At 63.4% G+C, this 56,787-nt stretch carries 48 protein-coding genes and 1 tRNA gene (2 of these 49 cut by a window edge); 21 read left to right on the top strand and 28 right to left on the bottom strand.

The annotated features are described in order from the left end of the window. Both creC and creD read left to right on the top strand, forming a co-directional pair. Nucleotides 1–1,295: the 3' portion of a two-component system sensor histidine kinase CreC gene (gene creC, locus J4D28_RS16490; RefSeq protein ID WP_103331284.1), read on the top strand. 127 nt of this gene lie to the left of the window's left edge; only the last 1,295 of its 1,422 coding nucleotides appear in the window; its start codon lies off the left edge, out of view; the stop codon is at nt 1,293–1,295. Nucleotides 1,296–1,579: 284 nt separating this feature from the next. After that, on the top strand, nt 1,580–2,956 hold the full coding sequence (gene creD / locus J4D28_RS16485) for a cell envelope integrity protein CreD (protein ID WP_101283779.1): 1,377 nt from the start codon (nt 1,580–1,582) through the stop codon (nt 2,954–2,956). A gap of 206 nt (nt 2,957–3,162) precedes the next feature. Here the strand turns inward: creD and J4D28_RS16480 are convergent, their stop codons facing one another. Continuing rightward, nucleotides 3,163–3,792, bottom strand: a complete 630-nt coding sequence (locus tag J4D28_RS16480; protein WP_103331283.1) for a glutathione S-transferase — start codon at nt 3,790–3,792, stop codon at nt 3,163–3,165. A 111-nt stretch (nt 3,793–3,903) separates the two neighbouring features. Between J4D28_RS16480 and J4D28_RS16475 the strand changes: the two genes are divergently transcribed. After that, nucleotides 3,904–4,326 (top strand): hypothetical protein, encoded by a 423-nt coding sequence (locus tag J4D28_RS16475; protein WP_103331282.1) that lies wholly within the window; start codon nt 3,904–3,906, stop codon nt 4,324–4,326. Here J4D28_RS16475 and J4D28_RS16470 read toward each other — a convergent pair. The 7 genes from J4D28_RS16470 to J4D28_RS16440 form a co-directional block, all read right to left on the bottom strand. Beyond that, nucleotides 4,304–4,492: a hypothetical protein gene (locus J4D28_RS16470; RefSeq protein ID WP_009045929.1), complete on the bottom strand. Its 189-nt coding sequence runs from the start codon at nt 4,490–4,492 to the stop codon at nt 4,304–4,306. The two genes, J4D28_RS16475 and J4D28_RS16470, sit on opposite strands and share 23 nt — an antisense overlap. Further along, the gene (locus tag J4D28_RS16465; protein WP_103331281.1) at nt 4,489–5,622 is read right to left on the bottom strand and encodes a PepSY domain-containing protein; all 1,134 of its coding nucleotides are present in this window, start codon (nt 5,620–5,622) and stop codon (nt 4,489–4,491) included. The genes J4D28_RS16470 and J4D28_RS16465 overlap by 4 nt, the downstream gene beginning before the upstream one ends. A 64-nt stretch (nt 5,623–5,686) precedes the next feature. Beyond that, nucleotides 5,687–8,116, bottom strand: a complete 2,430-nt coding sequence (locus tag J4D28_RS16460) for a TonB-dependent siderophore receptor (RefSeq protein ID WP_053270092.1) — start codon at nt 8,114–8,116, stop codon at nt 5,687–5,689. Between the two features lie 188 nt (nt 8,117–8,304). Further along, nucleotides 8,305–9,291, bottom strand: a complete 987-nt coding sequence (locus tag J4D28_RS16455) for a FecR domain-containing protein (RefSeq protein ID WP_038636292.1) — start codon at nt 9,289–9,291, stop codon at nt 8,305–8,307. Beyond that, nucleotides 9,288–9,806 (bottom strand): RNA polymerase sigma factor, encoded by a 519-nt coding sequence (locus J4D28_RS16450; protein WP_016704087.1) that lies wholly within the window; start codon nt 9,804–9,806, stop codon nt 9,288–9,290. The genes J4D28_RS16455 and J4D28_RS16450 overlap by 4 nt, the downstream gene beginning before the upstream one ends. Before the next feature lie 254 nt (nt 9,807–10,060). Continuing rightward, nucleotides 10,061–10,768 carry a PolC-type DNA polymerase III gene (locus J4D28_RS16445; protein ID WP_103331280.1) on the bottom strand — a complete coding sequence of 236 codons (708 nt, stop codon included), beginning with the start codon at nt 10,766–10,768 and terminating at the stop codon, nt 10,061–10,063. Further along, nucleotides 10,765–12,705 (bottom strand): DUF294 nucleotidyltransferase-like domain-containing protein, encoded by a 1,941-nt coding sequence (locus tag J4D28_RS16440; RefSeq protein WP_103331279.1) that lies wholly within the window; start codon nt 12,703–12,705, stop codon nt 10,765–10,767. Before J4D28_RS16440 ends, J4D28_RS16445 begins: the two co-directional genes overlap by 4 nt. A gap of 253 nt (nt 12,706–12,958) precedes the next feature. Here J4D28_RS16440 and J4D28_RS16435 point away from each other — a divergent pair, with 253 nt between their 5' ends. Beyond that, entirely contained in the window at nt 12,959–13,405 is a 447-nt protein-coding gene (locus J4D28_RS16435) for a response regulator (protein WP_009045922.1), read from the top strand. 117 nt (nt 13,406–13,522) lie between these two features. On the opposite strand, the gene J4D28_RS16430 is transcribed toward J4D28_RS16435, so the two are convergent. Continuing rightward, entirely contained in the window at nt 13,523–15,712 is a 2,190-nt protein-coding gene (locus J4D28_RS16430) for a malate synthase G (protein WP_009051204.1), read from the bottom strand. A gap of 495 nt (nt 15,713–16,207) precedes the next feature. On the opposite strand from J4D28_RS16430, the gene J4D28_RS16425 reads away from it, so the two are divergent. Beyond that, nucleotides 16,208–16,726 carry a glycine cleavage system protein R gene (locus tag J4D28_RS16425; RefSeq protein WP_009051203.1) on the top strand — a complete coding sequence of 173 codons (519 nt, stop codon included), beginning with the start codon at nt 16,208–16,210 and terminating at the stop codon, nt 16,724–16,726. 225 nt (nt 16,727–16,951) lie between these two features. Here J4D28_RS16425 and rarD read toward each other — a convergent pair whose 3' ends face one another. From rarD to J4D28_RS16400, 5 genes are all read right to left on the bottom strand, one after another. Next, entirely contained in the window at nt 16,952–17,839 is an 888-nt protein-coding gene (gene rarD / locus J4D28_RS16420; protein WP_103331278.1) for an EamA family transporter RarD, read from the bottom strand. Nucleotides 17,840–18,059: 220 nt separating this feature from the next. Then, nucleotides 18,060–19,034, bottom strand: coding sequence for a serine/threonine protein kinase (locus tag J4D28_RS16415; protein ID WP_009051201.1), 975 nt, complete (start codon nt 19,032–19,034; stop codon nt 18,060–18,062). A gap of 148 nt (nt 19,035–19,182) precedes the next feature. Next, nucleotides 19,183–21,084, bottom strand: coding sequence for a PhoX family phosphatase (locus J4D28_RS16410; protein ID WP_009051200.1), 1,902 nt, complete (start codon nt 21,082–21,084; stop codon nt 19,183–19,185). A gap of 186 nt (nt 21,085–21,270) precedes the next feature. Further along, nucleotides 21,271–22,035, bottom strand: coding sequence for a TOBE domain-containing protein (locus J4D28_RS16405; protein ID WP_103331277.1), 765 nt, complete (start codon nt 22,033–22,035; stop codon nt 21,271–21,273). A gap of 64 nt (nt 22,036–22,099) precedes the next feature. Next, nucleotides 22,100–22,840: a ComF family protein gene (locus tag J4D28_RS16400; RefSeq protein WP_016704084.1), complete on the bottom strand. Its 741-nt coding sequence runs from the start codon at nt 22,838–22,840 to the stop codon at nt 22,100–22,102. Between the two features lie 91 nt (nt 22,841–22,931). On the opposite strand from J4D28_RS16400, the gene bioB reads away from it, so the two are divergent. From bioB to J4D28_RS16350, 10 genes are all read left to right on the top strand, one after another. Next, nucleotides 22,932–23,987: a biotin synthase BioB gene (gene bioB, locus J4D28_RS16395; RefSeq protein WP_007926062.1), complete on the top strand. Its 1,056-nt coding sequence runs from the start codon at nt 22,932–22,934 to the stop codon at nt 23,985–23,987. Between the two features lie 134 nt (nt 23,988–24,121). Continuing rightward, nucleotides 24,122–25,300: an 8-amino-7-oxononanoate synthase gene (gene bioF, locus J4D28_RS16390; RefSeq protein WP_041984821.1), complete on the top strand. Its 1,179-nt coding sequence runs from the start codon at nt 24,122–24,124 to the stop codon at nt 25,298–25,300. Beyond that, nucleotides 25,293–26,024 carry an alpha/beta fold hydrolase gene (locus J4D28_RS16385; protein WP_009051196.1) on the top strand — a complete coding sequence of 244 codons (732 nt, stop codon included), beginning with the start codon at nt 25,293–25,295 and terminating at the stop codon, nt 26,022–26,024. The genes bioF and J4D28_RS16385 overlap by 8 nt, the downstream gene beginning before the upstream one ends. Further along, on the top strand, nt 26,017–26,829 hold the full coding sequence (gene bioC / locus J4D28_RS16380; protein WP_103331276.1) for a malonyl-ACP O-methyltransferase BioC: 813 nt from the start codon (nt 26,017–26,019) through the stop codon (nt 26,827–26,829). Before J4D28_RS16385 ends, bioC begins: the two co-directional genes overlap by 8 nt. Next, on the top strand, nt 26,826–27,506 hold the full coding sequence (gene bioD / locus J4D28_RS16375) for a dethiobiotin synthase (RefSeq protein WP_016704081.1): 681 nt from the start codon (nt 26,826–26,828) through the stop codon (nt 27,504–27,506). The genes bioC and bioD overlap by 4 nt, the downstream gene beginning before the upstream one ends. Nucleotides 27,507–27,613: 107 nt before the next feature. Then, nucleotides 27,614–27,910, top strand: a complete 297-nt coding sequence (locus J4D28_RS16370; protein ID WP_009051193.1) for a hypothetical protein — start codon at nt 27,614–27,616, stop codon at nt 27,908–27,910. Nucleotides 27,911–28,212: 302 nt separating this feature from the next. Further along, nucleotides 28,213–30,018: a phenylacyl-CoA dehydrogenase gene (locus J4D28_RS16365; RefSeq protein ID WP_009051192.1), complete on the top strand. Its 1,806-nt coding sequence runs from the start codon at nt 28,213–28,215 to the stop codon at nt 30,016–30,018. Between the two features lie 218 nt (nt 30,019–30,236). Then, nucleotides 30,237–31,529 (top strand): GGDEF domain-containing protein, encoded by a 1,293-nt coding sequence (locus J4D28_RS16360; protein ID WP_009051191.1) that lies wholly within the window; start codon nt 30,237–30,239, stop codon nt 31,527–31,529. A gap of 90 nt (nt 31,530–31,619) precedes the next feature. Beyond that, entirely contained in the window at nt 31,620–33,416 is a 1,797-nt protein-coding gene (locus tag J4D28_RS16355) for an acyl-CoA dehydrogenase C-terminal domain-containing protein (RefSeq protein WP_103331275.1), read from the top strand. A 201-nt stretch (nt 33,417–33,617) separates the two neighbouring features. Continuing rightward, entirely contained in the window at nt 33,618–35,396 is a 1,779-nt protein-coding gene (locus J4D28_RS16350) for an acyl-CoA dehydrogenase C-terminal domain-containing protein (RefSeq protein WP_016704078.1), read from the top strand. Nucleotides 35,397–35,633: 237 nt separating this feature from the next. Here J4D28_RS16350 and J4D28_RS16345 read toward each other — a convergent pair whose 3' ends face one another. Then, nucleotides 35,634–36,542, bottom strand: a complete 909-nt coding sequence (locus tag J4D28_RS16345; RefSeq protein ID WP_009051188.1) for a LysR family transcriptional regulator — start codon at nt 36,540–36,542, stop codon at nt 35,634–35,636. A gap of 102 nt (nt 36,543–36,644) precedes the next feature. Here J4D28_RS16345 and J4D28_RS16340 point away from each other — a divergent pair, with 102 nt between their 5' ends. The 5 genes from J4D28_RS16340 (at nt 36,645) to J4D28_RS16320 (ending at nt 39,859) form a co-directional block, all read left to right on the top strand. Beyond that, the gene (locus tag J4D28_RS16340) at nt 36,645–37,343 is read left to right on the top strand and encodes an MOSC domain-containing protein (protein ID WP_009051187.1); all 699 of its coding nucleotides are present in this window, start codon (nt 36,645–36,647) and stop codon (nt 37,341–37,343) included. Further along, nucleotides 37,340–38,623: an aspartate aminotransferase family protein gene (locus tag J4D28_RS16335; RefSeq protein ID WP_009051186.1), complete on the top strand. Its 1,284-nt coding sequence runs from the start codon at nt 37,340–37,342 to the stop codon at nt 38,621–38,623. Before J4D28_RS16340 ends, J4D28_RS16335 begins: the two co-directional genes overlap by 4 nt. 277 nt (nt 38,624–38,900) lie before the next feature. Further along, a complete protein-coding gene (locus tag J4D28_RS16330) occupies nt 38,901–39,272 on the top strand; it encodes a type II toxin-antitoxin system RelE/ParE family toxin (RefSeq protein WP_009051185.1) in 372 nt (123 codons plus the stop codon). After that, on the top strand, nt 39,250–39,570 hold the full coding sequence (locus tag J4D28_RS16325) for a DNA-binding transcriptional regulator (protein WP_009051184.1): 321 nt from the start codon (nt 39,250–39,252) through the stop codon (nt 39,568–39,570). The genes J4D28_RS16330 and J4D28_RS16325 overlap by 23 nt, the downstream gene beginning before the upstream one ends. Nucleotides 39,571–39,700: 130 nt before the next feature. Further along, nucleotides 39,701–39,859, top strand: a complete 159-nt coding sequence (locus J4D28_RS16320; protein ID WP_003228885.1) for a YqaE/Pmp3 family membrane protein — start codon at nt 39,701–39,703, stop codon at nt 39,857–39,859. A gap of 50 nt (nt 39,860–39,909) precedes the next feature. Here the strand turns inward: J4D28_RS16320 and J4D28_RS16315 are convergent, their stop codons facing one another. From J4D28_RS16315 to J4D28_RS16270, 10 genes are all read right to left on the bottom strand, one after another. After that, a complete protein-coding gene (locus J4D28_RS16315) occupies nt 39,910–41,751 on the bottom strand; it encodes a S9 family peptidase (protein WP_009051183.1) in 1,842 nt (613 codons plus the stop codon). Further along, nucleotides 41,717–42,889, bottom strand: a complete 1,173-nt coding sequence (pqqE, locus tag J4D28_RS16310) for a pyrroloquinoline quinone biosynthesis protein PqqE (protein ID WP_103331274.1) — start codon at nt 42,887–42,889, stop codon at nt 41,717–41,719. Before pqqE ends, J4D28_RS16315 begins: the two co-directional genes overlap by 35 nt. Next, nucleotides 42,861–43,136, bottom strand: a complete 276-nt coding sequence (gene pqqD, locus J4D28_RS16305; RefSeq protein WP_009051181.1) for a pyrroloquinoline quinone biosynthesis peptide chaperone PqqD — start codon at nt 43,134–43,136, stop codon at nt 42,861–42,863. The genes pqqE and pqqD overlap by 29 nt, the downstream gene beginning before the upstream one ends. Continuing rightward, nucleotides 43,133–43,885, bottom strand: coding sequence for a pyrroloquinoline-quinone synthase PqqC (pqqC, locus tag J4D28_RS16300; protein WP_009051180.1), 753 nt, complete (start codon nt 43,883–43,885; stop codon nt 43,133–43,135). Before pqqC ends, pqqD begins: the two co-directional genes overlap by 4 nt. 136 nt (nt 43,886–44,021) lie before the next feature. Beyond that, a complete protein-coding gene (gene pqqB, locus J4D28_RS16295; protein ID WP_009051179.1) occupies nt 44,022–44,933 on the bottom strand; it encodes a pyrroloquinoline quinone biosynthesis protein PqqB in 912 nt (303 codons plus the stop codon). Nucleotides 44,934–45,004: 71 nt separating this feature from the next. Then, on the bottom strand, nt 45,005–45,079 hold the full coding sequence (gene pqqA, locus J4D28_RS16290) for a pyrroloquinoline quinone precursor peptide PqqA (protein WP_009045898.1): 75 nt from the start codon (nt 45,077–45,079) through the stop codon (nt 45,005–45,007). 156 nt (nt 45,080–45,235) lie between these two features. Next, nucleotides 45,236–47,701: a pyrroloquinoline quinone biosynthesis protein PqqF gene (gene pqqF / locus J4D28_RS16285; protein WP_009051178.1), complete on the bottom strand. Its 2,466-nt coding sequence runs from the start codon at nt 47,699–47,701 to the stop codon at nt 45,236–45,238. Between the two features lie 48 nt (nt 47,702–47,749). Beyond that, nucleotides 47,750–48,544, bottom strand: coding sequence for a carbon-nitrogen hydrolase family protein (locus J4D28_RS16280; RefSeq protein ID WP_009051177.1), 795 nt, complete (start codon nt 48,542–48,544; stop codon nt 47,750–47,752). Between the two features lie 104 nt (nt 48,545–48,648). Continuing rightward, nucleotides 48,649–50,346, bottom strand: a complete 1,698-nt coding sequence (locus J4D28_RS16275; RefSeq protein WP_009051176.1) for an NAD(P)/FAD-dependent oxidoreductase — start codon at nt 50,344–50,346, stop codon at nt 48,649–48,651. Nucleotides 50,347–50,528: 182 nt separating this feature from the next. Beyond that, nucleotides 50,529–50,990 (bottom strand): Lrp/AsnC family transcriptional regulator, encoded by a 462-nt coding sequence (locus J4D28_RS16270; protein ID WP_009051175.1) that lies wholly within the window; start codon nt 50,988–50,990, stop codon nt 50,529–50,531. 214 nt (nt 50,991–51,204) lie between these two features. Between J4D28_RS16270 and J4D28_RS16265 the strand changes: the two genes are divergently transcribed. Next, complete coding sequence (locus J4D28_RS16265) at nt 51,205–53,559, top strand: glucose/quinate/shikimate family membrane-bound PQQ-dependent dehydrogenase (RefSeq protein WP_103331273.1); 2,355 nt, start codon at nt 51,205–51,207, stop codon at nt 53,557–53,559. 85 nt (nt 53,560–53,644) lie between these two features. On the opposite strand, the gene J4D28_RS16260 is transcribed toward J4D28_RS16265, so the two are convergent. From J4D28_RS16260 to J4D28_RS16250, 3 genes are all read right to left on the bottom strand, one after another. After that, nucleotides 53,645–54,448: a lipopolysaccharide biosynthesis protein gene (locus J4D28_RS16260; RefSeq protein ID WP_080768765.1), complete on the bottom strand. Its 804-nt coding sequence runs from the start codon at nt 54,446–54,448 to the stop codon at nt 53,645–53,647. Between the two features lie 272 nt (nt 54,449–54,720). Next, nucleotides 54,721–54,797 (bottom strand) — tRNA-Ile (locus tag J4D28_RS16255). A gap of 15 nt (nt 54,798–54,812) precedes the next feature. After that, a protein-coding gene (locus J4D28_RS16250; RefSeq protein ID WP_009051172.1) for a bifunctional diguanylate cyclase/phosphodiesterase crosses the window boundary here: on the bottom strand, nt 54,813–56,787 show its 3' portion. It continues 1,769 nt past the right edge of the window; 1,975 of the gene's 3,744 nt are visible here — the last part of the coding sequence; its start codon lies off the right edge, out of view; the stop codon is at nt 54,813–54,815.

Below are 56,787 nucleotides of genomic sequence, written 5' to 3'. Positions count from 1 at the left end.
TGGACACCGCCAACCTGCTGGCGGAAATCCTGCGTGACGATTTCAAGGCCGGCACCCTCAGCGAGAACCGCTGGCCGGAACTGCTCAAGGCCTATGGCGAGCGGCAGCCGGCGGCGACTATCTGGGGCCTGCCGAAAAACCAGGTCAACCACCGCATCTACGTTACCGACGCCGAGGGCAAGGTGGTGCTGGACTCCAGCGGCCTGGCGGTCGGCCAGGATTATTCGCGCTGGAACGACGTGTACCTGACCCTGCGCGGCCAATACGGCGCGCGTTCCTCGCGCAGCGTGGCCGATGACCCGAGCTCCTCGGTGATGCATGTCGGCGCGCCGATTCGCGACAACGGCCGGATCATCGGCGTGGTCACCGTGGCCAAGCCCAACAGTTCCCTGCAGCCCTACGTCGACCGCACCGAGCGTCGCCTGTTGTGGTACGGCGCCGGTCTGATTGGCCTCGGCCTGTTGTTCGGCGCCTTGCTGTCCTGGTGGCTGAGCGTCGCCCTGCGCCGCCTGACCGGTTACGCCCAGGCGGTCAGCGAGGGTCGCCGCGCCGAGCTGCCGCACTACCGCGGCGGCGAGCTGGAACAACTGGCCACGGCGGTGGAGCGCATGCGCACCCAGCTGGAGGGCAAGGCTTATGTCGAGCGTTATGTGCACACCCTGACCCACGAACTGAAAAGCCCGCTGGCGGCGATTCGTGGGGCGGCGGAGCTGTTGCAGAGCGAAATGCCCGGCGAGCAGCGCGCCCGTTTCGTCAGCAACATCGACAGCGAAAGCGCGCGCATGCAGCACCTGATCGAGCGCTTGCTGAACCTGGCGCAGGTCGAACAGCGCCACGGCCTGGAAGAGCGCGAGGCGGTGCCGCTGGCGGACCTGGCGAACCAGGTGCTGGACAGCCAGAAGGCGCGGATCGAGGGCAAGGGCTTGCAGGTCGAACAGCGCATCGAGCCGGGGCTGAAGCTGTCGGGCGAAGCGTTCCTGTTGCGCCAGGCCCTGGGCAACCTGCTGGAAAACGCCCTGGATTTCACCCCCGCCGGTGGCGTGCTGCGCTTGAGCGCCAGCAGAGCGGGCGACCAGGTGCGGTTCAGCCTGTTCAACCAGGCCGAGCCCATCCCGGATTATGCCCTGGCGCGCCTGACCGAACGTTTCTATTCCCTGCCACGGCCTGACAGCGGGCGTAAAAGCACCGGCCTGGGGCTGAACTTCGTCGAAGAAGTGGTGCAACTGCATGGCGGCCAGATGCAGATCGGCAATGTGGAAGGCGGCGTTGAAGTCAGCCTAGTGTTTCCCGCCTGATTCACCGGGTGCGCCGGTTGCGGGTGCTACGCCCCCGATCGCAGCCTTCGGCAGCGGCTACAGGGTACACGCAGTCCATGTAGCCGCTGCCGAGCCCGCGAGGCTGCGATCGGTTTGGGCGGCATTCCGACGTAGCGACCGCAGACCCTGAATCCGCGATTTACCTGGAAAAACGCACCGGCTGCCTCCCACAAAGCCAATCTCCACACACTCTCCACACTCCCCCCATAAAACCCCCACATGGGCTGCCCAGACTCTCCCTCATTCGAACAGGGAGAGACTCCATGAACCGCAATCTGACCATAAAGCTGGGGGCGATCGCCCTTTTGATCCTGGGGCTGCTGGTGCCGTTGTTGATGATCGACGGGCTGATCCAGGAGCGCCAGGAACTGCGCGACGGTGTGCTGACCGATATCGCCCGCAGCTCCAGCTACAGCCAGCAACTGAGCGGTCCGCTGCTGGTGGTGCCTTATCGCAAGGTGGTGCGCACCTGGAAAACCAACGAGAAGACCAACACGCGTTACCAGGAACAGGGTGAGAGGAGCGGGCAGCTGTATTTCCTGCCGGAGCACTTCGAACTCGATGGCCAGGTGCGGACCGAGTTGCGCGCCCGGGGGATCTACCAGGCCCGGCTGTTCCATGCCAACAACCGCATCAGCGGCCAGTTTGCGCTGCCCGAGCAATTGGGGATCAAGGAAGACTTCGCCGACTACAAGTTCGAGCAGCCGTTTCTCGCCGTGGGCATCAGCGACATTCGCGGCATCGAGCAGGCGCTGGCCCTCGAGCTGAACGGGCAGAACCTGCCTTTCGCGCCCGGCACCCGGGTTGACTGGCTGGGGGAGGGGGTACACGTCAACCTGCCGCTGCTGGACGGCAAGCGCAGCACCGACCTGGACTTCGCCTTCGACCTGCAATTGCAAGGCACCGGCCAGTTGCAGGTGCTGCCGGTGGGCAAGACCAGCAAGGTACGCCTGCGTGCCGACTGGCCTCATCCGAGCTTTATCGGCAACTACCTGCCGGCGCAGCGGGAGATTTCCGACCTGGGTTTCGCCGCCAACTGGCAGACCTCGTTCTTCTCCACCAACCTGGAAAGCGCCTTGACCAATTGCCTGGCCAGCGGACAGTGCAAGGAGTTCAAGAACCGCTCCTTCGGCGTGAGCTTCATCGATCCGGTGGACCAGTACCTCAAGAGCGACCGGGCGATCAAATATGCGCTGCTGTTCATTGCCCTGACCTTTGCCGGCTTCTTCCTCTTCGAGGTGCTCAAGAGCCTGGCGGTGCACCCGGTGCAGTACGCCCTGGTGGGCGTGGCCCTGGCGTTCTTCTATCTGTTGCTGCTGTCGCTGTCGGAACACATCGGCTTCGCCCTGGCCTACCTGCTGTCGGCTGGTGCCTGTGTGACGCTGATCGGTTTCTACGTCTGCCATGTGCTGCGCAGCCTGGGCCACGGCCTGAGTTTCGCCGCCAGCCTGGCTGCCTTGTATGGCCTGTTGTACGGCTTGCTCAGCGCCGAGGATTACGCGCTGCTGATGGGTTCGCTGCTGTTGTTCGGCCTGCTGGGTGTGTTCATGGTGCTGACCCGCAAGCTCGACTGGTACGGCGTAGGCCAGGCCAAACCGGCCCAGCCGCTGACGTTCGAAGCGCAGGTGGCCCATGAGTAGGTCGTTGGGCTTGCGCGAGGACCAGCAGCAAGCAGAGGCCTTGTTGGCATGGATAGTCGGGTTGTTGCCTGAAGCACCGTGGGGCGACCATCGCGAGCAAGCTCGCTCCTACATGGGACACCGCGAAACCTGTAGGAGCGAGCTTGCTCGCGATAGGGCCGGCCCGGCCACCAGCGTACTTCAGGTGATGACCGCACCCGGGGCCTTCAAGCCGGCGGCTGGGTCGCCAGCATCGAAGGGCGTTGGCTGACCTCGGCGTACCAGGCCGCCAGCCGGGGCTGGGCATCGCGCCACTGCAGGTCGGGGTGGCGGAAGTCGAGGTAACCCAGGGCACAGGCAACGCTGATGGCGGCGACGTCGAAGTGGCTGGCCAGTTCGGCGATCGCGTCGGCCTCGAGCACGGCCAGGGCGCGGCGGATCTTGTCGCGCTGGCCATCGAGCCACAGCTCCCAGTGCTTCTCGGGGGCGCGCAGGGCCAGTTCGTAACGGATCAGCACCGAGGCGTCCATGATCCCGTCGGCCAGGGCCGCCAGGGTCAGGCGCCGCCAGCGGGCCGAACCTTCGCGGGGGATTAGCGGGTTACCGACGTGTTGCTGGTCGAGGTAGTCGAGGATCACCCGGCTGTCGTACAGCACGTTGCCGTCGGCCAGGCGCAGGGCGGGAATCTTGCCCAGCGGGTTGTCCTGGTTGAGGGCGGTGTCCGGATTCACCGGGGTCAACTGGCTGGCGTGCAGGGCCACGCGGTCCAGCTGGCCGGTCTCGTGCAGCAGCACCATGACTTTGCGCACATAAGGTGATGCCGGGTTGTGGAACAGCGTCATGCTGGGGGTGGACATGAATATTCCTCACGGGTGGAAGTGGAGCGCAGGCTCGCAACCCAGGGGATCTTAACGCAGCCTCTGGCCCCGGCCACAGGGGCGGCATGCAGCACAGACAAGGAGTGATGAATGCGCAGGTCCTATCTTCGACACGGCTTGTACAGCCTGGCCCTGACCCTGTTGGGTGCGCTGGCGGTGTACCTGGCCTTGCAGTACGAGTTTCGCCGCCACGGCGAGGGTGAGCCGGAGCTGATCATGGCGTTTACCTACATGGCCTGGTACTGGGCGCTGCCGGCGCTGGCCCTGCCAGCCTTGGGCTGTGCGCTGCTGAGCCTGCGCGGCCCCGAACCGCTGACCCGGCCCTGGCGCTGGAGCCTGGCGGCGAGCTATGTACCGCTGTTGGGGCTGGCGCTGTTCTGCGTGCTGGTCGCCGCCGAGGCGCAGCAGGAAAACCGCGTGTTCATCCCGGTGCTGGCGATCGGCCTGGGGCTGTCGCTGTACCTGTGGCGCGGCTTCCCCGCCGCCGGGGTCAGGCCGGAGGCGGGCGGTTGAACAAACCCCGCAGGGCGATCAGCGCCGGAGCGCCCAGGCCGAGCCAGCTCAGGGCGTCCCAGATGCCGTCGCCGAGCAGCGCGGAGAACAGCCCCGCGGCACAGAGCACGGCGATGAACAGCGGCGCGCCGAAGACCTTCCAGAAGTTCGATTGCCGCGGCCTCATGGCGTCACTCCAGAGTGTTCACCCAGCGTCGGCCTGGCCGCGCGGCGGCGGACTATCCACAGGTACAGGCCGCTGCCCAGGACAATGATGGTCAGCCCATCCAGGGTCGCCCAGAGGATCTTCATCGGCATGCCGCCGTAGTCGCCGAAGTGCAGCGGTTGCGACATGCCCATGGCGTCCATGTACCAGGGACGTTCGGCCACCGCCGTGACCTCCAGGGTGCTGGCGTCGATCAGCACCGGGGTCAGCAGGTGCGAGGTCAGGTGGGTGCTGCCTTTCATGAATACCGCGTAGTGGTGCTCGCTGGAAAAGCGCGTGCCGGGGAAGGCGATGAAGTCCGGCTGCATGCCCGGCGCCACCTCCTTGGCGATCTCCAGCAGGCGGCTGGCCGGGGCCAGTTGGGTCAGTGGCGGCGCATCGCGGTACGGCTCGATCATCGCGCTGAGGCTGTCGTTGCGCCAGGCGGCGATCAGCAGGTCGGCGCAGGCGCTGATCACCCCGGTGACGCCGACCACCAGGGCCCAGGTCAGGGTCACCACGCCGATCAGGTTATGCAGGTCCAGCCAGCGCAGGCGGGTGGATTTGTCCTGGCGCACCGTGGCGAATGTCAGCCGGCGCATGAACGGCAGGTACAGCACCACGCCGGAAACGATCGCCAGCACGAACAGCAGCCCCATGAACGCCAGCAGCAGTTTGCCCGGCAGGCCGGCGAACAGGTCCACGTGCAGGCGCAGGATGAACATCATCAGCCCGCCGTTGGCCGAGGGCGTTTCCACGGCTTCACCGGTGCGGGCGTCGAGCATGAAGGTGTGGGACGAGTTGGGCTCGGTGCCGGCGGTCCTGGCCATGATGGTGAGCACGCCGTTGGGGTCTTCCTCGTCCCAGCCGAAGTACTGCATGACCTCGCCCGGGCGATGGGCCTCGGCGGCGCGCACCAGCTGCTGCAGGTCCAGCTGCGGGGTGTCGGCGGGCATTTCCCGCAACTGCGGCGCGTCGCCCAGCAGGTGATCGATCTCGTGGTGAAAGATCAGCGGCAGGCCGGTCAGGGCCAGCATCAGCAGGAACACCGTGCAGACCAGGCTGCTCCAGGTGTGGATAAAGGACCAGCGGCGGATGGTTTTGCTTTTCATTTCTTAGCCTTCAGACACAGCAAAGCCGTCCTTGGCAGGACGGCCCGGTGGTTAACTCAGCCGATTACCACTGGTAGGTGGCACTGGCGACCACGCTACGCTGATCGCCGAAATAGCAGTAGGAACCATCGCAGGTGGACAGGTAGTCCTTGTCGAACAGGTTGGTGGCGTTGAGTTTCAGCGACGCGCCTTTGAGGCTGCTGTCCAGGCGGCCCAGATCGTAATGCACGGCGGCATCGAACACCGTGTAGGCATTGGCCTTGCCCAGCCAGGTATTGGCCTGGTCGCCATAGGTATTGCCGGTGTAGCGGGCCCCGGCACCAATGCCGAAACCGTCGAGCACGCCGCTGTGCCAGGTGTAGTCGGTCCACAGCGAGGCTTGCTGGTTGGGCATCAGTTGCAGGCGGTTGCCTTTGTAGATGCCTTTTTGCACCTCGGACTTGGCCAGGGTGTAGGCGGCGATGACCTTGAGGTTGTCGGTCACGTCGGACACCGCTTCCAGCTCCAGGCCTTTGACCTTCACTTCGCCGGTCTGGTTGGTCACCGACTCGCCACCGGCACCGATGCTGGTTACCAGCACGTTTTTCTGCGTCAGGTCGTAGACCGCCGCGCTCAGCAGGGTGTTCGAACCAGGTGGCTGGTACTTGATGCCCAGCTCCCATTGCTTGCCCTCGGTGGGTTTATACGACTCGGTGGGGGAGACGCTGGCGTTGCTGGCTGGCTGGAACGATTCGGCGTAGGAGAGGTACGGCACCAGGCCCGAGTCGAACACATAGCTCAGCGCCGCGTTGCCACTGAAGTTCTTGCTGCGGTCGGTATTGGTCACGTCGTTCTTGTTGAAGTAAGTGGTGCCCTGGTGCACCCAGTCTTCGCGACCGCCCAGGGTCAGGCGCCATTGGTCCAGGGCCATCTGGTCCTGTACGTAGAGGCCGGTCTGCACGGTTTTCTGGTTGTAGTCGTAGTAAGCGCTGGAGCGCGCCGGACGCACGATCGGCTTGCCATAGACCGGGTTGAAGATGTTGGTGGTCCCGCCGTCGCCGTAAATCGACAGATAGGAGGTGTCGGTGCGTTGGTGATCCAGGCCGATCAGCACGGTGTGGGTGATGTCGCCGGTGGCGAAGTCAGCCTGGAAGTTATTGTCGACCGCGAACTGGCTGATGTCCTCGTCCACATTGGTCGAGGTACGGCTGATATTGCCTGCCGCATCGGCCGGGGAGTAGGCGTAGGAACCCACGGTCAGCTGCTGGAAGGACAGCTCCGATTTGGTATAGCGCAGGTTCTGGCGGAACTGCCAGACATCGTTGAAGCGGTGCTCGAAGGCGTAGCCCAGGGCGTAGTAGGTGCGGTCGTAGAACTCGTAGTCCGGGTCGCCGAGGTTCTTGTGATGGGAGACGTCGCCCAGTGGCGACTTGATCTTGGTGCCCTGGATCGGCATGAACTGGCTGGTCGCGCCAGTATCGTCACGGGTGAACTGCGAGAGCAGGGTCAGCCTGGTATCGGTGTCGATGTTCCAGGTCAGGCTGGGGGCGATGTTGTAGCGCTTGTTGTCGATGTGGTCGACCTGGGTACCGGCGTCTCGCACCACGCCGCTGAGGCCGTAGAGGAACTGGCCTTCATCGTCGATCTTGCCGGTGCTGGCGAAGTTGATCTGGCGGTAGTTGTCACTGCCGTACTGCAGCTGGATGGCATGGCTCGATTCAGCGCTGGGGCGCCGGCTGACCATGTCCAGCAGGCCGCCCGGCGGGGTCTGGCCGTAGACCGACGAGGCCGGGCCGCGCAGCAGGGCCAGGCGGTCGAGGTTCCAGGTTTCCGCTTTCGGGTTGGCATACACGCCGCGGGGCAGTGGCAGGCCGTCGAGGAACTGGGTGGGCTCGAAACCGCGCACGCGCATCCAGTCATAGCGGGTGTCGCTGCCGTAGCTGGCGGAAACGATACCGGGCATGTAGCGCACGGCATCATCCAGGTTCTGCACGTTGCGGTCTTCCATCTGCTGGCGGGTGGCGACGGAAATCGAACGCGGCGCTTCAACCAGCGAGGTGTCGGTCTTGGTGCCGGCGGCGGTGCGCGTGGCGAGGTAACCGTCCACCGGCCCCCAGGCACTCTCATAAGCCTGCTGGCCAGTGATGCTGGTTTCCGGCAGGGCCACCACACCGTCGGGAATCGCCACCAGGCTGTAGGTGCCGGCGCTGCTTTGTTCCAGTTGCAGGCCGGTGCCGCGCAGGGCCTCGCGCAAGGCGCCGGCGGCATCGAACTGGCCCTTGACCGGGGCCGAGGTCTTGCCGGCGGCCAGGCTCGGGTTGAGGCTCAGGGCCAGGCCGGCCTGGCTGGCGATCTGGTTCAGGGTACTGGCCAGGGGCGCGGCCGGCAGGTTGTAGGCGCGCACGCCGGACGCCTGTTCGGCGGCGATCAGCGGGGTGCTGGCCAGCGGGGCGCAGAGGGCAATGGCCACGGCCAACAGGCTGGGGCGCAACAGGGTGTCTAGCGAGCGGGACATACGGCGGCTCCTGGATGGAAACATTTCTCAATTGCCTATGTGCCGGACGAGATTCAAAAAGTGATAGGGCGGATTGAAAATAATTTCGATTTACGAAAAAGAGCGCGGTGTTTCGGGCCGGGAGAGCGGGTGTCGGGGAGCGTTTTTACGAGCAATCGAGGGGCGATTGCCGCGATAAAGATCGCGTTTTAAGGCTTGGCCTTGCTCTCGGCCCGCGCCACCAGGGTGACCCACCAGGGCGTGTGCCGCTCGATGGCCACGGGCAGGGTGGGCAGCAGCGCACTCAGGGCCAGGTCGGTGTCGTGCAGCGGGAAGCTGCCGGTGATGCGCAGGTCGGCCACCTCATCGGCCACCCCCAGATGGCCACGGCGATAACGCCCCAGCTCGCTGACCAGGTCCGCCAGGCGCGCGTTGTCCACCACCAGCATGCCGCGGGTCCAGGCGTCGGCGCCGGGGTTCAGGGCCAGCAGCGGGCCGAGGCCGTCGCGGCGCATCAGCACCTGTTGGCCCTCCTTGAGGATCTGTTCGTCCTGGCCGGACTCCGGCCGCGCGGCCACGGCCGATTGCAGCACGCTCAGGCGGGTGCCCTGTTCCTCGCGCTTGACCAGGAAGCGCGTGCCTAGCGCACGCATATGGCCTTCGCGGGTCTCGACGATAAAGGGCCGGGCGTCGTTGTGGCCGGTCTCGACCAGGATCTCGCCTGCCTGCAACACAATGCGCCGCTGTTTTTCGTCGAAACGCACATCCACGGCGCTGTGGGTATTGAGGTTGATCAGCGTGCCGTCGGTCAGGCGCAGGGTGCGCTGCTCGCCGGTGGCGGTGCGCTGGTCGGCGAGCCAGTAATCCAGCTGGCCGTAACGTTCGCCGGCGAACAGGGCCAGGCCCAGTAGCAGGGCGACGCTGGCCAGCCCGCTGCCGAGCTTGCGCACGCGGCGGCGGAGTCTGTCCCGCGATTGCAGCAGGGCGCTGCGGGCCGGGCCGCTGGCGACGCTGAAACGCTGATCGAGCATGCCCAGCTGGCGCCAGGCGCGGGCGTGTTCTTCATCGGCGGCATGCCATTTGGCGAACTCTTCGCGCGCCATCGGGTTGCCCTCGCCGGAGTCCAGCGACAACTGCCAGGCAATCGCCGCGTCCAGTACCCGGGCGGACACCGGTTTGGCGTTGAGCGGGCTCATAGCGGCTCACCGTACAGGGCGACGTAGCACTGGCGAATGCCCTGGGCCAGGTACTGCCTGACCCGCGGCACGGACACGCCGAGGCGTTCGGCGATTTCGGCATGGCCGAGGCCATCGAGGCGGTTATAGAGGAAGGCCGCGCGGGCCTTGCTCGACAGCTTGCCCAGCAGGCGGTCGATGGCCTTGAGGTCTTCGAGGATCGATTGCTGTTCTTCCGGGGAGGGTTGTTCCTCTTCCGGGATCAGCATCAGTTCGGTGAGGTAGGCCTGTTCCAGCGCGGCGCGGCGGAAGTAGTCGAACAGCAGGCCCTTGGCGATGGCCACCAGGAACGCCCGCGGCTCGCGCGGGGCCTTCAGTTCGTCGCGGCCCAGCAGGCGGACGAAGGTGTCCTGGCTCAGGTCCTCGGCCCGTTGTGGGCAGGCCACGTTGCGTCGCAGCCAGGCCAGCAGCCAGCCGCGATGGTCGCGATACAACGCGCCAACGAGGTCACTGTGGGGGCTTTGGGCTGACGACACCTGGGTATCCCAATCGAGAAGTTGAAACTAACGAGAATTATTCGCGATTGTGGCAGGGCGCAAAGAGCCGCGCAATGGGCGCTGGTCGGCGGGGTGTAGCCAATGTTTGCGGGGGGATGCGGGGAACCTGGGCTGTAGCCGCTGTCGCAGATCCGGCAACGCGGTCGGCCAGGCAAATCGCGTTATGCGGATTACGACTGCTGCGCAGTCGATCGCAGGCTGCGCCAGCGGCTACAAGGAGGGCGTTTTCCGGGTCAGAAGGAGTGCGACTGTTGCCGGCGCTTCCATTGGCTGAGCCGCTGTTGCAGGTTCAGCGGGCTGTGGATCTGCTGCTGGCGGGCGCGGCTGAACAGGATCAGCGCCAGTTCGGCGGTGGCCAGGGCGTCGGCGGCGGCATGGTGGCGTTCGCCGGCCTGAAGCTTGAAGTAACCCATCCAGTCATCCAGCCCGGCTTCGCGGATATGCGCCTGGGGGCAGAGCAGCGGGGCCATTTCGGCGACGTCGAGGAACGGATGCTGCAGGCGATAACCCAGGCTGTCCTTCAGGGCCCGACCGAGCATGTGCTGGTCGAACGGCGCATGGAAGGCCAGCAGCGGACTGTCGCCAACGAACTCCATGAGATCCAGCAAGGCCTCCACTGGGTCGCTGCCGGCGGCGATCGCACTTGGGCCGAGGCCATGAATCAGCACGCTGGGGCTGAGCTTGTGGTCGGTACGCTGCAAGGTGCGTTCGAACTGCTGGCCGAAGTCGATGGCGCCGTCTTCGATCACCACCGCGCCAATGGACAGCACCTGGTCGCGGTTGAGGTTGAGCCCGGTGGTTTCCAGGTCCAGTACCACCCAGCGCTGTTCGCGCAGGCTGCATTCGCCCAGCGGCGGGGCTACGGGCAGGCGCTCGCGGCGTTGTTGCTGTTCGGCGCTGAGTGCCGCGCTGGCCGGGCGCAACCAGGCGAACAGGCTCATAGCTGGTACCTCAGCGCCAGGCTGCTTTGCAGGCGCTGGGCCTGGCGCAGCGACTCGCGCAGGATGCGCCGGTCCAGGTGGTTGAGGCTGTCCGGGTCGACGCGGTTGGAGTAGGGCAGGTTCTGCCGGGTCTGCAATTGGTGCTGTTGCATGCGGGTCTGCTGGATGAAGTGATAGGCCTCTTCATACGCGGCGCCGTCGAGGGTTTCGATGACCTCTCTGGCCACCAGCTGGCGCAGGCGTTCCAGGGTGTTGTTGGCGTCGATGCCATTGGCCAGGGCCAGCAGGCGCGCGCCGTCGACAAAGGGGGTGAGGCCCTGGACCTTGAGGTCGAGGGTGGCTTTTTCGCCGTTCTTCCTGGCCAGGACAAATTCGCGGAAACGCCCTACCGGCGGGCGCTGGCGCAGCGCGTTCTCGGCCATCATGCGCTGGAACAGGCGGTTGTCGCCGACCTGGTCGAGGATGCCACGGCGCAGTTGGGCACAGCCTTGCTCGTCGCCCCAGACCACCCGCAGGTCGAAATAGATGCTCGAACCCAGCAGGTTCTCCGGCGTGGCCTCCCGGATGAAGGCGGCGAAGCGCCGTGCCCACTCGGCGCGGGACAGACACAGCTCGGGGTTGCCGGCCATGATGTTGCCCTTGCACAGGGGGAAGCCGCACAGCGCCAGGCTCTGGTTGATCTGCTGCGCCAGGGGCAGCAGCTTGCCGCGGATCTGTGCCGCATGGGCCGCATCGCGGGCTTCGAACAGGATGCCGTTGTCCTGGTCGGTGTGCAGGGTCTGCTCGCGCCGGCCTTCGCTGCCGAAACACAGCCAGCTGAACGGCACGCCGGGGTCGCCCTTGTCGGCCAGGGTCAGTTCGATGACCCGGCACACCGTGTGGTCGTTGAGCAGGGTGATGATGTGGGTGATCTGGGTCGAGGACGCGCCATGGGCCAGCATGCGCTCCACCAGCTGGCCGATCTCGCCGCGGATCGCCACCAGGTTGTCGATGCGTGGCGCGTTGCGGATGGTCCGTGCCAGGTGCACCAGGTCGACCCGTTGCAGGGAAAACAGGTCGCGCTCGGAAACCACGCCGCACAGGCGCTGCTCTTTTACCAGGCAGACATGGGCGATGTGCCGCTCGGTCATGGCGATGGCGGCGTCGAATGCGCTGTGGTCCGGCGACAGGGCGAACGGCGCCTGGGTCATGTGCCGTTCGATGCCCTGGTTGAAGTCGCTGGTGCCGTCGGCCACCACCTGGCGCAGGTCGCGCAGGGTGAAGATGCCGAGCGGCGCCTTGTGTGCATCCACCACCACAATGCTGCCGACCTGCTGCTCGTGCATCAGGCTCACGGCTTCGCGCAGTGGGGTGGATGGGCTGCAGGTCACCGGGTGGCGCATCGCCAGTTCGCCCAGCCGGGTGTTGAGGGAGTACTGGGTGCCGAGGGTTTCCACGGCCTTTTGCTGGACCTGCTGGTTGACCTGGTCCAGCAGGCTGCTGACACCACGCAGGGCGAAATCGCGAAACACCGCGCAGAGGGCGAACAGCTTGATGAAGGCCGGCTTGTTCAATTGCAGGCAGAAGGTGTCCTCGGCCGCCAGGTGTTCGGTGCGGGTGGCGCGCTCGCCCAGCAGTGCGGCGAGGGGGAAACACTCGCCGGCGGTGATCTCGAAGGTGGTTTCGGTGCCGCCTTTGAGGGCGTGCTGGCGCTCGCCGACCACCCGGCCCTGCTTGACGATATAGAAGTGTTCGACCGGTCCGTCGGCGGGCTTGATGATGCTCTCGCCGGGGCCGTAGAAACGCAGTTGGCATTGCTCGACCAGGTACGCCAGGTGAGCGTTTTCCATCTGATTGAAAGGGGGGAACCGCTGGAGAAACTGCATCGTGCCGTGGATGTTCTGCAACACCGCGGTTTTCCCTGCCTGGGTGAAGGCATCCGCTTTACTCATAACCATTACCGCAGTCTTTTTGGATTTGTTGTGGTCGGGTCTTGGGTCATGGTCGGTCCCACGCTGCCGGGTGCCCATTGGACGTAAGTCTAGGTAGCGGGTCTGCACCTGTTAATTCGCTTCAAGCAGGTGTCAAAACCGTGAAAAAAGTACTTATCCGGCCTCTTGGAAAAAAATCCGACGAAGTGCACATTGGAGGCCTGCTTAGCGATGTCTGACCACTGTGCTAGGGGATCGATTTGAATATGTAGAGAACGCCATGTCCGACCACGATATTTTGAGTGATGCCGAGCGCGAGGCGCTGAACGCCGTGATGCTCGAGCCTGATCTGCCGCCCCAGCGCGTGTTGATTGCCGACGATGACAAGGATGCCCGTGAGTTGCTGTCGGAAATTCTGGGGCTGGATGGCATTCGCTGCATGACCGCAGCCAGTGGCAAGGCCGCACTTGAACTGTTGAACTCGAACAAGTCGATCGGACTGCTGATCACCGATCTGCGCATGGCCCCCTGCAACGGCCTGGACCTGATCCGCCAGGTGCGAGAGTCGGAGCGGGCGGCGCTGCCGATCATTATCATTTCCGGGGATGCCGATGTGCGTGACGCCATCGCGGCCATGCACCTGAGCGTGGTGGATTTCCTGCTCAAGCCGATCGACACCGGCAAGCTGCTGGCGCTGGTCAAGCATGAGCTGGGGGTGGTGCGCTAAGTATGTGCCCCACGTCCCCTGTAGGAGCGAGCTTGCTCGCGATAGCTGCCTCGGCCCCAAACAAAAAAGCCCTGATCGTGCGACCAGGGCTTTTTCTTTTACCGCGTTAACGCAGGATCACAGGCCGTTGCGGGCCTTGAACTCGCGACGACGACGATGCAGTACCGGCTCGGTGTAGCCGTTCGGCTGCTTGGTGCCTTCGATCACCAGTTCGACCGCCGCCTGGAAGGCGATGTTGCTGTCGAAGTTCGGGGCCAGCGGACGGTACAGGGTGTCGCCGGCGTTCTGCCGGTCCACCACGGGCGCCATGCGCTTGAGGCTTTCCATGACCTGGGCTTCGGTGACGACGCCATGGCGCAGCCAGTTGGCGATGTGCTGGCTGGAGATGCGCAGGGTAGCGCGGTCTTCCATCAGGCCGACATCGTTGATGTCCGGCACCTTGGAACAGCCGACGCCCTGGTCGATCCAGCGCACCACGTAGCCGAGAATGCCCTGGGCGTTGTTGTCCAGTTCGTTCTTGATCTCTTCGGCCGACCAGTTGGTGTTGCTGGCCAGCGGAATGGTCAGGATGTCGTCCACCGAAGCGCGGGCACGCTTGGCCAGCTCGGCCTGGCGGGCGAACACGTCGACCTTGTGGTAGTGCAGGGCGTGCAGGGCCGCGGCGGTGGGCGAGGGTACCCAGGCGGTGTTGGCGCCGGCCAGCGGATGAGCGATTTTCTGTTCGAGCATGGCGGCCATCAGGTCCGGCATGGCCCACATGCCTTTACCGATCTGCGCGCGACCTTGCAGGCCGGTGCTCAGGCCGATATCGACGTTCCAGTTCTCGTAGGCGCCGATCCACTTGGCGGCCTTCATCTCGGCCTTGCGCACCACGGCGCCGGCTTCCATGGAGGTGTGGATTTCGTCACCGGTGCGGTCGAGGAAGCCGGTGTTGATGAACACCACGCGCTCGCTGGCGGCCTTGATGCAGGCCTTGAGGTTGACCGTGGTGCGGCGTTCCTCGTCCATGATCCCGACTTTCAGGGTGTTGCGCGGCAGTTCCAGCACGTCTTCGATGCGCCCGAACAGCTCGTTGGTGAACGCGGCTTCTTCCGGACCGTGCATCTTCGGCTTCACGATGTACACCGAGCCGGTGCGGCTGTTGGTGCGCGAGGTGTTGCCGTTGAGGTTGTGGATCGCTGCGAGGCTGGTGACCAGGCCGTCGAGGATGCCTTCCGGCACTTCGTTGCCTTGGCTGTCGAGGATCGCGTCGATGGTCATCAGGTGGCCGACGTTACGCACGAACAGCAGCGAACGACCGTGCAGCTTCACACTGCCGCCGTTGGGCGCGGTGTATTCGCGGTCGGCGTTCATGGTGCGGGTGAAGGTCTGGCCGCCCTTGGCCACTTCTTCGGCCAGGTCGCCCTTCATCAGGCCGAGCCAGTTGCGGTAGATCACCACCTTGTCATCGGCGTCGACGGCGGCGACCGAGTCTTCGCAGTCCATGATGGTGGTCAGGGCCGCTTCCATCAGCACGTCTTTTACGCCGGCGGCGTCGGTCTGGCCGACCGGGCTGCTGGCGTCGATCTGGATCTCGAAATGCAGGCCGTTGTGTTTCAGCAGGACCGCGGTCGGGGCCGCGGCATCGCCATGGTAGCCGATCAGCTGGGCGTCGTCGCGCAGGCCGCTGTTGCTGCCACCCTTGAGGGCGACCACCAGCTTGCCGTCGACGATTTTGTAGCCGGTGGAGTCGACATGGGAGCCGGCAGCCAATGGCGCGGCCTCGTCGAGGAAGGCGCGGGCGAAGGCGATGACCTTGTCGCCGCGCACCTTGTTGTAGCCTTTGCCTTTTTCCGCGCCGTCGGCTTCGCTGATGGCGTCGGTGCCATAAAGCGCGTCGTACAGCGAGCCCCAGCGGGCGTTGGAGGCGTTGAGGGCAAAACGGGCATTCATCACCGGGACCACCAGCTGCGGACCGGCCGTGCGGGCGATCTCGTCATCGACGTTTTGCGTCGTGGCCTGGAAGTCCGCCGCTTCTGGCAGCAGATAACCGATGTCTTGCAGGAAGGCTTTGTAGGCGATCGGGTCGTGGGCCTGGGCTTTCTCAGGAGCTCTACGGGATTGGTGCCAGGCATCGATACGCGCCTGGAAATCGTCGCGTTTGGCGAGTAGGGCTTTGTTCTTCGGCGCCAGGTCGTGGATGACCTTGTCGGCGCCGGCCCAGAACTTGTCGGCGGTGAGGCCGGTACCGGGAATGGCTTCGTTGTTCACGAAGTCGAACAGGACTTTGGCGACCTGCAGGCCACCGACTTGAACGTGTTCAGTCATTGCTTGCCTCACTCTGCTCAGCTATTTCGCTTTTCAGCTCTTCAAATTAACAATGAAGCCTCTGGCCATTTAAACCACAAACCCCTCTACCAGTACATGCCATCGCGGGCGGCTGGGATGGTTCCAATCAACGGCTTGAAGCCTTGCTGACAGGGCTTTCAGGGTTGCGACTGCGCCTTGGCAGACATCGATCCAACGTTATGTAGTGCGCGCTGCGGCATACTACATGATGAATTGCGGTTGTGAAAATTAGACTAAATACGTCGTTCCGCGACCCAAGTTCGCGGAGCGGTCACGCTGGGGAACAGGATGTTCTCAAAAAACTATTGAATTGTTCCATATAAATCTAAGGAGTTGTACACGATTTATATTCCGGCAGCGGCAGCGCGCTGTTTTCATGCTTTGCGCCTTGCCTGTAGGCGCAAGGGAAGCGGCAGGACGAGCCTTGCCTATACTTGATTTTCTATAACAAAAGTCCTGACAGAGGGTTGCGCCATGGACCACCTCGTACTCACCGTATTCGCCCCGGACAAGCCCGGACAGGTCGAGCGCATCGCCCAATGCATCGCCGCGCACGGCGGTAACTGGCTGGAGAGCCGCATGTCGCGCATGGCGGGGCAGTTCGCCGGCATCCTGCGGGTCGGTGTGCCGGCGGAGGCCTACGACGAGCTGGTGGACGCCTTGCAGGGCTTGGCGGCCCAGGGCATTCGGGTGCTGATCGCCGAAAGCGGTATCGAACAATCCTGCACCTGGAAGCCGATCTCCATGGAGTTGGTGGGCAACGACCGGCCGGGCATCGTGCGCGACATCACCCGCCTGTTGAGCGAGCAGGGGGTGAACCTGGAGCGACTGGTGACCGAAGTGCGCCCGGCGCCCATGAGCAGCGAGCCGCTGTTCCACGCCGAAGCGATCCTGGCGGTGCCGCTGACCTTGTCCCTCGATGTCCTGCAGTCGCGCCTGGAAACCCTGGCGGATGACTTGATGGTGGAGTTGGTGCTGCGCAGCGAGGTGTGAACCTGAAAGGGCAGGTTATCCAGTTTTAGCGTGCATGCGCCTGTGGATAACCTGTAGAGACTCGCCTCTGGCCCAAGCCGGCCGCGGCTTTTCAAAATCTGATCAAAAAACCAGCAGTTTCAAGGGCTTGTGCACAAACGGCGGGGATCACGCTGTGGATAACCTTGGGAAGGATAGATGCAGGCCACGCCAACCGTGGCCTGCAGAGGTTTGTACGTTTATTGATCAGCTGCGTTTGCGCAGGCTCAACCAGGCATCCACGCTGTACACCGCCAGGCCGGCCCAGATAAACATGAACGCCACCAGGGTGCTCGATGACAGGTGTTCGCCGAACAGCAGTACCGCCTGCAGCAGCACCAGGGTCGGCGCCAGGTACTGCAAGAAGCCCAGGGTGGTGTAGGGCAGGTGACGGGCGGCGGCGTTGAAGCACACCAGCGGCACCAGGGTGACGGGGCCGGCCGCCACCAGCCACCAGGCTTCGGAGCTGGTCCAGAAGGCCGCCTGGGCACTGGTGGCGGTGGGGTTGAGCAAGAGCCAGGCGAAGGCGATCGGCACCAGCATCCAGGTTTCCACCACCAGCCCCGGTAGCGCCTTGACCGGCGCCTGCTTGCGGATCAGCCCGTAGAAACCGAAGGTCAGCGCCAGTACCAGCGAGACCCAGGGCAGGCTGCCGACCTGCCACACCTGCTGCGCCACGCCGACCGCCGCCAGGCCCACCGCCAGCCACTGCAGGCGCCGCAGCCGCTCACCGAGGATCAGCATGCCCAGCAGCACGTTCACCAGCGGGTTGATGTAGTAACCCAGGCTGGCCTCGAGCATGCGCCCGTTATTCACCGACCAGACATAGGTCAGCCAGTTGGCCGCGATCAGGGTGCCGCTCAGGGCCAGGATTGCCAGGCGCTTGGGGTTGTCCCGCAACTCGCGCCACCAGCCGGGATGCTTCCAGACCATCAGCAGCAACGCGCCGAACAGCGCGGACCAGAGCACCCGGTGGATGATGATTTCTACAGCGGGCACGTTGGCGATGGCTTTGAAGTAGATCGGGAACAGGCCCCAGATGATGTAGGCACTCAGGCCCAGGATGTACCCGCGACGCGGGTTGGCGGCTTGCATGCAGAATCCTTGCTTAGGCAGCTAACAAAGGCAGTGATTGTAAGGAGGTTTATCAGGCTGTGTCTTTGTCGGCGTAATCGCGATGACCTGCTTTTCTGATCGATCCGGCGTCTGTAGGAGCGAGGCTTGCCCGCGATAGGTTCGCCACGGTGGGTCTGATGCACCGCGGTGTCTTGATCGCGGGCAAGCCTCGCTCCTACAGATCCGATAAAGGCTGGGGTCAGAACAGCTTCAAGGGTTCTTCGTTGAGCGCCGAAAGTTGTTCGCGCAACGCCAGCACCTGGTCGCCCCAGTAACGCTCGCTGCCGAACCAGGGGAAGCTGCGTGGGAACGCCGGGTCGTCCCAGCGCCGCGCCAGCCAGGCGCTGTAGTGCATCAGGCGCAGGGCGCGCAGCGGTTCGATCAGCGCCAATTCGCGCGGGTCGAAGTCGTGGAACTCGCTGTAGCCATCCATCAGCTCCGACAGCTGGCCCAGGCATTCCTGGCGATCGCCGGCGAGCATCATCCACAGGTCCTGTACCGCCGGGCCCATGCGGCAGTCGTCGAGATCGACGATATGGAACACCTCGTCGCGGCACATCATGTTGCCGGGATGGCAGTCGCCATGCATGCGGATGTTCTGGTGCGGCGTGGCCTGGTAGACCTCTTCCACCCGCTTGAGCAGGTCGCGGGCCACCGACTCATAGGCCGGCAGCAGGCTCTTGGGTACGAAGTCGCCTTCCAGCAGGGTGGTCAGCGAGTCGTGGCCGAAGTTCTTCACCCCCAGCGCTTCGCGATGCTCGAACGGGCGGGTGGCACCGACCGCATGCAGGCGGCCGAGCAATTGCCCCAGGCGATACAACTGGTCGAGGTTGCCGGGTTCCGGCGCCCGGCCGCCACGGCGCGGGAACAGGGTGAAGCGGAAGCCTTGATGCTCGAACAGGCTTTCGCCCTGGTGAATCAGCGGCGCCACCACCGGTACTTCGCATTCGGCGAGTTCGAAGGTGAAGCGGTGCTCTTCGAGAATTGCCTCGTTGGTCCAGCGCTGCGGACGGTAGAACTTGGCGATCAGCGGCTCGCCGTCTTCGATGCCGACCTGGTAGACACGGTTTTCGTAACTGTTGAGTGCCAGGACACGGGCGTCGCTGAGAAAACCGATGCTTTCGACGGCATCGAGGACTAGATCAGGGGTAAGGGTTTCGAACGGGTGAGACATGCTGACTCCTGCGCGCAGCAGGCTGCTGCGTCCGGCCAAGCATGGTAGCGCACGAAGGATGACAGGTGGTGACTGTGAGGTCGCTATCGCGGGCAAGCCTCGCTCCTGCAGGTCGGTGCAGGAGCGAGCTTGCTCGCAAAGCGGTGGATCAGGCGCCGACGATGCCGCCGTCTTCCCGGGTGATCACCATCACCGAGGAACGCGGCTTGCCGTTGGGCAGGTGCTCGGGGAAGGTCGAACCGCCGTTCTCGCCCGGATGCTGGATGCCCACGAACAGGCTGCGCTGATCCGGCGAGAAGGTGATGCCGGTGACTTCGCAACCCACCGGCCCGACCATGAAGCGGCGGATCTCACCGGTGTCCGGGTCGGCGCAGAGCATCTGATTGTTGCCCATGCCGGCGAAGTCGCCGGCGTTGCTGGAGTCGCCGTCGGTGAGGATCCACAACCGGCCGGCCTTGTCGAAACCCAGGCCGTCGGGGCTGTTGAACATGTTCTGCGGGGTGATGTTCGACGAACCGCCTTTCGGCTGGCCGGCATGCACGGCCGGGTTGCCGGCGACCACGAACAGGTCCCAGGTGAAGTCCATCGAACCGTGGTCGCCACGGCCGGTCTGCCAGCGCAGGATCTGCCCGTAGACGTTTTTCTCCCGCGGGTTCGGGCCGCCCACTGGCTGGCCGTCTTCACCGCGTTTGGAGTTGTTGGTCAGGGTGCAGTAGACCTGGCCGTCTTTCGGGCTGACCACGATCCATTCCGGACGGTCCATGCGCGTGGCCTTGACCACGCTGGCCGCCAGGCGGGCATGGATCAGCACTTCGGCCTGGTCGGCAAAACCGCTGCTGGCGTCGATGCCGTTCTTGCCATGGCTCAGCTCGACCCATCTGCCCTTGCCTTTCGGGTGGTCCGGGTTGCCGTCGCCATTGTCGAAGATCGCCACGTACAGGGTGCCGTGATCCAACAGGTCGCGGTTGGCCTTGGGGTTGCGGTGGTTGATGCGGTCGCGGCTGACGAACTTGTAGATGAACTCGCCACGCTCGTCGTCGCCCATGTAGACCACGGCGCGTCCGTCGCGGGTTTCGGCCAGGGCGGCGTTTTCATGCTTGAAGCGGCCCAGGGCGGTGCGCTTGATCGGTTTGGATTGCGGGTCGAACGGGTCGATCTCCACGACCCAGCCGTGACGGTTGAGCTCGTTGGGGTTTTTCGCCAGGTCGAAGCGCGGGTCGAACTGATGCCAGTTGATGTCGCGGCTGCTCGCCGAGGCGCCATAACGTTTCTGTGCGGCATCGAAGGTCTGCTGGGCGTTGCTGCTGCCGAAGCAGTCGGTGAAGTTCTCTTCACAGGTCAGGTAGGTGCCCCATGGCGTCTTGCCGTTGGCGCAGTTCTGGAAGGTGCCGAGGACTTTCCTGCCGCTCTTGTCGGCGCTGGTTTTCATCAGCGCGTGGCCGGCGGCCGGGCCGCTCAGGCGAATCGGCGCGTTGCCGTGGATGCGCCGGTTGTAGCGTGAACCCTGGACGAACTGCCATTGGCCGCTGCGGCGCTGCACTTCGATCACCGACACGCCTTCGCTGGCCAGGGCCTTGCGCACGTCTTCCGCCGACTGCGGCATGCCGCCGTGGGGGTAGAGGTAGCGATAGTTGGTGTATTCGTTGTTGATCGCCATCAGCGCGCGATTTTTGTCGTCCGGGAAGGCGAACAGGCTCATGCCGTCGTTGTTGTCACCGAACTGCACTTCCTGGGCCGCGGCGGTGCCATTGCCGCTCGGGTCGAAGGCCGGGCCGTTCTTCTGCAGGGGCTGGCCCCAGCTGATCAGCACCGAGGACTTGTAGCCCGGCGGCAGGGTGATGGTGTCGCTGGTGGCGGCGGCAATGCCTTCAAAACCCAGCAGCTTGCTGGAACCGGCGCTGACGCTGGCGGCCAGCACGCTGCGGCTCAACAGGTTGCCACCGAGAAACATGGCCGCGCCGCACAGGGCACCGGCGCTGATGAAACCACGGCGGCTGAGGCCGACCATCTTTTCGAGGTCGGTAGGTTGGTCTTCTTCTAGTAGGCTCATCACAGGCTTCCTGCAGGATTTTGCAGCCACCTTAATCAGCGTCGATGACGAACATATTGCAGCGACGAAAGCATTTCGCCGCTTGTGTAGCCGCTGCCGAAGGCTCGCAGGGAGCTTGAGTCAGTCAAGGTCCTGCGGACCTTATCGCAGCCTGCGGCAGCGGCTACAGAGCCGTGATAAGTCTGGTTACAGCGGCGTGCCGAGCAGCACATTGGATGGCGAGAACTGCACCCGCACCGGCTTGCCGGCGCTCAAGCCAAGGTTTCGCAGATGCAGCGGTTCGGCCAGGGCGCAGAGGGTCTGGCCGCTGGGCAGGGCGATGCGGATTTCGCTGGGGCCGTCGTCGGCGTCGAGGATCGCTTCCAGGGTGCCCTGCAGGCAATTGTGTCCGGGTGTTGCAGGCTGATCGATGGCCAGCAGTTCCAGCCAACCAGCCTTGATCAAGGCCACTACTCCGGTGCCGGGTTCCAGTTCCAGATGCAGGGTGCTGTCATGGGTGATCTGCGCCTGGATCACCAGGTCTTCCGCGAGCGCCAGGCGCACCAGGTCGTTGCGCCCTTGCGCTTCGACGGTCTGCACCGTGCCGTGCAACTGGTTGCGGGCGCTGGTCCGGAGCATCAGGCGCCCCAGCAGATCGAGGTCGGCGGCGTCTTCGGCGGCTTCCAGCACCTGGGCCTGCAAGGCCTGCAAACGCTGGTAGAGACGCAGCACCCGCTCGCCTTCGGCGGACAGCCTGGCGCCACCGCCGCCTTTACCGCCGACACTGCGTTCGACCAGGGGTTTTTGCGCCAGGTTGTTCAACTCGTCGATGGCGTCCCAGGCTGCCTTGTAACTCAGGCCGGCGCTTTTCGCGGCACGGGTGATCGAGCCCTGTTCGGCGATGTGCTGTAGCAAGGCAATGCGCTGCGGGCGACGGGCGATGTGCTGGGTCAACAAGGTGGGCAAGGGCATGGCGGAACGCTTTGAACGCTGGGAATGGAAAGGGAGTTTGCGGCTTGAGGGCCGAGAGTCAAGTTCAGTCGGGCTCGCCAGGTTTTGGCGTGCGTGCCAGGCAGTAGACATCGACCCGCCGCGCCCCGGCCGTGAGCAACAGCCGCGCCAGGGCGTGGGCGGTCGCGCCGGTGGTGAGTACGTCGTCCACCAGCGCCAGGTGCCGGCCATGGACCGCCGCCTCGGGCATCAGGGCGAAGGCGTGACGCAGGTTGCGTTGCCGCGCCCTGGCATCCAGGCCTTGTTGCGATGGCGTGTCCTGGGTGCGCAGCAACGAGGTTTCGTCACAGGGGATCTGCAGGATCTCGCCTAGCCAGCGCGCGAGCATCGCCGCCTGGTTATAGCCGCGTTGCCGCAGGCGCTTGCGGGCCAGGGGCACTGGCAGCAGGGCGTCGGGCTGTGGCAGGTCCTCACTGAAACGATGTTGCAGCGATTGCGCGAGAAGTTCGGCCAAAAGTCGGCCAAAGGGCCATTTGCCGTTGTGCTTGAAACGGCTGATCAGGCTGTCGACCGGAAAGCCATAACGCCAGGGCGCCACCACCTGGGCAAAGGCCGGCGGTCGCTTGAGGCACTGGCCGCAGGTCAGGCCGGCCGCGGGCAAGGGCAGGGCGCAGACCTGGCAATGATCGCCGAGCCACGGCAGTTCGGTTTCACAGGCGGTGCAAATGGCTTGGGGCGTGTCGGTCGGCTCGTCGCAGAGTAAACAGGTTTGTTTGTTTTTTAACCAGATGTAAACCGGCCCTTGGTAATGTGGTTGACACTGCATGACGCTTCCTTAAATATGCCCAACATCCGTGTCGCGGCTGTGGGTATTCCCTTCCCGTCGCCGCTTGCCAAGCATAATCAAGGAATCGCCCATGAGCGCCAGCACCACCGCCAATCTGCGTCATGACTGGACTTTGGCTGAAGTCAAAGCCCTCTTCGTCCAGCCGTTCAATGACTTGCTGTTCCAGGCGCAGACGGTGCACCGCGCGCATTTCGACGCCAACCGCGTCCAGGTTTCCACCCTGTTGTCGATCAAGACCGGCGCCTGCCCGGAAGATTGCAAATATTGTCCGCAGTCCGGTCACTACAACACCGGCCTGGAAAAAGAAAAGCTGATGGAAGTGCAGAAGGTCCTCGAAGAGGCTGCGCGCGCCAAGGCCATAGGTTCGACCCGTTTCTGCATGGGCGCGGCCTGGAAACACCCGTCGGCCAAAGACATGCCGTACGTGCTGGAAATGGTCAAGGGCGTGAAAGCCATGGGCCTGGAAACCTGCATGACCCTCGGTCGCCTGGACCAGGACCAGACCGAAGCGCTGGCCAAGGCCGGCCTGGATTACTACAACCACAACCTCGATACCTCGCCGGAGTTCTACGGCAGCATCATCACCACCCGCACCTACAGCGAGCGCCTGCAGACCCTGGCCTACGTGCGCGATGCCGGGATGAAAATCTGCTCCGGCGGCATCCTCGGCATGGGCGAGTCCCTCGATGACCGCGCCGGCCTGCTGATCCAGCTGGCCAACCTGCCGGAGCATCCGGAATCGGTGCCGATCAACATGCTGGTGAAAGTGGCCGGCACGCCGCTGGAAAACTCCGAAGATGTCGACCCGTTCGACTTCATCCGCATGCTTGCCGTGGCCCGCATCCTGATGCCGAAATCCCATGTGCGCCTGTCCGCCGGCCGCGAAGCGATGAACGAGCAGATGCAGGCCCTGGCATTCTTCGCCGGCGCCAACTCGATCTTCTACGGCGAGAAACTGCTGACCACCGCCAACCCGCAGGCCGACAAGGACATGCAACTGTTCGCGCGCCTGGGCATCCAGCCGGAAGCCCGCGAAGAACACGCCGACGAGGTGCACCAGGCCGCCATCGAGCAGGCGCTGGTGGAACAGAAGAGCAGCGAGCAGTTCTACAACGCTGCCGTCTGATCTGCTGCCTCTGTAGGAGCGAGGCTTGCCCGCGAATGGTTCACCGCGTGAGCCAGGGACACAGAGGTGTCTGGATCGCGGGCAAGCCTCGCTCCTACAAGGATGATGTTTCTTTTCTTGCCTGCGAGGCCTGCATGTCTTTCGATCTCCGCGCGCGTCTCGCTGCCCGTCGTGCCGAAAACCTCTACCGTCAGCGCCCACTGCTGGAAAGCCCGCAAGGGCCGCAAGTGGTGGTCGACGGCCAGCCATTGCTGGCGTTCTGCAACAACGATTACCTGGGGCTGGCCAATCATCCGCAAGTGATCGAAGCCTGGCGCGCCGGTGCGTCCCGCTGGGGCGTGGGCGGTGGCGCCTCGCACCTGGTGATCGGCCACAGCACGCCCCACCACCAGTTGGAAGAAGCCCTGGCCGAGTTCACCGGCCGCCCGCGAGCACTGCTGTTCACCACCGGTTACATGGCCAATCTCGGCGCGGTCACCGCGCTGGTGGGGCAGGGCGACACGGTGCTGGAAGACCGCCTCAACCACGCTTCGTTGCTGGACGCCGGCCTGCTCTCCGGCGCGCGCTTCAACCGTTATTTGCACAATGATGCCGAGAGCCTGGCCAAGCGCCTGGAGAAAGCCACCGGCAATACCCTGGTGGTCACCGATGGCGTGTTCAGCATGGACGGCGACCTGGCCGACCTGCCGGCCCTGGCTCGTGAAACCCGGGCCAAGGGCGCCTGGTTGATGGTCGACGACGCCCATGGGTTCGGGCCGCTGGGGGCCAATGGCGCAGGGATAGTCGAGCACTTCGGCTTGAGCCAGGAAGATGTGCCGGTCCTGGTGGGTACTCTCGGCAAGGCGTTCGGCACCGCCGGCGCCTTTGTCGCCGGCAGCGAGGAGCTGATCGAAAGCCTGATCCAGTTCGCCCGTCCTTATATCTACACCACCAGCCAGCCGCCGGCCCTGGCCTGCGCCACCCTGAAAAGCCTGGAGTTGCTGCGCAGCGAGCACTGGCGGCGTGAGCACCTGAACGCGCTGATCCGCCAGTTCCGCCTGGGCGCCGAGCAGATCGGACTGACCCTGATGGACAGCTTCACGCCGATCCAGCCGATCCTGATCGGCGACAGCGCGCGGGCGATTCGCCTGTCACAAATGCTGCGCGAGCGCGGCCTGATGGTCACCGCGATTCGTCCACCGACCGTGCCCGCGGGGAGCGCCCGCCTGCGGGTGACCCTGTCCGCCGCCCACAGTGAGGCTCAGGTCCAGCTATTGTTGAATGCACTGGCGGATTGTTTTAGCGAACCAGGACCGGAGCCAAGCCATGCGTGATCGACTGATTCTGCTGCCCGGTTGGGGCCTCGGCGTATCGCCGCTGGAGCCCTTGGCGGCGGCTCTGCAGGGGCTGGACGAACACCTGCGGGTCGAGATCGAACCGTTGCCGGAGCTGGAGTCCAGCGACCTGAATGAGTGGCTCGACGAACTGGACGCCAGCGTGCCGGACAACGCCTGGCTCGGTGGCTGGTCGCTGGGTGGCATGCTGGCTTCCGAGCTGGCGGCGCGTCGTGGCGAGCGCTGCTGCGGTTTGTTGACCCTGGCCAGCAACCCCAGTTTTGTGGCTCACGCTGAGTGGGCGAGTGCGATGCCGGGGGAGACCTTCGACGGGTTTCTGGCCGGCTGCAACGCCGACCCGCGCACCACCCTCAAGCGCTTCAGTTTGCTCTGCGCCCAGGGCGCCGAAGATCCACGCGGCCTGTCGCGCCTGCTGTCGGGCGGCGCGCCGCATACCTCGGGCGCGGTGTTGATGGCCGGCCTGGAATTGTTGGCGCAGTTGGACACTCGCCATGCTCTGCAGGCGTTTCGTGGGCCGCAGTTGCATCTGTTTGCAGGGCTTGACGGACTGGTGCCGGCCGAAGCCGCGGGCGAATTGCTGGCGTTGTTGCCCGATGTCGAAGTTGGTCTGATTGAACAGGCCAGCCACGCGTTTCTTCTGGAGGATCCCCACGGTGTGGCGGGGGCGATCCAGGCTTTTTTGCATGAGTCCGGCGATGACTGATCTGTCCCTTCCCAAGCCCCCCGGCAGCTTGCCCGACAAGCGCCAGGTGGCGGCTTCCTTTTCCCGCGCGGCGTCCAGTTACGACAGCGTGGCGCAACTGCAGCGCGACGTCGGTCACGCGTTGCTGAGCCGCCTACCGCAAGATCGCGAGTCTGGCCGCTGGCTGGACATGGGCTGCGGCACCGGTTATTTCAGCCGCCTGCTGGGCGAGCGCTTCCCGGCCAGCGAAGGGCTGGCGCTGGACATCGCCGAAGGCATGCTCGAGCACGCCCGTCCGCTGGGCGGGGCGCAGTATTTCATTGCCGGCGATGCCGAGCGTTTGCCGTTGCAGGGGCAGAGTTGCGAGCTGATTTTCTCCAGCCTGGCAGTGCAGTGGTGCGCGGACTTCCGTTCGGTCCTCAGCGAGGCGCATCGAGTGCTGAAGCCGGGCGGCGTGCTGGCCTTTGCCAGCTTGTGCGTCGGTACGCTGTATGAATTGCGCGACAGTTGGCGTCAGGTCGACGGCATGGTGCATGTCAACCGCTTCCGTGAGTTCAGCACCTATCAACAGCTGTGTGCGGCGAGTGGCTTGCAGGTGCTGAGCCTGGAAACCCGTCCGCATGTGCTGCACTACCCTGATGTGCGCAGCCTGACCCATGAGTTGAAGGCTCTGGGGGCGCACAACCTCAACCCTGGACGGCCCGGCGGGCTGACAGGGCGGGCGCGGATCAAGGGCCTGATCGACGCCTACGAACAGTTCCGTCAAGCGCAGGGATTGCCCGCGACCTACCAGGTGGTCTACGCCGTATTGGAGAAGCCGCTATGAGCCGAGCCTATTTCGTTACCGGAACAGACACCGATGTTGGCAAGACCACCGTCGCCGCCGGCTTGCTGCATGCTGCGCGGCTCTCGGGGCTGAGCACGGCGGCCGGGAAGCCGGTGGCTTCGGGCTGCGAGCTGACCCCCAAGGGGCTGCGCAACGCCGATGCACTGGCCTTGCTGGCCGAGTGCTCGTTGCCGTTGACCTACGACGAGGTCAATCCACTGGCCTTTGAACCGGCCATCGCTCCCCATCTGGCGGCCCGCGAGGCTGGCGTGGCGTTGACTGTGCAGGCCTTGCTGGCGCCCATGCGCCAGGTGCTGGCCAAAGGCGCGGACTTCACCCTGATCGAAGGGGCCGGCGGCTGGCGTGTGCCGCTGGCCGACCAGGACAACCTGTCCGACCTGGCCATGGCCTTGGATCTGCCGGTGATCCTGGTGGTGGGCGTGCGCCTGGGCTGTATCAACCATGCCCTGCTGACGGCCGAAGCGATTGCCCAGGACGGTTTGCAGCTGGCGGGTTGGGTGGCCAATATCATCGAGCCGAAGACTTCGCGGCTCGAGGAGAACCTCGCCACGCTGGCGGAGCGCCTGCCCGCGCCTTGTCTGGGGCGGGTCCCGAGATTGAAGGCGATCAGCGCCGAAGCGGTGGCCGAGCATCTGCAACTGGACCTGCTTGACTAGATTTTGCCTATGGTAAGGCACTGTGCCATTAGTGTTTTTGACGGGTCTTTTCCTGGCGTGTCTGCTTCAATAGCCGCTGTTCATTCCTTGCAGGGTCGAGTTCTCCCATGGAAATTTCCGGGAATACCGCTTTCTACGCCGGCCTGAGTACCGTGCAGACCGGGCAGAACCGTGTCGATCAGGCGGCCAGCCAGATCGCCAGCACGACCATCGAGCGTTCTGTCACCAGTCAGTCTTCCGAAGTCCAGGTCGAGCGCCTGCGATCCGTCGACCGCAGCCAGCAATCGGACCTGGCCAGCAACATGGTCGAGATGTCCATGGGCAAGATCCAGGCGGAGCTGGGCGTGAAAGTCGCCAAGGCCGCCGATGAAGTGCTCGGTACGCTGATCGACACCTACGCTTGACCCTCCCTCGGTAGCCCTGGCCGTTTTTGCGGGCAGGGTGGCCCGCGCAAGAACACCCTGCACATCCCCTTCTGCCGTCTTGCTGGCCTGCCAGCTCCTACACTCAATTTAGCTTCCGAATATTTCACGGCATTCGCTGTGGACCTTGGCGTGCAAGGCCTGCAGGGGATCGATGACGAACGGTGTTTGCGTGGTGCTTGACAAGGTTTGGGCGTAAACGTATGTTTCAAACAACTGTTTGACCGCCACAATAAATCAACGCGGTTGTTCATTCCCGGTTACATCAGCAGAGGTTTATCGCTATGCCTGACTACAAGGCCCCCTTGCGTGATATTCGCTTCGTTCGTGACGAGCTGCTCGGCTATGAAGCGCACTATCAGAGCCTGCCGGCTTGCCAGGACGCTACTCCAGACATGGTTGACGCCATCCTCGAGGAAGGCGCGAAGTTTTGTGAGCAGGTACTGGCTCCTCTGAATCGTGTGGGTGACCTGGAAGGCTGCACCTGGAGCGAGTCCGGCGTTAAGACCCCGACGGGCTTCAAAGAGGCTTACAAGCAATTCGTCGAAGGCGGCTGGCCAAGCCTGGCTCACGATGTCGAGCATGGCGGTCAAGGCCTGCCGGAGTCCCTGGGCCTGGCTGTCAGTGAAATGGTCGGCGAAGCCAACTGGTCGTGGGGCATGTACCCAGGCCTGTCCCATGGCGCGATGAACACCATCTCCGAGCACGGCACGCCTGAGCAGCAAGAGGCTTACCTGACCAAGCTGGTATCCGGCGAGTGGACCGGCACCATGTGCCTGACCGAACCGCACTGCGGCACCGACCTGGGCATGCTGCGCACCAAGGCCGAACCTCAGGCCGACGGTTCCTACAAAGTCACCGGCACCAAGATCTTCATCTCGGCCGGTGAGCACGACATGGCTGACAACATCGTCCATATCGTTCTGGCCCGCCTGCCGGATGCACCGGCTGGCACCAAAGGCATTTCGCTGTTCATCGTGCCGAAGTTCCTGCCGAACGCCGATGGCTCCGTCGGCCAGCGCAACGCCGTGAGCTGTGGTTCCCTGGAACACAAGATGGGTATCCACGGCAACGCCACCTGCGTGATGAACTTCGACGCGGCCACCGGTTTCCTGATCGGCCCGGCGAACAAAGGCCTGAACTGCATGTTCACCTTCATGAACACCGCTCGCCTGGGTACCGCGCTGCAAGGCCTGGCCCACGCCGAGATCGGTTTCCAGGGTGGCCTGAAATACGCTCGCGATCGTCTGCAAATGCGTTCCCTGACTGGCCCGAAAGCGCCGGACAAGGCCGCCGACCCGATCATCGTGCACCCTGACGTACGTCGCATGCTGTTGACCATGAAGGCTTTCGCCGAAGGCAACCGTGCCATGGTCTACTTCACCGCCAAGCAGGTCGACATCGTCAAATACGGCGTGGATGAAGAAGAGAAGAAGAAAGCCGATGCACTGCTGGCTTTCATGACGCCGATCGCCAAAGCCTTCATGACCGAAGTTGGCTTCGAAGCCGCCAACCACGGTGTGCAGATCTACGGTGGCCACGGCTTCATCGCCGAGTGGGGCATGGAGCAGAACGTTCGCGACAGCCGCATTTCCATGCTGTACGAAGGCACCACCGGTATCCAGGCGCTGGACCTGCTGGGCCGTAAAGTGCTGATGACCCAAGGCGAAGCCCTGAAAGGCTTCACCAAGATCGTCCACAAGTTCTGCCAGAGCAACGAAGGCAACGAATCGGTCAAAGAGTTCGTCGCACCGCTGGCTGCGCTGAACAAGGAATGGGGCGAGCTGACCATGAAGGTCGGTATGGCAGCCATGAAAGACCGTGAAGAAGTTGGTGCCGCGTCCGTGGACTACCTGATGTACTCCGGTTATGCCTGCCTGGCTTACTTCTGGGCCGACATGGCGCGCCTGGCTGCCGAGAAGCTGGCTGCCGGTACCACCGAAGAGGCGTTCTACACCGCCAAGCTGCAGACTGCGCGCTTCTACTTCCAGCGCATCCTGCCACGTACCCGCACTCATGTTGCGGCCATGCTGTCGGGTGCCAACAACCTGATGGACATGAAAGAAGAAGATTTCGGCCTGGCTTACTAAGCCTTACCGAGGTTCATTCAGAAGCCGCTTCTCCTTCGGGAGAAGCGGCTTTTTTGTGCGCGGAATGAATCTGAAAATAATCCGACTAAAACGTTAAGAAGAAGCCGATCCCTGCCGTTACAGAGGTGGCAATGTGACATGTGTCACATTTGTGCTGTTTAACTATGCCAGGTGAAGGCATAGTGCCATCAACTGTTTAGTCGCGTCGGAGCTTTACCTTGCCGCGTTCTTCTGCTGTACGTTTCAGCCATTTTCTTCCGTCATTGTTACTCCTGCTTGCGGGGCTTGCGGCCGCCTACGTCAAGGATCTCAACGTCTTCTTCACCTCGCTGTTCAACGTCCTGCCGACCCTGGTGCTGTTGCTCGGCGGCGCCTACTGCGCGGTGTATCGACGCCAGCGTGAACTGTTCCTGATGGTCACGGTGTACATCGCCTATTTCCTGCTCGATACCCAGACCGACTATTACCGCGACAACGGCAAGGTGCGCGAGGATGCGGCCGTGGTGTTCCACTTGGTCTGCCTGCTGCTGCCGCTGCTGTTCGGTCTGTTCGCGGCCTGGCAGGAGCGCACCCACCTGTTCCAGGACATGGTGGCGCGCTTTGCCGTATTGCTTGCCTTTGGCAGTGTGGCGCTCGGCCTGGAGCAGAGTTATCCCCAGGCGCTGCTGACCTGGCTGGCGGAAATCCGTTGGCCGGCCCTGCATGGCGCCTGGATGAGCCTGATCCAGTTGTCGTACCCGGTGTTTCTCGCCGCCTTCCTGTTGCTGGCGATCCAGTACTGGCGCAACCCGCGCCCGCTGCATGCGGCGCAGTTGGTGGGGCTGCTGGGCCTGTTCTGGATGCTGCCCAAGACCTTCATCCTGCCCTTTACCCTGAACATCATGTGCAGCCAGGTGATGTTGATGATCGCCGCAGCCGTTGCCCACGAGGCGTATCAGATGGCGTTCCGCGACGAGCTGACCGGCTTGCCGGGCCGCCGCGCCTTGAACGAGCGCATGCAGCGCCTGGGCCGCAACTATGTGCTGGCGATGAGCGATGTCGATCACTTCAAGAAATTCAACGACACCCATGGCCACGACGTGGGCGACCAAGTATTGCGCCTGGTGGCCAGCAAGCTGTCGAAAGTCAGTGGCGGCGGTCGCGCCTACCGTTATGGCGGCGAGGAGTTTGCGGTGGTGTTCGCTGGCAAGACCCTCGAGGAATGCATGCCGCACCTGGAGGTCATTCGCGAGACCATCGCCAACTACAACATCCAGTTGCGCAATCAGGAGAACCGCCCGCAGGACGACCAGCAGGGTCGTCAGCGCCGTGGCGCGGCCGCGGCGTCCAGCGTGTCGGTGACCGTCAGTATCGGTGTCGCCGAGCGGCAGATGGAGCACCGCTCGCCGGAAGAGGTGCTCAAGTCCGCCGACCAGGCGTTGTACAGCGCCAAGGGCGCGGGGCGTAACTGCGTCATGGCCTTCGGTCAGAACCGCCGTGGCGCGGTGCGCATGGACACCGCTGCGGGTTGAGTGATAGCGGCGCATTCAGCGTCTGGACTGTGATTGGCAGGTCGGATGAGCGGCAGTAGGTTGGATCGATCTGCTGCCGGAGAAACCACCATGCCCGAGTACAAAGCTCCCCTGCGCGACATGCGCTTTTTGATCGACCACGTCTTCGACTTTCACTCCAGCTATGCGGCTCTGGGGGCCAGCGATGCCAGCCCGGACATGGTGGCCGCGATCCTCGAAGAAGGGGCGAAGTTCTGTGAAAACGTACTGGCGCCGCTGAACCGCTCCGGCGACGAAGAAGGCTGCCATTTCGACAATGGCGTGGTCACCACGCCCAAAGGCTTCAAGCAGGCTTTCGCCCAGTATGTGGAAGGCGGCTGGCACGGCCTGGCAGCGGACCCGAGCTACGGTGGCCAGGGCCTGCCGCATTCACTGGGGTTGGTGATCAGCGAGATGGTCGGCTCCAGCAACACTTCCTGGGGCATGTACCCGGGCCTGACTCACGGTGCCATGTCGGCGATTCATGCCCACGGCAGTGAAGAACAAAAGCAGACCTACCTGAGTAAGCTCACCGCCGGCCAATGGACCGGCACCATGTGCCTGACCGAAGCCCACTGCGGCACTGACCTGGGCATCATCAAGACCCGCGCTGTGCCCCAGGCCGACGGCAGCTATGCGGTCTCCGGCAGCAAGATTTTCATCTCGGCCGGCGAGCACGACATGAGTGAAAACATCATCCATCTGGTGCTGGCCAAGCTGCCCGATGCGCCGGCGGGCACCAAGGGTATTTCGCTGTTCATCGTGCCCAAGTTCCTGCCCAACGCCGACGGCGAGGCGGGCGAGCGCAATGCTGTGAGCTGCGGCTCCATCGAGCACAAGATGGGCATCAAGGCCTCGGCCACCTGCGTGCTGAACTTCGATGGAGCCAAGGGATTCCTGATCGGTGAGGCCAACAAGGGCCTGAACTGCATGTTCACCATGATGAACCACGCGCGCCTCGGTACCGGGATGCAGGGGCTGTGCCTGGGCGAGGCAAGCTTCCAGGGCGCAATCAAATACGCCAACGACCGTCTGCAGATGCGCTCCCTGACCGGGCCGAAGGCGCCGGACAAGGCCGCCGACCCGATCATCGTCCACCCCGATGTGCGGCGCATGCTGCTGACCATGAAAGCCTTCAACGAAGGCAATCGTGCCCTGGCCTATTTCACCGCGCAGTTGCTGGATGTGGCGCACCTGGCCGCCGATGAGACCCAGCGCCAGGATGCCGAGAACCTGTTGGCCTTCCTGACGCCGATCTGCAAGGCCTTCATGACTGAAACCGGGCTGGAAGTGACCAACCACGGCATGCAGGTGTTTGGCGGGCATGGCTTCATCCGCGAATGGGGCATGGAGCAACTGGTGCGCGATTGTCGCATCGCCCCGATCTATGAAGGCACCAACGGTATCCAGGCCCTGGATCTGCTGGGGCGCAAGGTGCTCGGCAGCCAGGGCAAGCTGCTGATGGGCTTCACCAAGATCGTCCATAAGTTCTGTGCGGCCAATGCCGAGCATCCACAGCTCAAGGGGCATGTGGCGCAGCTCAATGGGCTCAACCAGCAATGGGGCGCGCTGACCACCAAGGTCGGGATGGCGGCGATGAAGAACCCCGATGAGGTCGGGGCCGCGGCGCTGGATTACTTGATGTACAGCGGTTACATCATCCTCGCCTATCTGTGGCTGCGCATGGCGCTGGTGGCCCAGGCCCGGCTCGATGCTGGTGAAGAGGATGCCGATTATTGCCAGGCCAAGCTGGCGACCTGCGAGTTCTACTTCAAGCGCCTGCTGCCGCGCACGGCGTCCCATCAAGCAGCGATCGAGGCGGGCAGTGATTGCCTGATGAAGCTGCCGGCGGAGCTGTTTTCGCTCTAGGTTTCCATGTAATCGTCCATCGCGGGCAAACCCACTCCTGCAGGCTTTTGCGGGGATGGGTTTGTCTGCGATTTTTGGTGACTAAAAATTACATAAAAGTCACTAGTTGACCCTATGTGTCGCAAAAGTTGTTCGGGTACACTCGAGCTTTCGTAAATGGGGCCGTTCGGGTCCACTTGTTTAGATCTTGCGAGGTTTGCCATGGCTGACTACAAAGCGCCCCTGCGCGATATGCGCTTCGTCCTCAATGAAGTTTTCGAGGTCGCCAAACTCTGGGCCGAACTGCCTGCTCTGGCCGACACCGTCGACGCCGAAACCGTCGAAGCGATTCTTGAGGAAGCCGGCAAAGTCACCGGCAAGAGTATCGCCCCGCTGAGCCGCGGCGCGGATGAAGAGGGCTGCCACTGGAGCGACGGCGCGGTCACCACGCCCGCAGGTTTTCCACAGGCCTACCAGACTTATGCCGAAGGCGGCTGGGTTGGCGTCGGCGGCGATCCGACCTACGGCGGCATGGGCATGCCCAAGGCGGTATCGGCCCAGGTCGAGGAAATGGTCAACTCGGCCAGCCTGTCGTTCGGCCTCTACCCGATGCTGACCGCGGGCGCCTGCCTGTCGATCAACGCCCACGCCAGCGAAGAATTGAAGGCGGCCTACCTGCCGAACATGTATGCGGGCGTTTGGGCCGGCTCCATGTGCCTCACCGAGCCCCATGCCGGCACCGACCTGGGCATCATCCGCACCAAGGCCGAACCGCAGGCCGACGGCTCCTACAAAGTCAGCGGCACCAAGATCTTCATCACCGGCGGTGAGCACGACCTGACCGAGAACATCATTCACCTGGTGCTGGCCAAGCTGCCGGATGCGCCAGCGGGGCCGAAAGGCATTTCGCTGTTCCTGGTGCCGAAGTTCCTGGTCAACGCCGACGGCAGCCTGGGTGCGCGCAACCCGGCCAACTGCGGTTCGATCGAACACAAGATGGGCATCCAGGCTTCGGCCACCTGTGTGATGAACTTCGACGAAGCCGTCGGCTACATTGTCGGCGAGCCGAACAAAGGCCTGGCGGCGATGTTCACCATGATGAACTACGAGCGTCTGGGTGTCGGTATCCAGGGCCTGGCCTCGGGCGAGCGTTCCTACCAGAACGCCGTGGAATACGCCCGCGATCGCCTGCAAAGCCGCTCGCCGACCGGCCCACAAGCCAAGGACAAGGTCGCCGACCCGATCATCGTGCACCCCGACGTGCGGCGCATGCTGCTGACCATGAAAGCCGCGAACGAAGGCGGCCGCGCGTTCTCCACCTATGTGGCGATGCAACTGGATACCGCCAAGTTCAGCGAAGACGCTGTGGTGCGTAAGCGCGCGGAAGATCTGGTGGCCCTGCTGACGCCGGTGGCCAAGGCTTTCCTCACCGATCTGGGGTTGGAAACCACGGTTCACGGCCAGCAGATTTTCGGCGGCCACGGCTACATCCGCGAATGGGGCCAGGAACAGCTGGTGCGCGATGTGCGCATTACCCAGATCTATGAAGGCACCAACGGCATCCAGGCGCTGGACCTGGTCGGGCGCAAGATCGTCGGTAGCGGCGGGGCGTTCTACAAGCTGTTCGCGGACGAGATTCGCCATTTCACCGCAACCGCCAGCGCCGATCTGGCCGAGTTCACCAAGCCATTGAACGATGCGTTGGATAACCTGGACGAGCTGACTGCCTGGCTGCTGGATAGGGCCAAGAGCAATCCGAACGAAATCGGCGCGGCCTCGGTCGAATACCTGCAAGCATTCGGATACACGGCGTACGCCTATATGTGGGCATTGATGGCCAAAGCGGCCCAGGGCAAGGAGTCGCAAGACGATTTCTACGCCAGCAAGCTGGGTACCGCGCGCTTCTACTTCGCCCGGCTGCTGCCGCGTATTCACTCGCTGAGCGCATCGGTGAAGGCGGGTAGCGAATCACTGTTCCTGCTGGATGCGGCGCAGTTCTGAGTATGTGCGCGTCATGTAAGCTTTCTCTTACATGACGTGCTGCTAATCACCCATATCGGCAGATTGGATCCAGAGCTAATCTACTTCACATGGACGTCGCGCAGGAAGCGCAAAGCAATAACACGGACACGTAGGATTCCGCCAGGATGGTGGAGTGAAAAGGATGTCAGGGAAACAGTCTGCAAAGCCCCGCTTCGGCGGGGTTTTCTTTTGCCCGCGTTTTTTATCTGCGCTTGTTCAACCAAGTCCTTCCAGCGTCGCCGGGCCGCTCATTTCTTCTTCCAGCAAGGTTCGCAGCAACGCCAGGGTTGCCTGCTGACGCTGTACATCACGACATACCAGCCCCACTTTCAACGGCACCCTCGGTTCGCTCAGCGGTTTCCATAGCAGGTCCGTATGACTGTGGGTCTGACGCGAGCGCCCCGGCAGGACCGTGGCCAGGCGGGTGTTGGGCAGGCTGTCGAGAATCCCCGCCATATTGTTCAGTTCCGCCTGCACCTGTGGCCGGCGCCCGAGGTTGGTCAGTTGCGCCTGCCAGATCTGGCGTATCTGGAACTCCTCGCCCAGCAACAGCATGGGCAGCTCCGCGGCCTGGCTCATGGAGACTTTCTTGAATTCGCGCAGGGGATGTTCGGCGGGAATCACCAGGGTCAACTCATCTTCGTAGAGTTGCACACCGTGTAGTCCCGGTTGGCGCGGGGGCAGATAACTGATGCCGATATCCAATGAGCCATTGAGCAGGCGCCGTTCGATTTCCAGGCCGGTCAGTTCATAGATCTGCACCACCAGATGCGGCTGGGCCTTGCGCACTCGTTCGAGCATCTGTGGCACCAGGCTGCTGTGCACGGTTTGCAGTACGCCGATTGCCAATGTGCGCAGGGCTTGGCCCTTGAAGTTGCCCAGGGCTTCGCGAGCTCGCTGCATGCCGTCGAGCAAGGGCAGGGCATGGTTGTACAGGGTATGGGCCGCCAGGGTCGGTAACAGGCGCTTGCTGCTGCGTTCGAACAGGCTGACGTCGAGGTTCTGTTCCAGCTGACGGATCTGTTGCGAGAGCGCGGGTTGGGAGATCGACAGGCGCTCGGCGGCGCGTCCCACGTGACCTTCTTCATACACCGCGACGAAATAACGCAGTTGTTTAAAATCCATAAGTTCTGCTTATCGAAAAAGCTGGAAAATCGAAATGGCCCGATAGGCCACAGAAGCCTAGTCTAACCCCTATTCACAGGGCTTACAGGGCCAGAAGGCGCGATGAATACCGTTTACGTGGATGGTGTTTACATAGGCAAGGCAAAAAACCTCGGACAGGGTTTGATCAGTGATACGGACAAACGTCCGGTTGCAAACCGACTCTGGTTATGGCCGCAGGGCCTGGGCAGCGACGAACACGGCGACCCGCGCTTTCATACCGGCCCGGAGCGGGCGCTGCACCATTATCCCGCCGAGCACTACCGCTACTGGCGCAAGCGTTATCCACAGATCGACTGGTGCGCCCCGGCCTTTGGCGAAAACCTGTCCACCCACGGCCTGACCGAAGAGCAGGTCTGCCTGGGCGATATGTTTCGCTGGGGCGGTGCGCTGCTGCAGGTCAGCCAGCCACGCTCGCCCTGTTATCGCCTGAGCCACCGCTGGGGCATCCCCGAGCTGCCACAACTGGCGCAAAACAATGGTCGCTGCGGCTGGTTCTACCGGGTGCTCAAACCCGGCTTCGTCAGTGCCGATCAGCCTTTCGAGCTGATCCAGCGCAGTTATCCGGGGCTGACCGTGGCCTGGGCCCTGCGCTGTTTTTATCGAGAACCTCTGGAGCATGCGGGCTTGAAGAAACTGGTGGACTGTCCGGCACTGGCGTCGCGTTGGCGCGACATCGCGATCAAGCGCATGCGCACCGGCCTGGTCGAGGATTGGTCTTCGCGCCTGCTGGGCCTGCCGCTGGAAGGGTTGAGCGCATGAACCTGTTCAGCCTGCGTCGCCCTCAGCCAAGCCTCGATGACCTGACGGCCGAGCCCTACCTGTCGCCGATGAGCGACAACCTTTCCAGTGAGTGCCTGATGCCCAGTGTCCAGCGACCCCATCCAGTATTTGTCCGTGGCCAGGGCTCATGGCTGTGGGACAGCGATGATCGCGCCTATCTCGACTTCGTCCAGGGCAACGCCGCCAACAGCCTTGGCCATAGCCCCTCGGTGCTGGTCAAGGCGTTGACGGCTCAGGCCCAGTCGCTGATCAACCCCGGCTCGGGCTTTTACAACCGTGGCATGCTCAACCTCAGCGAACGCTTGTGCCGCAGTACCGGTAGCGACCAGGCCTATCTGTTAAGCAGTGGCAGCGAAGCCTGCGAGGCGGCGATCAAGCTGGCCCGCAAATGGGGCCAGCTGCATCGCGGTGGCGCCTCTAAGATCATCACCGCCAGCGGTAGCTGTCACGGTCGTAGCTTTGCGGCAATGTCGGCGTCGGCCAGCAGCAACATCGCCAATCGCTTCGAGCCACAGCTGGCGGGTTTCAGCCATGTTCCCTTCAACGATCTGCCGGCGTTGCATGCTGCGGTGGACGCGCAGACCGTGGCGATCATGCTTGAGCCGATCCAGGGCGAGGCCGGGGTGATTCCGGCGACCGAGCATTACCTCAAGGGTGTCGAGCGGCTGTGTCGCGAGCTGGGCATCCTGCTGATCCTGGATGAAGTGCAGACCGGCATCGGCCGCTGCGGCACCTTGCTGGCTGAACAGGTCTATGGCGTGCGCGCCGACATCGTTGCCCTGGGCAAAGGCCTTGGCGGCGGCGTGCCCTTGGCGGCCTTGCTGGCGCGTGGCAAGGCCTGCTGCTTCGAGGTGGGAGAGCTGAATGGCACCCATCACGGCAATGCCCTGATGACCGCGGCGGGCATGGCGGTGCTCGATAGCGTGCTGGACAACAGCTTTCTCGAGCATGTGCGGGACAACGGCCAGTATTTGCGCGAAGGGCTGGCCCGCCTGGCTAACCGTTATGCCCAGGGAGAATTGCGCGGGCAGGGCTTGTTCTGGGGGCTGAGCCTGGCCGACGACTCGGCCGAGGCCGTGGTCAAGGCGGCCCGCTACGAAGGTCTGTTGCTGGCCACGACACAGCCGGACTGCCTGCGGTTTACCCCGGCGCTGACGGTGAGCAAGGCGAATATCGACGAAATGCTGCTGCGTCTGGCGCGGGCCTTTTCGCGAGTACGCACAGCGCAGTTGCAATGCCGCAAGGGGCTGGTGGTTTAAAGCCAGCCCTGGGCCCGCCATACCCGATCTTGCCCTGACAGAATTCCTGAACCGTCTCGCGGTATAACGCATCGCCCCGTGTCCGATTTTTCGCACGGGGCGTTTTTTTGTCTCGAGCTTTTGCAAAACCACTAGCAAGTCTTGAAGGCCATCATCCAGAGAGGGTTCCTTAGGCTCATCCGCCAGGACGGTGGGGGCTGCATGGGATGAAAGACCACCGGGCAGCTTGGGTTGAACCTATATACCACTGAGTGGTATGTTTTTGGGAAAGGAAGCCATGACCATCCGGTTGTTCAAAACCAAAGGTTTTGCTGTCGCGGCGAAAAAGGCCTTGATTCATGACAATGAGCTGTTGGCCGCATTCAGCGAGTTATGCCGTGGCCAGGCTGATGACCTCGGTGGTGGGGTCTGGAAAAAACGCCTGAACGCCAACCGCCATCGTTCGATCGTCCTGGCCAGGGGCCGACGCTACTGGGTGTTCCAGTTCCTGTTCGCCAAGCAGGACCAGAGCAATATCAGCCACCAGGAGCTGCAGGCGTTCCGTGCGCTGGCCAAGGCTTACGAAGGGCTGGATGGCTGGCAGATCCAGCAGCTACTCGAGATGAAAGCGTTTGTGGAGATCAGACATGAGCAAGCCATTCAAGACTGAAGCCCTTGGATCGATACACGAGTCGGCCAGTGCCCTGCACGCCATCGGCGCCATCGGCAAAACCACCATGCGCCAGTTCGATGAGGCCTGTATCGCGCCAGTGCCGGCGAGCATTCCCGCGGAGCAGATCAAGCTGCTGCGCGAGCGGAGCAATGTCAGCCAACCGGTCTTTGCCCGTTACCTGAACACCAGCGCGTCCACGGTGAAACAGTGGGAGTCCGGCGAGAAACACCCGAGCGGGATGGCGCTCAAGCTGCTGAGCATCGTGCAGAAACATGGCCTTGAGATACTGGCGTGAGCCGGTACTGAAACACCGGCTGCCTGAGGATAAAACTGGCCCTTGGCCAGAATCGACTGAACCCTGCCAAACGCCATGGGTCGATTAGCTGTGAGGCTCGTACGAGTCGATTTCTATCAGGAGCTGCCCCATGGACTTTATCCGCATCATCATCGCCATTCTGTTGCCGCCATTGGGAGTGTTCCTGCAGGTGGGGTTCGGCGGTGCGTTCTGGCTGAATATCCTGCTGACCCTGTGCGGCTACATCCCGGGCATCGTGCATGCGGTGTACATCATCGCCAAGCGCTGAGCCTGGCGCCTGCTCCTGCACAGGAGCAGGCTTGTCCCCTTGGGCGCCGACTACTGCGGTGTGCCCGTCAACTCCATTACCCGTCGATAAAACAGCCATTCCTGTTCCAGGGCGTGGGCCTGATTGGCGGCCTTGCGAAAGCCATGGCGTTCATCCGGGTAATAGTGCGCTTCGGCCGCAATGCCGTTGTCCTGCAAGGCCTTGAGCATGTCCCGGGTCTGTTGGGGCACCACCACGGCGTCGAGTTCGCCCTGGAAGAAAACCACCGGTACGCGGATATTGCCGGCATGCAACAGCGGGGTGCGGGCCTTGTAGCGTTCGGCATCCTGTTCGGGGTCGCCGATCAGCCAGTCCAGGTAGTCGCCTTCGAACTTGTGGGTGGCTCGCCCCAGGGCGAGCGGGTCGCTGACGCCATACAGGCTGGCGCCGGCACGGAACACATCGGCAAAGGCCAGCGCGCAAAGGGTGGTGTAGCCGCCGGCACTGCCACCGCGGATGAACGCCCGGTCACCATCAATCAGGCCTTGTCGGGCCAGATAGGCGACCACCGCACAAGCGTCCTGCACATCCACCTCGCCCCAGCTCAGGTGCAGGGCTTGCCGGTACTCGCGGCCATAACCGCTGCTGCCGCGGTAGTTCAGGTCGGCCACGGCGAAGCCCCGTTGCGCCCAGTACTGGATGCGCGGGTCGAGTATCGGGTAACAGGCCGAGGTCGGGCCGCCGTGGATGAACACCACCAGCGGCGGCCGGTCGTCATCGCTCATGGCCGGGTAGAAAAAGCCGTGGGCCTCGCCCTGGCCGCTGGGATAGCGCAGGGTTTGCGGACGGCTGATCTGCTCGGGCGGCAGCGGCGCCACGCCGCCTGCCAGGACTGAGACCCGCTGCGACTGACGATCGATGGCGACCACCGCAGACGGGCTGACAGGTGAAGCCGCGACGCAATAGATAAACCGCTCATCCAGCGCCAGGTTACGGAAGCGACTGTAGCCGCCGCTGAAGTCCTGCAGTGAACCCTCGGCCAGGCGCAGCCCCAGGCGGCCGAAGCCGCCTTGCGTCCAGGTACCCAGCCAGCTGTCGCCACCCAGCGGCAGCCAGGTGCAGCCGCCCAATTGCCAGGGGGCCGGGGCGTGATCGGCGGCGGCGCAGGGCAGCGCCTGCAGACCGTTGGGCGTTTCGCCCCAGGGTTGCCAGAACCCGGCGCGGTCGGTCAGGCAATACAGGCGGCCAGCTTCATCGAAGCGTGGTTGTTGCAGCGACTCTTCTGCACCGTCGCCAGTCAGGCACTGTGGGTCATCCCAACGGCCATTGGCCAGGCGCGCGGCGACCATCAGGCGGGTCGAGGTCCAGGGCTGATGCGGTCGGTCCCATTCGATCCAGGCCAGGTGCTGACCGTCCGGGCTCAAGGTGGGAGCGGCATAGAAATCCGCCCCTTCGGCCAGCAGTTGGCGTTTGCCGTTATCGGAGTCGATGGCTACCAGGCGATGCTGGTTGTTGTGTTCTTCCACTGCCAGCACCTGGCCGGCGGCGAACTGCAGGTCGCCATAACGGCACTCGCCGGAGGTCAGGGCTATCGGCGTTTCGCCTTGCAGCGACTGTCGGTAGAGCTGCTGATCCGCTTCGTTGACGAACACCAGCCCGTCATCGCTCAGGCAAAAGGCGCCGCCGCCATATTCGTAGACCCGGCTGCGCACGCTGAAACCTTGCGGCGTCAGGCAGCGGGCCTGGTTGTCGCGCCAGTGCCAGATCCGGCAGGCGGCATCTTCGGGACGGTATTCGTTCCAGAACAGGCCGTTGGCGCCGAGCCGCAGTTCGGCGAAATCGATGCCGGCGGCGACGGCTTGGGCGGCGCTGAAGGATTCAGCCTTTGGCGATGAGGCGCGAGTTTCGTTCATTACGGAAGGCCAGTTGCTCGATGGTCTGGGTGGCGTGCTCGGCTTCTTCGCGGGCCTTGAGGATCACGCCGTGATGGGGCGACTTGCTGCACACCGGGTCGGCATTGCTGGCATCGCCCGTGAGCATGAAGGCCTGGCAGCGGCAGCCGCCGAAGTCCTTTTCCTTTTCATCGCAGGAGCGGCACGGCTCGGGCATCCAGTCGTAGCCGCGGAAGCGGTTGAAGCCAAGGGAGTCGTACCAGATGTGTTGCATGCTGTGGTCGCGCACATTGGGGAACTGCACGGGCATCTGCCGGGCGCCGTGGCAGGGCAGGGCGGTGCCGTCCGGGGTGACCGTGAGGAAGATGCTGCCCCAGCCGTTCATGCAGGCTTTCGGGCGTTCCTCGTAATAATCCGGGGTGACGAAAATCAGTTTGCACGGATGCCCTTCGGCTTCCAGCCTGGCGCGGTATTCGTTGGTGATGCGTTCGGCACGGACCAGTTGTTCCTTGGTCGGCAACAGGCCGACGCGGTTGAGCTGGGCCCAGCCGTAGAACTGGCAGGTGGCGAGCTCGACGAAGTCGGCTTCCAGGGCGATGCACAGCTCGATGATGCGGTCGATCCGGTCGATGTTGTGTCGATGGGTGACGAAGTTCAGCACCATCGGGTAGCCGTGGGCCTTCACCGCTCGGGCCATTTCCAGCTTCTGGGCGAAGGCTTTTTTCGAGCCGGCCAGCAGGTTGTTCACCTGCTCGTCGCTGGCCTGGAAACTGATCTGGATATGGTCGAGCCCGGCCTTCTTGAAGTCGCTGATCTTCTGCTCGGTCAGGCCAATGCCGGAGGTGATCAGGTTGGTATAGAACCCCAGCTTGCGCGCCTCGCCGATCAGTTCGGCGAGGTCCTGGCGCACCAGTGGCTCGCCACCGGAAAAGCCCAACTGCGCGGCGCCCATTTCCCGGGCTTCGCGAAACACCTTGAGCCACTGCTCGGTGCTCAGCTCCTTGCCCTGCTCGGCGAAATCCAGCGGGTTGGAGCAATACGGGCATTGCAGCGGGCAGCGGTACGTCAGCTCGGCCAGCAGCCACAGCGGCAGGCCGACTTCCGGCTTGGGCGGTATCGGCGCTGGCGAATCAGCCAAGTTCGATCCAGTGCTGTGCACGGGCGACCTCCATGAATTGCTCGATGTCGTCACTGAGTTCGGGCACGTCGGGGAATTGGATCTCCAATTCCTTGATGATCGCCGCGACATCCCGTTCGCCGTCGATCAACCCGCCGATCAGCGCGGCGCTCTCGTTGAGCTTGATCATGCCTTCAGGGTAGAGCAGTACATGGCCCTTCTGCGCCGGTTCGTACTGGAAGCGGTAGCCGGGGCGCCAGGTCGGGGTCTTGCTGCGATCGAAGCTCATAGGGTGATTCCTTTATGCCAGACCCGTTGTGCGGTGACGCTGTGGTAGGGCGGGCGATTGAGTTCATAGGCCATGCTCATGGCGTCGAGCATGCTCCAAAGGATGTCCAGTTTGAACTGGAGAATTTCCAGCATGCGCTCCTGGCCGGCGCGGGTGGTGTAGTGCTGCAGGGTGATCGCCAGGCCGTGCTCGACATCGCGCCGCGCCTGGCCCAGGCGCGTGCGGAAGTATTCATAGCCGGCCGGGTCGATCCACGGGTAATGCTGGGGCCAGCTGTCGAGGCGCGACTGGTGGATCTGCGGCGCGAACAGTTCAGTCAGCGAGCTGCTGGCGGCTTCCTGCCAGCTGGCGCGGCGGGCGAAGTTGACGTAGGCGTCGACGGCGAAACGCACGCCCGGCAGCACCAGCTCTTGCGAGCGCAGTTGGTCCGGGTCGAGACCGACCGCTTGCCCCAGGCGCAACCAGGCCTCGATGCCACCGTCTTCGCCGGGGGCGCCGTCGTGGTCCAGCAGGCGCTGAATCCACTCGCGACGAATTTCCCGGTCCGGGCAGTTGGCGAGGATCGCCGCGTCCTTGAGCGGGATGTTCACCTGGTAGTAGAAGCGGTTGGCGACCCAGCCCTGGATCTGCTCGCGGGTCGCCCGGCCTTGGTACATCGCCACGTGGTACGGATGGTGGATGTGGTAGTAGGCGCCCTTGGCCCGCAGGGCCTGCTCGAATTCGGCGGGGGACATTGCTGTGTCAGTCATTGCGGTTCTCCGGGGAACAACCGTGGATAGTGTTGCCTGATCGGGCCTCATCGCGGGCAAGCCTCGCTCCTACGGACAGCGCTACCTGTAGGAGCGAGCGGGCGGCGATCCGACTTGCCCGCGATAGCTCCTGTGGTTACAGCTCGATACTCATGCCGTCGTAAGCCACTTCAACGTTACGCCGCGCCAGCTCCGCGCGTTCGGCGGAATCCTCGTCGAGGATCGGGTTGGTGTTGTTGATGTGGATAAGAATCTTGCGCTGCTCTGGCAGCTGCTCCAGCACTTCCAGCATGCCGCCGGGGCCGTTCTGCGCCAGGTGGCCCATTTCCCGTCCGGTCCGGGTGCCGACGCCGCGACGCTGCATCTCGTCGTCTTCCCACAGGGTGCCGTCCACCAGCAGGCAGTCGCTGCTGTTCATGATTTCCAGCAGCGCTGCGTCGACCTTGCCCAGCCCCGGGGCGTAGAACAGCTTGCCGCCGGTGCGCAGGTCTTCGACGATCAGGCCGATGTTATCGCCCGGGTGCGGGTCAAAGCGATGGGGCGAATAGGGCGGCGCGGCGCTGCGCAATGGCAGCGGGCTGAAGCGCAGGTTCGGGCAGGCCGGGATAGTGAAGCTCTGGTCGAGTTCGATGCGGTTCCAGTTCAGCCCGCCGTTCCAGTGGGTGAGCATGGTGAACAGCGGGAAACCGCTGCTGAGGTCTTCATGGACCATGTCGGTGCACCAGACTTGATGCGGGCAGCCTTCGCGCAGGCTGAGCAGGCCGGTGGTGTGGTCGATCTGGCTGTCCATCAGGATGATCGCGCTGATCCCGGTGTCGCGCAGGGCGCGGCCCGGTTGCATCGGGGCGAAGCTCTGGAGCTGGGCGCGGATGTCCGGCGAAGCGTTGCACAGGACCCAGTTCACGCCGTCATCGGAAATGGCGATGGACGATTGGGTGCGAGCCTTTGCCCGCAGGCTGCCGTCGCGAAAGCCCGCGCAGTTCGCGCAGTTGCAGTTCCACTGCGGAAAACCGCCACCGGCGGCGGAACCTAGAATCTGGACAAACATGGCCGCTCCATCAGGTTAAAGCTGAAAATAAAAACGCCCCGGCGAGCCGAGGCGTTGCACTGCGCAAGCAATCAACGGCTGGCGAAGTACATGGTGACTTCAAAGCCGATACGCAGGTCGGTGTAAGCAGGTTTGGACCAGGACATAGAGGTGCTCCTTCAGGTGGGTGGGACGGTTGAGATCTATACATATAGTCCACCTCCAACCGGAGATGTTCAGATGCTTAGGGGGCTATCTTACTAAATTCCCCCTGGGGAATGACCGTATTTGTTGAAGAAAGCTCGTTGCAGCCAGGGTAACGATCATTTTCCCGCTTGCCAGGGTTCGCCCGGACAGGCACCGCTTGCCAGGCAGCGCCAGCCGCCTTGCGCCTGCTGCAACTGTTCGGCTGCGAGCAACAGCTGTGGCCGGGTCGCCGCCATCATCTCCTGTTGCAATTGCTCCAGGTAATCCGACGGATGGCCGGCCAGTCGCCCCTGCCAGAGCAGCTCGGCCAGTTGCGCCACGGGCAATGCACGGGCATCGAACTGGGCGGCGAGGTTAGCTTTCAGATCGTCCAGTGAGGCGTCATCCAGTGCCTCGATCAACTTAGGCAACTGCGCCAGGAACGCCCGGATATGTTCGAGGATCTCGCTCAGCGAAGCGCTGGGCGATTGCACGCCGAACAGCAGCCCGGTCTGGCCGTTGATCTGTCGCACGCCGCTGAACACCGCATAACCCAGTTGCAACTCGACCCGCAGGCGCTGATAGAACGGCATCTGGCCAAGTTGCCCCAGCAGCCGCCAGCGGGCTTCCTGCTGAAGGGTGCTGCCCGGTGCCGGGCAGAACAGCAGCAGGGCCTGCTCGCCGGAGCCGGTTGCGAGCTCATGCCAGTGCTGCTGCGCGGCTATCGAGGGCGGGGCTGAAAGCTGGCTGTCGGCGGTCCCGGGAGCTTTGCCCAATACCGCACCGATCGCACCTTGAGCATGGCCCAGGCCGATGGCAAGGCCGTCCCAGCGGGCGTCCTCCCACAGCGTTTGCCAGCCTTGTTCATCCAGTGGATGCGGCGCCTGGGAGGCGGGTATGTCCAGGCAGCGCTCGGGCAGCTCCTGGAGCAATTGGCGGATCGGCAACAGCGGCGTGGGAGCCGCCGGGGACATTTGCCAGAACGCCGCGCCGGGTTGGCTCAGTTCCAGCAGAGCCTGTTGGAGCATGGCCGGCATTGGCTCGGGAAGCCCTTTCAGCGTCAACAGACACTGGTTGCCCGAGACGCCGAAGGACAACTCGACGCCTGCTTGTAGTCCGTCGTCCCGCAGGTTGTGCAGGTGGCTTTGCAAGCGGCTGCGCAGCTCCTGCGGCAACCGGCTTTGCAGGCGCCAGCGCAAGTACAGGGCGGCTTCGCCGGTATCGTCGGCGATGGCTTGGCTGAAGGTCATCGCCGAGGATTCGCGACGCTGCCGCAAGCGGTCCTGGGCGAAGGTCCGCAAGCCACGGTGGGCGCTGGTTTGCCCGCGAATCAGGCCGGCCCGGGCGGCTGGCGCCGAGCTGCGCAGGAACGGATTGGGTGCAGGCAGTTGCCAGTGGATACCGCTGCTGGCGGCCTGCGGGGTTTGAAGTTGCGACAGCAAGGCCTTGAGGGCCGTGACGCCGAGGTCGGACAGTTGTGGTTCCAGCTGCTCGTTGTTCAGTCTTGCCAGCGCCAGTGCGCTGGCCACCTGGCGCTTGCGTTGTTGCAGCAGGGCGTACTCGTCGCGCAATGCTGGCCAGTCGTCCTGGCTGCTGAAAAAGGCCAGCCAATCGAAGAACAACTCACTCACCTGCTCCGGCTGTCGGGCGCCTTGCTCGGTCAAGTCGAACTGGATATGCAGCAGCGCCTGACTGGCGAAGTGATACAGCGGCGCGGCCTTCAACCCCTCGACCAGCTTGCGTTCCTTGAGCGTGGCCAGCAGCCCGCCGGGTTTGCCGGAGGCCAGCCAGGTGCAGAGAAAATCCAGCGCTTCGCGGGCGGCCGTGGGCAGTTGCTCGCAGGCGAACAGCAGATTCAGGTGGTTCCCTTCGAGCTGCTGATAATGCTGCTGCGCAAATGTCAGCAAGGGTACTGGGGCGTCTTGCGGCTGCGCCTCAGCGATGGCGAGGGCTGCGCCAAAACTCTCTGCCAGGGCCTTCAGCTCTTCCAGCGACTGTGGGCCAGCCAGGCTCAGGGACATTTGCCCACTGTGGTAGTGAGCCTGATAGAAGGCCCGCAGCGCCTGCTGAAACGCCGGGCGCGGCACGTTGAGGCTGTAGCGATTGCCGGCATGGAACGCCCGCAGCGGGTGTTCCGCCGACAGGCCGTCGAGCAAGGCGAACTGCCGTTGCGCCGCGGCATCCCGCGACCAGGCGATGAACTCCGCATGCAGCACCTCGCGCTCGCGTAGCTGGTCTTCCTGGCTCATGCGCGGGTGGGCGAGCATGTCGGCCAGGCGCTCCAGCCCGGCGGCGAAATCCGCGGGGGGCAGTTCGAAGAAAAAGTCGGTGTGGCGTTCGCCGGTGCTGGCGTTCACCTGGCCGCCGTGGCGTTGCACATAGGCCATCAGGCCTTGTTCCGCGGGAAAACGCTCGGTGCCGAGAAACAGCAAGTGTTCAAGAAAGTGTGCCAGCCCGGGCCAGGCCAGCGGTACGTCGTGACTGCCGGCCGAGACCCGCAGGGCCGCCGCGCAGCGCTTCAATCGAGGGACGTGGTGCAGTGAAACCCGCAGGCCGTTGGCCAGGGTTTCCTGATGAGGCAGAGGGTGGTTCAGCGCGGACATGAGCACTTCCAGAACAGTGAAGCGCCCATGCTAGCGGATAACCCCGGATCAGCGCTTGTTCAGGTCGTCGTAAAGCTCCGGGCGCCGGTCATGGAAGTAGCGATTGGCGGCGCGCGAGTCGAGCATCAACTGGCGGTCCAGCGTGCCGGTTATCAGGGCTTCATCCAGCCCGGCGAGGGCAATCCGCTGGCCGTCGGGGGCGGCGATGCTGCTCTGGCCGCAGTAGTGGATCTCGTCTTCGTGGCCGCAGTAGTTGGCGTAGGCCACATAACATTGGTTTTCGAAGGCACGCGAACGCACGGTGACATCGGCGATGAAGTCGTAGGGCAGCATGTTGGCGGTGGGCACCAGAATCAGCTCGGCCCCGGCCAGTGCCAGGCGCCTGGCATTCTCCGGGAACTCGATGTCGTAGCAGATCAGGAAACCGAGCTTCCAGCCATTGAGTTCCACCAGGGGGAAATCGTCCGGGCCGGCGCTGAACATCGAGCGGTCGAGATCGCCGAACAGGTGAGTCTTGCGGTAGTTGCACAGGCGCTGGCCGTTGCTGTCGATCAGTTGCACGGCGTTGTAGATCTGGCCGTCGTCGGCGCGCTCCGGGTAGCCATACAGGATCGCGATGCGCGCCGACTGGGCGACGTTGGCGATGTATTGCGCCGACGGGCCATCCTGGGCCTCGGCCAGGGCGCCCACGGCCTCTACGCCGATGTTGTAGCCGCTGAGGAACATCTCCGGCAGCACCAGCAGGTCGGCGCCGGAAGCTTCCACGGCGATTTTCTGCAGGCGTTGCAGGTTGCCGGCGACATCCAGCGGTTGTGGGGCACATTGATAAAGCGCGACACGCATGGTGATGACTCCTCTGTGCGCTGGACTGTCACTGTAGCCGTTGCCGCGGGCTGTTCAAAAGCCATGAGTGTTGCGCTCGATCGCAGCCCGCGGCGGCTACAGGTTCAGTCGGCCAGGGCGATGGGGCCGATTTCGTGGAACACGTCGCCCGGTCCCGGGTTCTCGGCGTGGGTCTGCCCGCCGAAGTGCTTCATGATGCCCCAGACCGCGTTGAGCGAGGTCTGGACCGCGCCTTCGACCCAGGCCGGAGTCCAGGACACGTCGTCGCCGGCGATGAAGATGCCGCGCTGTTCGGCGGGCAAGTCGTCCTGCATGAAGTGCGCGTACATGCGCTGGTTGTAGCGGTAGTGGCCGGGCAGCGCACCCTTGAATGCGCCGAGGAAGTGCGGATCGGCTTCCCAGGACACGGTGATCGGGTCGCCGATGATGCGTCCGGCGATATCGACTTTCGGGTAGATCTTCTTCAGCGCGTCGAGGGCCAGCTTGACCCGTTTTTCCACCGGGTGCGGCAGCATCTTCAGGGCGTCGCTCATCCACGAATAGGACAGGCAGATGACCCCCGGCTTGTCGTCGCCGTTGTCGAACTTGCCGTTATCAAAAAGGTACGTGCCGCGGGTCAGGCGGTCGGTGAGGGTCATGCTCATCAGGTCGCGACCGGTTTCCGGATCCTTGTCCTTCCAGAACGGCCGGTCGACCATGACGAAGGTCTTCGACGACTGCATGTAGCGGGTACGGTCCAGGGCCATCCACATCTTCTGCGAGAACAGCGATTCTTCGCATTCGATCTGGGTGGTCAGCAGCCAGCTCTGGCAGGTGGTCAGCACCGCCGCGTATTCGCGGGTATCGCCCCAGTTGTCGGTGACACTGAAGCGGCCATCGGCGGCCCGGGCGATACGTTTCACCCCGGGACGCGGCGCGCCATGGTGCAGCGAACTGAGGCTGGTGCCTTGCGGCCAGTGGGCGCAGCGCTCCGGCACATGGCGCCAGATGCCCAGCGGCACCTGCTCCACGCCGCCGACCACCAGGTGCTGGTGATCGTCGCAGTTGGTCATTACCACGCGGAAGATTTCCAGCATCGAGTTGGGGAAGTCCGAATCCCAGCCGCCGGTGCCGAAGCCGACCTGGCCGAACACTTCGCGGTGATGGAACGACAGCTTGGCGAAGGCTTTCGAGGTGGCGACGAAGTCATAGAAGGTGCGGTCGTCCCACAGCGGTACCAGGGTGTTCCACAGTTCCTTGAGGCGCGGCACGTCGCGCTCGCGAATGGCCTGCTGGATTTCGCTGAAGCGCGAACCGTCTTCCAGGGCATCGGCCCAGGCGTCGGCCACTTCCTGGAACAGCGCCGGCAGGTCGGCGAGCTTCTGTGCGTAGTGAGTCTGGCCTTCGAGGTCGATCACGGTACTGCCGGAAGCCGGCGTCAGCGGGTTGGGAAAGGGTTTGGTCTCCAGACCCAGCTTGTCGACGTAGTGATAGAAGGCCGTAGAGGACACCGGAAAGCGCATGCCGCCCAGCTCGGCGATGATCCCTTCGGCGCCTTCGAACGCCTGGGAGCGCAGCCGGCCGCCCATTTTCGAGGCTTCATACACCACGGGCTTGAGGCCCAGTTTCATCAGCTCGTAGGCCGCCACCAGCCCGGCGATACCGGCCCCGACAATCGCCACTTCGGCGCCATGGTTGACCTCGGGAATGCTGCCCAGGCCGGCCGGGTGTTCGATCCAGTCGTCGAAGGCGAACGGGAAGTCCGGGCCGAAAATGGTGATGGGTTTCTTACCGTCTGCAGGATGGCGATTGTTCTTGTTCATGGCTGACCTTGCTGGCGACTCGAGCAGAGCGCTGAGTATAGGAAAAGATGGCAGCCATTCTAGGGAGCGTTGCGTACGTTAATAAGACGCAAAGTGTCGTCGTTTTGAATGATGAGCAATCAATATGACGATTTATTTTTGCAGATTGACGAGTCGCGCATGTCGCAGCGAGGACAGACCCTTCAGACGGGGTGCCCACGGTCGATCTTGCTGCTGAGGATGATCGAGGTGGTGGTCTTTTCCACGCCGTCGACGCTGCCGATCTGGTCGAGCAACTGGTCGAGCTGTTCCGGCGAGTCGGTGCGCAGCCAGGCGACATAGTCGAATTCCCCACTTACCGCGCAGAGCTGCTGGACCTGGGCCATGGCGCTCAGGCGCCGCAGTACTTCCTTGCCGGAGCGCGGCTGGACCTTGATCCCCACGTAAGCCTGCAAGCCGCCATCAATGACCCGCTGACCCAGGCGCACGCCATAACCGGTAATCACCCGCGCCTTTTCCAGCCGCGCCAGGCGCGAGGTCACAGTGGTACGGGCGATCCCCAACTGCCTGGCGAGCATGGCCACGCTTTCGCGGGCATTGATCTGCAAGGCCGCGATCAGTTGGCGGTCGATTTCGTCGAGGACGGGAGGGCGGCTGTCAGACAAGGTGAACTCCGGCGCGGGCAACGGTGGCCGAGCATGTTACAGGCTCGCTGGGGGCGATGCTCGTGGCATGGCCTATTGGCTGCGGGCTGTGCTGTGACGGCTAGGCTCAATGGCGCGCCTGAGATTTTTTGCCACGAATTGCCTGCGACAAGTTGTCATAAGTAACTGGTTAGTACATTCTCTCGCCACGTAAAGAATGGGAGACATTTCCGACATGAATAATTCTGGGGCTGCCACCGGCAGCAAATGGCTACTGGGGGCGCTGGGTGTGCTGATCGCATTGATCGGCCTGGGACTGGCCGGCGGGGGCGGGTACCTGGTCAATCTGGGCGGCAGCTGGTTCTTCCTGATGATGGGCCTGGCGATGATCGTTTCCGGGCTGCTGATCGCCCGGCGTAACCCACGCGGTGCCTGGCTGTACGGGGTGGCGCTGGTCCTGACCGCGATCTGGGCGGTCTGGGATGCCGGGCTGGAATACTGGCCGCTGGTTTCGCGGGTGCTGACCTTCGCCGTTATCGGCCTGGTGGTGGCACTGATCTATCCAACCCTGGTACGTGCTTCGGGCGCGACCGCCGGTCGTGGCGCTTATGGCCTGGCGGGTGTGCTGGGCATTGGCGTCGTGGCGACCCTGGCCTACATGTTCGTGCCGACCCATGTGGTCAAGGCCAGCAGCGAGCCGGCCATCAAGCCTGTGGCTCCAGGTACCGAGCAGAAGGACTGGGCCCATTGGGGCAACACCACCGCCGGCAATCGTTTTGCCGCGCTGGACCAGATCAACAAGGGCAACATCGACCAGTTGCAGGTGGCCTGGACTTTCCGCACCGGCGATATTCCGCAAAGCACCGGCGCGGGCGCCGAGGACCAGAACACACCGCTGCAGATCGGTGACACGGTCTATACCTGCACCGCCTACGGCAAGGTGTTCGCCCTGGACACCGACACTGGCGCCGAACGCTGGAAGTTCGATCCGCAAGGTTCGGCGCCTAACTGGCAGCGTTGCCGCGGCCTGGGTTACTTCGATGCCTCCGCCGAGCCTGCTGCCGCTCCGGCCGCCTGCACCAAGCGTTTGTTCCTGCCGACTGGCGATGCGCGTCTGATCGCGATCAACGCAGAAACCGGCAAGCCGTGCGAAGACTTCGGCGACAAAGGCACGGTCGACCTGAAAACCGACATGGGCGAAGTGAAGCCTGGCTACTACCAGCAGACCTCGACTCCGCTGGTGGCCGGCAATGTAGTCATCGTCGGTGGCCGGGTAGCGGACAACTATTCCATCGGCGAGCCACCGGGCGTGGTCCGCGCCTTCGACGTGCGCAGCGGCGAACTGGTGTGGGCCTGGGATCCGGGCAATCCGAATACCACCAAGCGTCCACCGGCGGGCGAGACCTACACCCGCGGTACACCGAACGTCTGGTCGGCCATGTCCTATGACGCCAAGCTCGGTCTGGTCTATCTGCCGACCGGTAACGCCACGCCAGACTTCTTCGCTGGCCAGCGCACGGAACTCGACGACAAATGGAGTTCCTCCATCGTCGCCCTGGACGTGAAGAGCGGTCAGGTGCGCTGGCACTTCCAGACCACCCACCACGACCTGTGGGACTTCGACCTGCCGGCGCAGCCGCTGCTGTACGACGTGCCGGACGACAAGGGCGGGGTACAGCCGGCGCTGGCGCAGGTCACTAAGCAGGGTGAGATCTTCCTGCTCAACCGCGAAACCGGCGTGCCTATCGCCCGGGTGGAAGAACGTCCGGTGCCACAGGGCAATATGCCCGGCGAACGCTACTCGCCAACCCAACCGTTCTCGGTAGAGATGCCGTCGATCGGCAACCAGACCCTCACCGAATCGGACATGTGGGGTGCCACGCCGTTCGACCAGTTGATGTGCCGTATCCAGTTCAAGGGCATGCGTCATGAAGGCGTCTACACCCCGCCGGGCATGGATCACGCCTTGCAGTTCCCGGGCTCCCTGGGTGGCATGAACTGGGGCAGCGTGTCGGTGGACCCGAACAGCAACTATATGTTCGTCAACGACATGCGCCTGGGCCTGGCCAACTACATGATCCCGCGCGCGAAGATCGCGGCCGGGGCCAGCGGCATCGAAATGGGCGTAGTGCCCCAGGACGGCACGCCGTTCGGGGCGATGCGCCAGCGTTTCCTCTCGCCTGCCGGTATTCCGTGCCAGAAGCCGCCGTTCGGCACCATGTCGGCCATCGACCTGAAAACCAAGAAGCTGGTGTGGCAGGTGCCGGTCGGTACCGTGCAGGACACCGGTCCCCTGGGCATTCGCATGCACATGCCAATCCCGATCGGCATGCCGACCCTGGGCGCATCCCTGGCGACCCAGTCCGGCCTGCTGTTCTTCGCGGGCACCCAGGACTTCTACCTGCGTGCCTTCGATACCGGCAACGGTAACGAAATCTGGAAAGCCCGCCTGCCGGTGGGTAGCCAGTCGGGGCCCATGACCTACGTTTCGCCGAAGACCGGCCGGCAGTACATCCTGCTGACCGCGGGTGGAGCGCGTCAGTCGCCGGACCGTGGGGACTATGTGATCGCTTATGCATTGCCCGAATAACGGCTGATCCTGGCTTACAAAAAAACCGCGCCTAGCGCGGTTTTTTTTGTGGGCGGATATAGCCCGTCTGTTCACCTGCAACAACTCAGCGGTTAATCAGTTTGCCGAGTTCGTCGAGGCTGATGTTGGGAATGATCGACGTGGGAATACGCGACGTGGGGGACAGGTTGTACACCGAGAAGTCCTTACCCATGACCTTGTCCGACATCAGCTTCAAGGACGGCAGGATCCGCGATTGCAGGTGCTGGTCCAGGCCGCAGGGCGACTTGAAGGTGTCTGGCGTTTCATAAAAACGCCCCTGGGCAGGACTCAGGTCGACGCCCACCAGGATCGCCGTATCGAAGCCGGCGTGATAGGCGAGTTGCAGCGCCAGATAGGCCACAGTACGGGCATCGAAGAAACCCAGCTCGAGATTCTTGCTGAAGCCGATGGTCCGGCTCCTGTTGCCCGAGAGGAGGGGAGGGCGAACCAGGTCGCGGTTGCTCCTGAGCAACCGCTCCTTCCAGGTTTGTCGTGGCGCCTTCTTCAGCAGAAACAGCTCGCCATGAGGCTGGATCGGAATCGTCCGGGCATGTTCTTCCCAGAGCGCCACGCGCTGACTGATAGCCATCGCCTGGGCGAAGAGTTCGGGTTGCTGGAGGGAAAAGCTGGTGTCGGTGCAGGCATAAAAAAAAGGCCGTATGCCGGTCCCGCGGAACATCGAGATGGCCCCGTTCATGGTGATCATCGGGATGTTCGCAAAGGTTTCGATGGGGAAGTCCTTTGCCGAACTACCGGATGCAATGATGAAAACAGGGCCTTGCTGAATATTCCGGCAACGTGCGAACCCCGTTACCGGGCCAGGCGAAGGCGCCGTAGATACTACTTCCATGTGCTGTGTCCGAATCATCAGGCCACTCTGATTATTAGGGGGTGGCTTAGGTGGTGCATCACGCCGGGGAAAGGACAGGCTCTCCCCCATTGATAGAAATGCAGTCTAGGGTCAAACGGAGGTCATGCGCGACTTCCGCGCGGTTATGACCGTCGCGGTTTTTAATAGTTGTGCGCTAGGGCCGATTTCTTGGAAGAAATGATCGGCTGCTTTGCCGGCCTGGCGGCCTGATCGAGGGATTTGCAGCGCTTTAGATACGCAAAAGCCGCGCAATGCGCGGCTTTCAAGGATGGTGGGCCCACACGGACTCGAACCGTGGACCAAAGGATTATGAGTCCTCTGCTCTAACCGACTGAGCTATAGGCCCTCAGTAGGCCGCGGATTATAGCGACGGTTTCTCGGCTGTGCTATCCGAAAAATCCGAAACGGGAAGGCGCAGAAAGGTCGCGGCGAATTCGTCGGCGCTCAGCGGCAGGCTGATGATGTAGCCTTGGATCTGTTCGCAGCCTTCGTTCCCGAGAAATACCTGCTGGTCATGGGTTTCCACGCCTTCGGCGATCACGGTGAATTGCATGCTGCGGCCCAGGGCGATGATGGCCCGCACGATCGCCACATCGTGCGGGTCATCGGGCAGGCCGCGGACGAAAGATTGATCGATCTTGAGGAAATCCAGCGGCAGGCGCTTGAGGTAGCTCAGGGACGAGTAGCCGGTACCGAAATCGTCGATGGCCAGCTGAACGCCCAGGCGCTTGAGCTGGTGCAGCACCTCCAGGGCCTCCTCGGCCTGGCTCATGATGAAGTTTTCGGTGATTTCCAGCTGCAGGAAGCCGGGTTTGAGGCGGTTGTCTTTCAGCAGTTGTTCAATCCGCCCCAGCAGGTTCGGCTGGCGCAGCTGGGCGCCGGCGAGGTTGACCGAGAGCGGGCCGAAACTCTCGTAGCTCTCATTCCACTTGCGCAGCTGCTGGCAGGCGTGTTCCAGCACCCAGTCGCCGATCTGCAGGATCATGCCGTTCTCTTCGGCCAGGGGGATGAAGTGCTCGGGTGGGACATCGCCGAAGGTCGGGTGATGCCAGCGAATCAGCGCCTCGGCACCCACCAGCGCCTGGTCGCCCAGCCTGATCTTGGGCTGGTAGTAGAGGTACAGCTCGTTACGCTCGATGGCTCGCCGCAGTTCATGTTCCAGGGCCACGCGTTCGCTGGCCTGGGCGGTCAGGTCGCGGGTATAGCTTTCGACCCGGTTGCGCCCCTTGGCCTTGGAGCGGTACATGGCGGCGTCGGCATTCTTGACCAGCGTGGCCACGTCGCAGCCGTCCTTGGGGTAGAGGCTGGTACCGATGCTGGCGCTGATGAAGAACTCATGCTCACCCGCCTGGAACGGGGCAGTGAAGCAGTTCAGCAGCTTGTTGGCGATGTGGTCGGCATCGCTGGGCTGCTGCAGCCCGGGCAGCAGGATGATGAACTCGTCCCCGCCCAGGCGGGCCACGGTGTCGATGTCCCGCAACTGTTCTTTCAGGCGCACGGCAATGCCCCTGAGCAGCAGGTCGCCGACCGGGTGGCCGAGGCTGTCATTGATGTGCTTGAAGCGATCCAGATCGAGAAACAGCACGGCGCCCTGGCCGCCGTTCTCCTGCTGGCTGTTGAGTGCGGTCAGCAGGCGGCTTTCGAACAGGGTGCGGTTCGGCAGGCCGGTCAGCGGATCGTGGTGCGCCTGGTAGTCGAGCTTGGCCTGGGCGTGCTTGAGGCTGGAGATATCGGCGAATACCGCGACGAAGTGGGTGATAAAGCGGTCTTTGTTACGCACCGCGCTGATGGTCAGCCAACTGGGGTACAGCTCGCCGTTTTTGCGTCGATTGCAGATTTCCCCCTGCCAATGACCTTCGGCGGTCAGTTGGTGCCACATGGCCGCATAAAAGGCGCTGTCATGCAGGCCGGAAGCCAGCAGGCGCGGGGTGTGGCCCAGGGCTTCGGTTTCGCTGTAGCCGGTGATTTCGGTGAACGCCCGGTTGACCGCGCTGATGTGCTGCTGGGTATCGGTGATCAGTACGCCTTCGGCGGTGCTCTCGAACACGGTGGCGGCCTGTTGCAGCTTCTCCTGCATCAGGTGGCGCTCGGTAATGTCGCGGGCGATGGTCAGCATGCAATCCTCGTCGCCGATCGGCAGCGGCCGGCTGGAGAGCTCACAGAGGCGGATCTGACCGTCATTGCGGCGAATGTGGCAGCTGAAGTCGCGCACGAAGCCATCCCGCTGCAGCAGGTCGAGCATCTGCCGGCGTTCGTTGAGGTTGACCCAGATGCCCAGCTCCAGCGTGGAACGGTCGACGGACATGGCGCTATTGAAGCCAGTGATACGACTGAAA

This window comes from Pseudomonas sp. GW531-T4 (genome assembly GCF_017349615.1).
Classification (GTDB): domain Bacteria; phylum Pseudomonadota; class Gammaproteobacteria; order Pseudomonadales; family Pseudomonadaceae; genus Aquipseudomonas; species Aquipseudomonas chlororaphis_I.
Note: the sequence above shows the minus strand (reverse complement) of the source record. Positions and strands in the feature narration are given on the sequence as shown.

What these genes read in the sequence shown, in the direction of transcription:
- creD (WP_101283779.1), top strand. Translation starts at nt 1,580, where the DNA reads ATGAACCGCAATCTGACCATAAAGCTGGGGGCGATCGCCCTTTTGATC.
- J4D28_RS16480 (WP_103331283.1), bottom strand. Translation starts at nt 3,792, where the DNA reads ATGTCCACCCCCAGCATGACGCTGTTCCACAACCCGGCATCACCTTAT.
- J4D28_RS16475 (WP_103331282.1), top strand. Translation starts at nt 3,904, where the DNA reads ATGCGCAGGTCCTATCTTCGACACGGCTTGTACAGCCTGGCCCTGACC.
- J4D28_RS16470 (WP_009045929.1), bottom strand. Translation starts at nt 4,492, where the DNA reads ATGAGGCCGCGGCAATCGAACTTCTGGAAGGTCTTCGGCGCGCCGCTG.
- J4D28_RS16465 (WP_103331281.1), bottom strand. Translation starts at nt 5,622, where the DNA reads ATGAAAAGCAAAACCATCCGCCGCTGGTCCTTTATCCACACCTGGAGC.
- J4D28_RS16460 (WP_053270092.1), bottom strand. Translation starts at nt 8,116, where the DNA reads ATGTCCCGCTCGCTAGACACCCTGTTGCGCCCCAGCCTGTTGGCCGTG.
- J4D28_RS16455 (WP_038636292.1), bottom strand. Translation starts at nt 9,291, where the DNA reads ATGAGCCCGCTCAACGCCAAACCGGTGTCCGCCCGGGTACTGGACGCG.
- J4D28_RS16445 (WP_103331280.1), bottom strand. Translation starts at nt 10,768, where the DNA reads ATGAGCCTGTTCGCCTGGTTGCGCCCGGCCAGCGCGGCACTCAGCGCC.
- J4D28_RS16440 (WP_103331279.1), bottom strand. Translation starts at nt 12,705, where the DNA reads ATGGTTATGAGTAAAGCGGATGCCTTCACCCAGGCAGGGAAAACCGCG.
- J4D28_RS16435 (WP_009045922.1), top strand. Translation starts at nt 12,959, where the DNA reads ATGTCCGACCACGATATTTTGAGTGATGCCGAGCGCGAGGCGCTGAAC.
- J4D28_RS16430 (WP_009051204.1), bottom strand. Translation starts at nt 15,712, where the DNA reads ATGACTGAACACGTTCAAGTCGGTGGCCTGCAGGTCGCCAAAGTCCTG.
- J4D28_RS16425 (WP_009051203.1), top strand. Translation starts at nt 16,208, where the DNA reads ATGGACCACCTCGTACTCACCGTATTCGCCCCGGACAAGCCCGGACAG.
- rarD (WP_103331278.1), bottom strand. Translation starts at nt 17,839, where the DNA reads ATGCAAGCCGCCAACCCGCGTCGCGGGTACATCCTGGGCCTGAGTGCC.
- J4D28_RS16415 (WP_009051201.1), bottom strand. Translation starts at nt 19,034, where the DNA reads ATGTCTCACCCGTTCGAAACCCTTACCCCTGATCTAGTCCTCGATGCC.
- J4D28_RS16410 (WP_009051200.1), bottom strand. Translation starts at nt 21,084, where the DNA reads ATGAGCCTACTAGAAGAAGACCAACCTACCGACCTCGAAAAGATGGTC.
- J4D28_RS16405 (WP_103331277.1), bottom strand. Translation starts at nt 22,035, where the DNA reads ATGCCCTTGCCCACCTTGTTGACCCAGCACATCGCCCGTCGCCCGCAG.
- J4D28_RS16400 (WP_016704084.1), bottom strand. Translation starts at nt 22,840, where the DNA reads ATGCAGTGTCAACCACATTACCAAGGGCCGGTTTACATCTGGTTAAAA.
- bioB (WP_007926062.1), top strand. Translation starts at nt 22,932, where the DNA reads ATGAGCGCCAGCACCACCGCCAATCTGCGTCATGACTGGACTTTGGCT.
- bioF (WP_041984821.1), top strand. Translation starts at nt 24,122, where the DNA reads ATGTCTTTCGATCTCCGCGCGCGTCTCGCTGCCCGTCGTGCCGAAAAC.
- J4D28_RS16385 (WP_009051196.1), top strand. Translation starts at nt 25,293, where the DNA reads ATGCGTGATCGACTGATTCTGCTGCCCGGTTGGGGCCTCGGCGTATCG.
- bioC (WP_103331276.1), top strand. Translation starts at nt 26,017, where the DNA reads ATGACTGATCTGTCCCTTCCCAAGCCCCCCGGCAGCTTGCCCGACAAG.
- bioD (WP_016704081.1), top strand. Translation starts at nt 26,826, where the DNA reads ATGAGCCGAGCCTATTTCGTTACCGGAACAGACACCGATGTTGGCAAG.
- J4D28_RS16370 (WP_009051193.1), top strand. Translation starts at nt 27,614, where the DNA reads ATGGAAATTTCCGGGAATACCGCTTTCTACGCCGGCCTGAGTACCGTG.
- J4D28_RS16365 (WP_009051192.1), top strand. Translation starts at nt 28,213, where the DNA reads ATGCCTGACTACAAGGCCCCCTTGCGTGATATTCGCTTCGTTCGTGAC.
- J4D28_RS16355 (WP_103331275.1), top strand. Translation starts at nt 31,620, where the DNA reads ATGCCCGAGTACAAAGCTCCCCTGCGCGACATGCGCTTTTTGATCGAC.
- J4D28_RS16350 (WP_016704078.1), top strand. Translation starts at nt 33,618, where the DNA reads ATGGCTGACTACAAAGCGCCCCTGCGCGATATGCGCTTCGTCCTCAAT.
- J4D28_RS16345 (WP_009051188.1), bottom strand. Translation starts at nt 36,542, where the DNA reads ATGGATTTTAAACAACTGCGTTATTTCGTCGCGGTGTATGAAGAAGGT.
- J4D28_RS16340 (WP_009051187.1), top strand. Translation starts at nt 36,645, where the DNA reads ATGAATACCGTTTACGTGGATGGTGTTTACATAGGCAAGGCAAAAAAC.
- J4D28_RS16335 (WP_009051186.1), top strand. Translation starts at nt 37,340, where the DNA reads ATGAACCTGTTCAGCCTGCGTCGCCCTCAGCCAAGCCTCGATGACCTG.
- J4D28_RS16330 (WP_009051185.1), top strand. Translation starts at nt 38,901, where the DNA reads ATGACCATCCGGTTGTTCAAAACCAAAGGTTTTGCTGTCGCGGCGAAA.
- J4D28_RS16325 (WP_009051184.1), top strand. Translation starts at nt 39,250, where the DNA reads ATGAGCAAGCCATTCAAGACTGAAGCCCTTGGATCGATACACGAGTCG.
- J4D28_RS16320 (WP_003228885.1), top strand. Translation starts at nt 39,701, where the DNA reads ATGGACTTTATCCGCATCATCATCGCCATTCTGTTGCCGCCATTGGGA.
- J4D28_RS16315 (WP_009051183.1), bottom strand. Translation starts at nt 41,751, where the DNA reads ATGAACGAAACTCGCGCCTCATCGCCAAAGGCTGAATCCTTCAGCGCC.
- pqqD (WP_009051181.1), bottom strand. Translation starts at nt 43,136, where the DNA reads ATGAGCTTCGATCGCAGCAAGACCCCGACCTGGCGCCCCGGCTACCGC.
- pqqC (WP_009051180.1), bottom strand. Translation starts at nt 43,885, where the DNA reads ATGACTGACACAGCAATGTCCCCCGCCGAATTCGAGCAGGCCCTGCGG.
- pqqB (WP_009051179.1), bottom strand. Translation starts at nt 44,933, where the DNA reads ATGTTTGTCCAGATTCTAGGTTCCGCCGCCGGTGGCGGTTTTCCGCAG.
- pqqF (WP_009051178.1), bottom strand. Translation starts at nt 47,701, where the DNA reads ATGTCCGCGCTGAACCACCCTCTGCCTCATCAGGAAACCCTGGCCAAC.
- J4D28_RS16280 (WP_009051177.1), bottom strand. Translation starts at nt 48,544, where the DNA reads ATGCGTGTCGCGCTTTATCAATGTGCCCCACAACCGCTGGATGTCGCC.
- J4D28_RS16275 (WP_009051176.1), bottom strand. Translation starts at nt 50,346, where the DNA reads ATGAACAAGAACAATCGCCATCCTGCAGACGGTAAGAAACCCATCACC.
- J4D28_RS16265 (WP_103331273.1), top strand. Translation starts at nt 51,205, where the DNA reads ATGAATAATTCTGGGGCTGCCACCGGCAGCAAATGGCTACTGGGGGCG.
- J4D28_RS16260 (WP_080768765.1), bottom strand. Translation starts at nt 54,448, where the DNA reads ATGATTCGGACACAGCACATGGAAGTAGTATCTACGGCGCCTTCGCCT.